At 60.6% G+C, this 57,671-nt stretch carries 43 protein-coding genes (1 of these 43 running past the window's edge); 9 read left to right on the forward strand and 34 right to left on the reverse strand.

Going from position 1 to position 57,671, the window contains the following annotated elements; all coding sequences use genetic code 11:
• Positions 1 to 143 precede the first annotated feature (143 nt).
• From IAE33_RS15595 to IAE33_RS15650, 12 genes are all read right to left on the reverse strand, one after another.
• Positions 144 to 926, reverse strand: coding sequence for a TatD family hydrolase (locus tag IAE33_RS15595; protein ID WP_201164176.1), 783 nt, complete (start codon positions 924 to 926; stop codon positions 144 to 146).
• A 28-nt stretch (positions 927 to 954) separates the two neighbouring features.
• Positions 955 to 1,941, reverse strand: a complete 987-nt coding sequence (locus IAE33_RS15600; protein ID WP_201164177.1) for a DNA polymerase III subunit delta' — start codon at positions 1,939 to 1,941, stop codon at positions 955 to 957.
• Positions 1,934 to 2,566 (reverse strand): dTMP kinase, encoded by a 633-nt coding sequence (gene tmk / locus IAE33_RS15605; RefSeq protein ID WP_201164178.1) that lies wholly within the window; start codon positions 2,564 to 2,566, stop codon positions 1,934 to 1,936. The genes IAE33_RS15600 and tmk overlap by 8 nt, the downstream gene beginning before the upstream one ends.
• Before the next feature lie 9 nt (positions 2,567 to 2,575).
• Positions 2,576 to 3,763 (reverse strand): endolytic transglycosylase MltG, encoded by a 1,188-nt coding sequence (mltG, locus tag IAE33_RS15610; protein ID WP_201164179.1) that lies wholly within the window; start codon positions 3,761 to 3,763, stop codon positions 2,576 to 2,578.
• 4 nt (positions 3,764 to 3,767) lie between these two features.
• Positions 3,768 to 4,583: an aminodeoxychorismate lyase gene (gene pabC, locus IAE33_RS15615; RefSeq protein ID WP_201164180.1), complete on the reverse strand. Its 816-nt coding sequence runs from the start codon at positions 4,581 to 4,583 to the stop codon at positions 3,768 to 3,770.
• Positions 4,583 to 5,827: a beta-ketoacyl-ACP synthase II gene (gene fabF / locus IAE33_RS15620; protein ID WP_028633630.1), complete on the reverse strand. Its 1,245-nt coding sequence runs from the start codon at positions 5,825 to 5,827 to the stop codon at positions 4,583 to 4,585. Before fabF ends, pabC begins: the two co-directional genes overlap by 1 nt.
• 190 nt (positions 5,828 to 6,017) lie before the next feature.
• Positions 6,018 to 6,254: an acyl carrier protein gene (gene acpP / locus IAE33_RS15625; RefSeq protein WP_201164181.1), complete on the reverse strand. Its 237-nt coding sequence runs from the start codon at positions 6,252 to 6,254 to the stop codon at positions 6,018 to 6,020.
• 202 nt (positions 6,255 to 6,456) lie between these two features.
• Positions 6,457 to 7,197, reverse strand: coding sequence for a 3-oxoacyl-ACP reductase FabG (gene fabG / locus IAE33_RS15630; RefSeq protein ID WP_201164182.1), 741 nt, complete (start codon positions 7,195 to 7,197; stop codon positions 6,457 to 6,459).
• Positions 7,198 to 7,212: 15 nt separating this feature from the next.
• On the reverse strand, positions 7,213 to 8,151 hold the full coding sequence (gene fabD / locus IAE33_RS15635; RefSeq protein ID WP_201164183.1) for an ACP S-malonyltransferase: 939 nt from the start codon (positions 8,149 to 8,151) through the stop codon (positions 7,213 to 7,215).
• 150 nt (positions 8,152 to 8,301) lie between these two features.
• Positions 8,302 to 9,312, reverse strand: coding sequence for a phosphate acyltransferase PlsX (plsX, locus tag IAE33_RS15640; RefSeq protein WP_201164184.1), 1,011 nt, complete (start codon positions 9,310 to 9,312; stop codon positions 8,302 to 8,304).
• A gap of 3 nt (positions 9,313 to 9,315) precedes the next feature.
• Positions 9,316 to 9,498 (reverse strand): 50S ribosomal protein L32, encoded by a 183-nt coding sequence (rpmF, locus tag IAE33_RS15645; RefSeq protein WP_028633625.1) that lies wholly within the window; start codon positions 9,496 to 9,498, stop codon positions 9,316 to 9,318.
• Positions 9,499 to 9,511: 13 nt separating this feature from the next.
• Positions 9,512 to 10,039 carry a YceD family protein gene (locus IAE33_RS15650; protein ID WP_080667849.1) on the reverse strand — a complete coding sequence of 176 codons (528 nt, stop codon included), beginning with the start codon at positions 10,037 to 10,039 and terminating at the stop codon, positions 9,512 to 9,514.
• 95 nt (positions 10,040 to 10,134) lie between these two features.
• Between IAE33_RS15650 and IAE33_RS15655 the strand changes: the two genes are divergently transcribed.
• On the forward strand, positions 10,135 to 10,713 hold the full coding sequence (locus IAE33_RS15655) for a Maf family protein (protein ID WP_028633624.1): 579 nt from the start codon (positions 10,135 to 10,137) through the stop codon (positions 10,711 to 10,713).
• 89 nt (positions 10,714 to 10,802) lie between these two features.
• Here IAE33_RS15655 and IAE33_RS15660 read toward each other — a convergent pair whose 3' ends face one another.
• From IAE33_RS15660 to rluC, 3 genes are read right to left on the reverse strand one after another with little or no spacing between them, the layout of a single operon-like run.
• Positions 10,803 to 11,792, reverse strand: coding sequence for a S49 family peptidase (locus tag IAE33_RS15660; protein WP_201164185.1), 990 nt, complete (start codon positions 11,790 to 11,792; stop codon positions 10,803 to 10,805).
• A gap of 6 nt (positions 11,793 to 11,798) precedes the next feature.
• Positions 11,799 to 12,473: an HAD family hydrolase gene (locus IAE33_RS15665; protein WP_201164186.1), complete on the reverse strand. Its 675-nt coding sequence runs from the start codon at positions 12,471 to 12,473 to the stop codon at positions 11,799 to 11,801.
• Positions 12,463 to 13,419, reverse strand: a complete 957-nt coding sequence (rluC, locus tag IAE33_RS15670; RefSeq protein ID WP_201164187.1) for a 23S rRNA pseudouridine(955/2504/2580) synthase RluC — start codon at positions 13,417 to 13,419, stop codon at positions 12,463 to 12,465. Before rluC ends, IAE33_RS15665 begins: the two co-directional genes overlap by 11 nt.
• 797 nt (positions 13,420 to 14,216) lie before the next feature.
• Here rluC and rne point away from each other — a divergent pair.
• Entirely contained in the window at positions 14,217 to 17,447 is a 3,231-nt protein-coding gene (rne, locus tag IAE33_RS15675; protein ID WP_201164188.1) for a ribonuclease E, read from the forward strand.
• Between the two features lie 120 nt (positions 17,448 to 17,567).
• Here rne and murB read toward each other — a convergent pair whose 3' ends face one another.
• The 8 genes from murB to IAE33_RS15715 form a co-directional block, all read right to left on the reverse strand.
• Positions 17,568 to 18,587 (reverse strand): UDP-N-acetylmuramate dehydrogenase, encoded by a 1,020-nt coding sequence (gene murB / locus IAE33_RS15680; RefSeq protein WP_201164189.1) that lies wholly within the window; start codon positions 18,585 to 18,587, stop codon positions 17,568 to 17,570.
• A complete protein-coding gene (locus IAE33_RS15685; RefSeq protein ID WP_201164190.1) occupies positions 18,584 to 19,048 on the reverse strand; it encodes a low molecular weight protein-tyrosine-phosphatase in 465 nt (154 codons plus the stop codon). The genes murB and IAE33_RS15685 overlap by 4 nt, the downstream gene beginning before the upstream one ends.
• Positions 19,048 to 19,812 (reverse strand): 3-deoxy-manno-octulosonate cytidylyltransferase, encoded by a 765-nt coding sequence (gene kdsB, locus IAE33_RS15690; protein ID WP_201164191.1) that lies wholly within the window; start codon positions 19,810 to 19,812, stop codon positions 19,048 to 19,050. The genes IAE33_RS15685 and kdsB overlap by 1 nt, the downstream gene beginning before the upstream one ends.
• On the reverse strand, positions 19,809 to 19,994 hold the full coding sequence (locus tag IAE33_RS15695; RefSeq protein WP_028633616.1) for a Trm112 family protein: 186 nt from the start codon (positions 19,992 to 19,994) through the stop codon (positions 19,809 to 19,811). Before IAE33_RS15695 ends, kdsB begins: the two co-directional genes overlap by 4 nt.
• Before the next feature lie 44 nt (positions 19,995 to 20,038).
• Entirely contained in the window at positions 20,039 to 21,040 is a 1,002-nt protein-coding gene (lpxK, locus tag IAE33_RS15700) for a tetraacyldisaccharide 4'-kinase (protein WP_201164192.1), read from the reverse strand.
• Positions 21,040 to 21,474 carry an ExbD/TolR family protein gene (locus tag IAE33_RS15705; RefSeq protein WP_028633614.1) on the reverse strand — a complete coding sequence of 145 codons (435 nt, stop codon included), beginning with the start codon at positions 21,472 to 21,474 and terminating at the stop codon, positions 21,040 to 21,042. Before IAE33_RS15705 ends, lpxK begins: the two co-directional genes overlap by 1 nt.
• Positions 21,471 to 22,106 (reverse strand): MotA/TolQ/ExbB proton channel family protein, encoded by a 636-nt coding sequence (locus IAE33_RS15710; RefSeq protein WP_028633613.1) that lies wholly within the window; start codon positions 22,104 to 22,106, stop codon positions 21,471 to 21,473. Before IAE33_RS15710 ends, IAE33_RS15705 begins: the two co-directional genes overlap by 4 nt.
• Positions 22,107 to 22,269: 163 nt before the next feature.
• Positions 22,270 to 24,486 carry a DNA internalization-related competence protein ComEC/Rec2 gene (locus IAE33_RS15715; RefSeq protein ID WP_201164193.1) on the reverse strand — a complete coding sequence of 739 codons (2,217 nt, stop codon included), beginning with the start codon at positions 24,484 to 24,486 and terminating at the stop codon, positions 22,270 to 22,272.
• 141 nt (positions 24,487 to 24,627) lie between these two features.
• Between IAE33_RS15715 and IAE33_RS15720 the strand changes: the two genes are divergently transcribed.
• Positions 24,628 to 25,254 carry a DUF2062 domain-containing protein gene (locus tag IAE33_RS15720; protein WP_201164194.1) on the forward strand — a complete coding sequence of 209 codons (627 nt, stop codon included), beginning with the start codon at positions 24,628 to 24,630 and terminating at the stop codon, positions 25,252 to 25,254.
• Here IAE33_RS15720 and IAE33_RS15725 read toward each other — a convergent pair.
• The 3 genes from IAE33_RS15725 to IAE33_RS15735 form a co-directional block, all read right to left on the reverse strand.
• The gene (locus IAE33_RS15725) at positions 25,138 to 25,917 is read right to left on the reverse strand and encodes an ABC transporter permease (protein WP_028633611.1); all 780 of its coding nucleotides are present in this window, start codon (positions 25,915 to 25,917) and stop codon (positions 25,138 to 25,140) included. The two genes, IAE33_RS15720 and IAE33_RS15725, sit on opposite strands and share 117 nt — an antisense overlap.
• Positions 25,914 to 26,846: an ABC transporter ATP-binding protein gene (locus tag IAE33_RS15730; RefSeq protein ID WP_028633610.1), complete on the reverse strand. Its 933-nt coding sequence runs from the start codon at positions 26,844 to 26,846 to the stop codon at positions 25,914 to 25,916. The genes IAE33_RS15725 and IAE33_RS15730 overlap by 4 nt, the downstream gene beginning before the upstream one ends.
• A gap of 141 nt (positions 26,847 to 26,987) precedes the next feature.
• Positions 26,988 to 27,611 carry a glutathione S-transferase gene (locus IAE33_RS15735; protein WP_201164195.1) on the reverse strand — a complete coding sequence of 208 codons (624 nt, stop codon included), beginning with the start codon at positions 27,609 to 27,611 and terminating at the stop codon, positions 26,988 to 26,990.
• 170 nt (positions 27,612 to 27,781) lie between these two features.
• Here IAE33_RS15735 and IAE33_RS15740 point away from each other — a divergent pair, with 170 nt between their 5' ends.
• The gene (locus IAE33_RS15740; RefSeq protein ID WP_201164196.1) at positions 27,782 to 30,226 is read left to right on the forward strand and encodes an acyl-CoA dehydrogenase; all 2,445 of its coding nucleotides are present in this window, start codon (positions 27,782 to 27,784) and stop codon (positions 30,224 to 30,226) included.
• 60 nt (positions 30,227 to 30,286) lie between these two features.
• Here IAE33_RS15740 and IAE33_RS15745 read toward each other — a convergent pair whose 3' ends face one another.
• The gene (locus IAE33_RS15745) at positions 30,287 to 31,855 is read right to left on the reverse strand and encodes a hypothetical protein (RefSeq protein WP_201164197.1); all 1,569 of its coding nucleotides are present in this window, start codon (positions 31,853 to 31,855) and stop codon (positions 30,287 to 30,289) included.
• 163 nt (positions 31,856 to 32,018) lie between these two features.
• Here IAE33_RS15745 and IAE33_RS15750 point away from each other — a divergent pair, with 163 nt between their 5' ends.
• The 3 genes from IAE33_RS15750 to IAE33_RS15760 all read left to right on the forward strand — a co-directional run bounded on the left by IAE33_RS15750 (position 32,019) and on the right by IAE33_RS15760 (position 33,959).
• Complete coding sequence (locus IAE33_RS15750) at positions 32,019 to 32,435, forward strand: PA2817 family protein (RefSeq protein WP_201164198.1); 417 nt, start codon at positions 32,019 to 32,021, stop codon at positions 32,433 to 32,435.
• Between the two features lie 171 nt (positions 32,436 to 32,606).
• Positions 32,607 to 33,155: a fimbrial protein gene (locus tag IAE33_RS15755; protein WP_201164199.1), complete on the forward strand. Its 549-nt coding sequence runs from the start codon at positions 32,607 to 32,609 to the stop codon at positions 33,153 to 33,155.
• A 57-nt stretch (positions 33,156 to 33,212) separates the two neighbouring features.
• On the forward strand, positions 33,213 to 33,959 hold the full coding sequence (locus tag IAE33_RS15760; protein ID WP_201164200.1) for a fimbrial biogenesis chaperone: 747 nt from the start codon (positions 33,213 to 33,215) through the stop codon (positions 33,957 to 33,959).
• A 12-nt stretch (positions 33,960 to 33,971) separates the two neighbouring features.
• Here the strand turns inward: IAE33_RS15760 and IAE33_RS15765 are convergent, their stop codons facing one another.
• The 7 genes from IAE33_RS15765 to IAE33_RS15795 form a co-directional block, all read right to left on the reverse strand.
• Positions 33,972 to 35,417, reverse strand: a complete 1,446-nt coding sequence (locus IAE33_RS15765; protein ID WP_201164201.1) for a hypothetical protein — start codon at positions 35,415 to 35,417, stop codon at positions 33,972 to 33,974.
• Positions 35,418 to 35,479: 62 nt separating this feature from the next.
• Positions 35,480 to 37,669: an autotransporter outer membrane beta-barrel domain-containing protein gene (locus IAE33_RS15770; protein WP_201164202.1), complete on the reverse strand. Its 2,190-nt coding sequence runs from the start codon at positions 37,667 to 37,669 to the stop codon at positions 35,480 to 35,482.
• A 124-nt stretch (positions 37,670 to 37,793) separates the two neighbouring features.
• Positions 37,794 to 39,740, reverse strand: coding sequence for a hypothetical protein (locus IAE33_RS15775; RefSeq protein ID WP_201164203.1), 1,947 nt, complete (start codon positions 39,738 to 39,740; stop codon positions 37,794 to 37,796).
• 130 nt (positions 39,741 to 39,870) lie between these two features.
• Positions 39,871 to 43,734, reverse strand: coding sequence for an RHS repeat domain-containing protein (locus IAE33_RS15780; RefSeq protein ID WP_201164204.1), 3,864 nt, complete (start codon positions 43,732 to 43,734; stop codon positions 39,871 to 39,873).
• Positions 43,735 to 44,011: 277 nt separating this feature from the next.
• Positions 44,012 to 46,864 carry a hypothetical protein gene (locus IAE33_RS15785; protein ID WP_201164205.1) on the reverse strand — a complete coding sequence of 951 codons (2,853 nt, stop codon included), beginning with the start codon at positions 46,862 to 46,864 and terminating at the stop codon, positions 44,012 to 44,014.
• Positions 46,861 to 49,377: a hypothetical protein gene (locus IAE33_RS15790; RefSeq protein WP_201164206.1), complete on the reverse strand. Its 2,517-nt coding sequence runs from the start codon at positions 49,375 to 49,377 to the stop codon at positions 46,861 to 46,863. Before IAE33_RS15790 ends, IAE33_RS15785 begins: the two co-directional genes overlap by 4 nt.
• A 36-nt stretch (positions 49,378 to 49,413) precedes the next feature.
• Complete coding sequence (locus IAE33_RS15795) at positions 49,414 to 51,240, reverse strand: hypothetical protein (RefSeq protein WP_201164207.1); 1,827 nt, start codon at positions 51,238 to 51,240, stop codon at positions 49,414 to 49,416.
• Positions 51,241 to 51,505: 265 nt separating this feature from the next.
• Here IAE33_RS15795 and IAE33_RS15800 point away from each other — a divergent pair, with 265 nt between their 5' ends.
• Entirely contained in the window at positions 51,506 to 52,594 is a 1,089-nt protein-coding gene (locus tag IAE33_RS15800) for a hypothetical protein (RefSeq protein ID WP_201164208.1), read from the forward strand.
• A gap of 35 nt (positions 52,595 to 52,629) precedes the next feature.
• Positions 52,630 to 57,671 carry the 5' portion of an RHS repeat domain-containing protein gene (locus IAE33_RS15805; RefSeq protein ID WP_201164209.1) on the forward strand. The gene runs 34 nt beyond the window's last position, so 5,042 of the gene's 5,076 nt are visible here — the first part of the coding sequence; it begins with the start codon at positions 52,630 to 52,632; the stop codon falls past the right edge of the window.

Consider the following 57,671-nt stretch of genomic DNA (forward strand, 5'->3'; position numbering starts at 1 on the left):
TGACGGGCATCCATGCCCGTCACCTCCCTCCGCAAGCCCTCCGCTCGGCCTCCTGAAGTCGCAATCTGTGTTGCCTGGACTATCGCGCACTTAGAAGCAACAGCAACAGCAACAGCAACAGCAACGAAAGTTAATCGACTGCTTCAGGCGACCCTTGCCAGTGGGAACAGGCGTTTGAAGTTGGTGGTTGTCTGTTCGGCCAACTGCTCGTAACTGGCACCCCGCAGCGAAGCTACATACTCTGCAACTTCACGCACATATTGCGGGAGGTTCGGTTTGCCACGATGAGGAATTGGCGCGAGATACGGCGCATCGGTTTCCACCAGAAGGCGATCAGCAGGCACCTGCCTGGCCACTTCCCGCAACGCTTCGGCATTGCGGAAGGTGACGATGCCCGACAACGAGATGTAATAGCCAAGGTCCAGCGCTGCCTTGGCCATTTCCCAATCTTCAGTAAAGCAGTGCAGCACGCCCGCCTGAGGCAGGCTTGCTTCGCGCAAAAGCGTCAGCGTATCAGCCCGTGCCGCCCGGGTATGCACGATCACCGGCTTGCCCGTCTGCCGCGAGGCTTCCAGGTGCAAGCGGAAAGACGCCTGCTGAAGCTCGGCAGCTTCAGGCTCGTAGTGGTAATCCAGCCCGGTTTCACCGATTGCCACCACATGAGGATGCGACAACTCATGCAGCAACCACTCAAGCGCAGGGGTTTCGCCCGGCGCCAGGTCCAGTGGATGCACGCCTACCGAGCAGTCCACATCAGCGTACTGCTCAGTGAGCGCTTTCACCGCGCCGGCATTTTCGGCGCTCACGCCGATGCACAGAAAATGGCCTACGCCCCGGCCACGTGCCGCCTCCAGCGCCGCATCGAGCGAGCCCTGGTGAGCAGTGAGGTCCAGACGATCCAGATGGCAATGGGAATCTACTAGCATGGGCTACGCACACAAAAATGAATGAAAATCAGCGGGCACCTGGTAACTGCAACCAGTGGGCCAGCAGCGATTCGAGCAACAGAACACGGTTCAGGTTGGCCTTGCCAAGCACCTTTTGGCGCTGCTCCAAAGTCCATGTCTGAACCTCAAGCACCTTGGCCGGCCGACTTTTCTGGGCCAGGTATTGCACCACCTTGCGCATGTCGGCCAACCCTAGGCCGTCCTCGTCCTGGGTCAATTGGTAGCGCAAGATCAGGTGCGCCCAATCGCAGAACCAGTCGAACAACAGCAGCAGCGGCACGCCGGTCCATGCCTCCGCCAGTTGGCTGGGGGAAGCCTGCTGTTTAAGCAACTTCTTCACCCCATCGGCAACCAGCGCGCGCTGTTCTCGAACGCCCTGCGCCTGCAGGCTGACTGCAAGCAGTGGCGAACCTGCGGCCAGTGCCAAAAGCTCCGCGCGATCACTTTCATCACTGCCTGGCAAGGCTCCGGCCAGCCAAGCCTGGCTCTGGGCCTGGCTGGGCTGCGGGCACGCCACCTGCTGGCAACGGCTTTTGATGGTAGGCAGAAGACGGCTCGGTTGATGGGTCACCAGCAGCAGAACGGTATCGCCCGAGGGCTCCTCCAGGCTTTTGAGCAAGGCGTTCGAGGCGTTGACGTTCATGGCCTCGACCGGCTCAATCAGGACTACCTTGCGACCACCCAGTTGCGCCGTCTGCACCACGAACGCGACCAACTCGCGCACCTGGTCAACCTTGATGGGTTTGTCGAACTCTTCGGGTTCCAGGATGAAATTATCCGGGTGGCTACCGGCCTTGAGCAAATGGCACGACTTGCAGGTGCCGCACGCCTCCTTACCCTGAGGCTGCTGACACAGCAACCGTGCCATCAGGCGCTCGGCCAACGCCCGTTTGCCGGTGCCTTGCGGGCCGTGCAGCAAGTAAGCATGGGCGTGCTGGGCGCGACCGGCAAGTTGCTCCCACAGCGCCTGTTGCCAAGGGTAGCCATCAGCCACGGCAGCGTTCCACGATACCAGGCACCAGCCCGTCGATGGCCCGCTGGACCGCGTCAAGCGACTGCGCGGCATCCAGACGGCTATAACGGTGGGGCTCTCGCTCGGCCCGTTGCAGATAAGCATGGCGCACTGCTTCGAAGAAGGCCTGCCCTTCCTGTTCGAAACGGTCCAGGCGGCCGCGTGCCGCGGCTCGGGCCAAGCCAACTTCGACCGGCAAGTCGAAGATCAGGGTCAAATCAGGACGCAAGTCCCCTTGCACGAACTGCTCGAGGGTGGCAATACGCCCAACCGACAAGCCGCGACCACCGCCTTGGTAAGCGTAGGTGGCATCGGTAAAGCGGTCACACAGTACAACCGCACCCCGCGCCAGCGCTGGCCGTATCACCTGCGCCAGGTGCTGGGCACGGGCGGCGAACACCAGCAGGAGCTCGGTGTCGGCAGCCATCGCCTCGTCACTGGGGGCCAGCAGCAGCTCCCTGACTTTTTCGGCCAATGGCGTGCCGCCGGGCTCACGGGTCAACACCACATCCAGCCCCTGCTCGCGCAGGCGCGCAGCGAGGTAGTCACGGTTGGTGCTCTTACCTGCGCCTTCGGGGCCTTCCAGAGTAATAAACAAGCCGGTCACGGGCAGTCCTTAATGTTTTACTTCAGGCGTCGTCGGCGCGGTGGCCGGCGCGTCGTTGGCGCTGCCATTACCGGCTGGCTCAGCGGGTGGCGACGGCTCAGCGGGCTGGCCGGTGCTGTCTGCCTGAGGCTGGGCGGCGGCTTCGCCACCCGGCTGGGTTGTCTGAGGTGAGGGGCTGGAGCGGTAGTCCGCCCGCCGCTTTATCTGGAACTCGCGCACGGCCGAGTTATGGTCGTCCAGATCATCGGAAAACACATGGCTGCCATCACCACGCGCAACGAAATACAGGCTGGTGCCATCCGCCGGGTTAAGCGCGGCATGGATGGCTTCACGCCCCACCATGGCGATGGGCGTGGGTGGCAGCCCTGTGATGGTATAAGTGTTGTAGGGCGTGGGCTCACGCAGGTCGGCACGGGTAATTCTGCCGTTGTAGCGTTCGCCCATGCCGTAGATTACCGTGGGGTCGGTCTGCAACATCATGCCCAGGCGCAGACGCCGCACGAACACGCCGGCAATCTGCCCACGCTCCTGGGGAATACCGGTTTCCTTTTCCACCAGCGATGCCATGATCAGCGCCTGGTAGGGGTCACGGTATGGCAGGTCACGCGTACGCTCGGCCCACTCTTTAGCCAGGACTTCTTCCAGGCGCATATAGGCCTGCTGCAGCAGCTCGACATCGGTCATGCCGCGCACGAACCGGTAGGTATCGGGGAAGAAGCGCCCCTCAGGGAACACACCGGTGTGACCCAGCTTGTCCATGACCTCGGCATCCGAGAGCCCGTCCAGGGTCTGCTTGATCTTCTCGTGCCTGGCGACAGCTGTGCGCACCTGGCGGAATGTCCAGCCCTCCACCAAGGTAAGGTTGTACTGCACCACATCACCGCGCCGCCAGGCATCGAACAGCTGCTCCACGGTCATGCCTGGGGTAAGCCGGTACTCCCCGGTATGCAACGGCACGCCGGCCATGTTGAACCGCCAGTACAGGCGCAGCCATAGAGCGTCATCCAGCAGGCCCTCCTGCTGCATGCGGTAGAACATGCGGTTGGGGGTAGCACCGTTGGGCACGTCCAGCAGGCGCTCCTGCTCCACGTGCAGGGGCTGGTCCAGCACAGCGTGAACCTTCCAGGCCGACCAGCCAAGCGCAAGGCCGGCAATGATCAAGCCCATTTCCAGCAGCAGCAGGAATTTACGTCTCACGAATTCAGGTTTCCAGTAACGTACGGGCGACAGCCTGCAATTTACGCGTGAGCGGGCCAGGCGACCAGTTTAGCTCGCCTGCACTGCGCACGGGCCATATGCCGTACACGCTGTTGCAAACAAATACTTCGTCGGCTTGCTCAAGCTCATGGTACGGCAGGTCACGCACTTGTGAGGGGATGCCGAGCAATGGGGCCTGCTGCAACAACGCGGCGCGCATCACCCCTGCCACGCCGCAGCGCTGCAGGTCAGCAGTGAGCAGCGTACCGTCGCGCACCAGAAACAGGTTGCTGTAGACCCCTTCGATGATCCGGTCATGCCCATCACACATCAGGCCTTCTGCATGTTCACTGCCCTGCCACTCGGCACGGGCCAGCACCTGCTCCAGGCGGTTGAGGTGTTTGAGGCCTGCCAGCAAGGGTTGTTCCCCAAGCCGCGTCTTGCAGAGAAAAAGGCGCACACCCTGATCGCCGTAGGACTGGGGATAGGCAGGCAATGGGCTGGCTTGCAGGATACGCCGGGCTGGCGCATCCGCCACGGGCGCGTAGCCACGCTGGCTGTCGCCACGGGTGAGGATCAGTTTGGCGACGCCTGCCCCTAGCTGGCTGGCAAAGCGTTGAAGCTCATCGGCCACCAGTGCCACATCCACCGGGATGGACAGGCGTTGACACCCCAGGGCCAAACGCGCCATGTGCTCGCCCAGCAGGCTGGGCCGGCCGTGACGCACGGCGATGGTTTCAAACACACCATCGCCGTAGGCCAGGCCCCGGTTCTGCAGGTTAACCGCAGCCTGGGGTTGGCCATCTACCCAACTGTGCATCAGCCGGCAAACCGGCGGAATACCAGGGAGCCATTGGTGCCACCAAAACCGAACGAGTTGGACAGCACCACGTCGATCGGCATGCTGCGCGCCTGGTGCGGCACGAAGTCCAGGTCACACCCTTCGTCCGGCTCGTCGAGGTTGATGGTTGGCGGAGCCATCTGGCTGTTGATGGCCAGCACGCTGAAGATCGCTTCAACCGCGCCTGCTGCACCCAACAGATGGCCCGTCATCGACTTGGTCGAGCTCACGGCCAGTTTGTAGGCATGCTCGCCAAACACACGCTTGATCGCTGACACTTCGGCCAGGTCGCCTGCCGGGGTCGAGGTGCCGTGGGCATTGATGTAGCTGACCTCGTGCGGTTCAACACCGGCATCGCGCAGGGCGTTGGCCATGCACCGAGCAGCGCCTTCGCCGGTTTCAGGCGGTGAGGTCATGTGGTAGGCGTCGCCACTCATGCCAAAGCCCACCAGCTCTGCGTAGATGGTGGCACCACGGGCCTGGGCGTGCTCGAGTTCCTCAAGCACCAATGCGCCAGCGCCATCGGACAGTACGAAGCCATCCCGGCCCTTGTCCCAGGGGCGGCTCGCGCGGCTCGGCTCGTCGTTGCGCGTAGAAAGCGCACGCGAAGCGCCGAAACCGCCCATACCGAGGCCGCAGGCGGCCATTTCAGCACCGCCGGCGATCATCACATCCGCTTCACCGTAAGCAATGTTGCGCGCCGCCATGCCGATGCAATGAGTACCGGTGGTGCAAGCGGTGGCGATGGCGTAGTTCGGCCCCTGTAAACCCAGGTGAATCGACAGGAAGCCCGAGATCATGTTGATGATCGAGCCCGGCACGAAGAACGGCGAAATGCGCCGTGGGCCGGAATCGTGCAGCGTGCGGCTGGTTTCTTCGATGTTGGTCAGCCCGCCAATACCAGAACCCATGGCAACGCCAATGCGCTCACGGTTGGCGTCGGTCACTTCAAGGCCGGCATTGCGCACGGCCTGGAAGCCTGCGGCCAGGCCGTACTGGATGAACAGGTCAAGCTTGCGGGCCTCTTTGGCCGACAGGTATTGCTCGACCTCGAAGCCCTTGACCGAGCCGCCAAAACGGGTGGAGTAGGCAGAAAGGTCCGTGTGTTCGATCGGACCGATGCCACTACGGCCAGCCAGAATGCCCTGCCATGTGCTCGGTACATCGGTACCCAGTGGCGACAGCATGCCCATACCGGTGACCACGACGCGTCTACGCGACACAGTACTCTCCTTTTCTAATGACAGAGTTTCTTGCCATTGCATTCAACGCAATGGAAATGAAATGGCAACAAGCTCTCGATGCCCGGGGCCGGACACCCCATCGTTTGAAACGGGACGCTTGCAAAGAAAAAACCGCACGCCGGCAAAGGCAGTGCGGTTTTTCCCGACAAGAAGCGTCGACTGCAGCGTCTTAGGCCTGGTGGGCGTTGACGTAGTCGATAGCAGCTTGAACGGTAGTGATCTTCTCGGCTTCTTCGTCAGGGATTTCGGTCTCGAATTCCTCTTCCAGAGCCATCACCAGCTCAACGGTGTCAAGGGAATCGGCACCCAGGTCATCGACGAAGGACTTCTCGTTAGTCACTTCTTCTTCCTTGACGCCCAGTTGCTCGGCGACGATTTTCTTGACGCGTTCTTCGATCTTGCTCATACCTAGGTTTACTCCTAATGGATATATGTCGGGCAGCTGGCCGGTGGCTAATTTTATAGAAGAACGCCTGCTTTTCAAGCTAAACGCGCCTCTCCCTTCAGCACCGCACCCGCTGCCCGGAATCTGGTCGCAGCTTTATAACGGATTTTAGGCTCGCAGTATGACTCTTTTTTTACCGAATCCGTCACATTGAGTTGCGATATTACATGTACATACCGCCGTTGACGGGGACGGTAGCACCGGTCACATAGGCTGCACCTTCCGACGCCAGGAACGAAACCACCTTGGCGATTTCGTCTGCCTGACCCAGACGGCCCAGCGGAATCTGGGTCTGCAGGGCCTGACGCTGGGCATCCGGAAGCTCGCGGGTCATGTCTGTATCGATGAAGCCCGGGGTTACCGAATTGACGGTAATGCCCCGCGAACCCACTTCACGCGCCAGGGCGCGGCTGAAACCTTCCAGGCCGGCCTTGGCAGCAGCGTAGTTGGCCTGCCCGGCGTTACCCATGGCGCCGACCACCGAGCCGATGCTGATGATACGGCCCCAACGGGCCTTGGTCATACCACGCAACACGCCCTTGGACAGGCGGTACAGGCTGTTGAGGTTGGTATCGATCACATCGAACCACTCGTCGTCCTTCATGCGCAGCATCAGGTTGTCCCGGGTGATGCCAGCATTGTTGACCAGGATTGCCGGCGCCCCGAACTGCTCGCCAATGGCGGCCAGCACGCTTTCGACGGACTCTGCGCTGGTCACGTTCAGCTCCATGCCGGTACCGGCCACGCCGTGCTCTTTCAGGGTGGCGGCAATACGCTCGGCACCGGAGGCCGATGTAGCGGTGCCAATCACGATGGCACCCTGGCGGCCCAGTTCGAGGGCAATCGCTTGGCCGATGCCACGGCTGGCACCAGTGACCAGTGCAACTTTACCTTGCAGGCTCATGCAAGTTTCTCCAGTTCAGGCCAGCGCCGCGCGGGCGGCGGCGACGGCGTCGGGGGTATTGAGGTTGTAAGTGCTCACGCCATCGGCGCAACGCTTGTTAAGCCCAGCCAGCACCTTGCCAGGGCCGCACTCGACCAGGTTGACCGCGCCATTGGCAGCCAACGCCTGTACGCACTCGACCCAGCGCACGGGCTGATACAACTGTGCCAGCAGGTCCTGCTTCAGGGCATCGAGGCCTGGCGCAACGGCGGCAGTGACGTTCTGCACCACGGGGATCTGCGGCGCTTGCCAGTCGATGGCATTGACCGCCTCGGCAAAGCGCTCGGCAGCAGGCTTCATCAAGGCACAGTGGGAAGGCACACTCACGGCCAGCGGCAAAGCACGCTTGGCACCTTTGGCCTTGCACAGTTCCATGGCACGATCCACGGCGGCCTTGTTGCCAGCAATGACAACCTGGCCCGGGGAGTTGAAGTTGACAGCACTGACCACTTCATCCTCGGCCGCCTCAGCACAAAGCTGCACCACCACGGCATCATCCAGCCCCAGAATGGCTGCCATGGCACCGTGCCCGGCAGGCACGGCTTCCTGCATCAGTTGGCCGCGGCGCTCGACCAGGCGGACGGCGTCTTTCAAGGTGATACTGCCAGCCGCTACCAGGGCGCTGTACTCACCCAGGCTGTGACCAGAGACGAACGCCGGCTTGGCACCCCCCTCTTCCAGCCACAGGCGCCACAGCGCGATAGACGCGGCGAGGATGGCCGGCTGAGTCTTGTCGGTCTGGTTAAGTTGCTCTTCCGGGCCTTCCTGAACCAGCTTCCACAAGTCATAGCCCAGTGCTTCGGACGCTTCCTTGAAGGTTTCGATGATCACCGGCTTCTCGGCGCCGAGCTCGGCGAGCATGCCCAGCGACTGGGAACCTTGACCGGGAAAGACGAATGCGAGAGATGCAGACATTGAACAAGCCCTTATGATCTTGTCGTCGGATAGGGTGCGACAGGCCTTGAGCCCGGCGCAGAATCTGAAAACTTGGATGGAAATACAGACCAAGCGGTCACATTTAAGCATTTCATCGTCGATATGCCTAAGGCCTTCGCTGGGTCGAGGCTACAGCAGCAAATCCTCCAGGCGCCCATGCAGCCGCTGCGGCAGGTCTTGCCGGATCTCGATCAACGCCCGCTCGATGGCGCTCTGCAACCCCTGTACATCTGCCGAGCCGTGGCTCTTGATGACGATGCCCTGCAAGCCCAGGAAACTGGCACCGTTGTGGCGCGCAGGCGCCAGGTCTGCCTGCAAGCGCTTGAGCAGTGGCATGGCCACCAAGCCGGCCAGACGCGACAACATGCCGCGCCGGAACACCTGCTCGACGCGTTCGCCAATCATGCTCGCCAGCCCTTCGCTGGACTTGAGCAAGATGTTGCCAACAAAGCCATCGCATACCACCACATCAGCGACACCCTGGTACAACCCGTCGCCTTCGACGAAGCCCACGTAGTTAAGCCCGCGGGCGTTCTGCAACAGGCTGGCAGCCAGTTTGACCTGCTGGTTGCCCTTGATGTCTTCGGTACCCACGTTCAACAAGCCAACCCGCGGGCGCTGCACGCCTTGCACCTGGGCGGCAACCGAACCCATGACGGCAAACTGATAGAGATGCTCGGCGGTGCAGTCAACGTTGGCACCCAGGTCGAGCAACTGACAGAACCCGGTACGCGTAGGCAGCGCCGCCACCATCGCCGGGCGATCAATACCTGGCAACGTCTTGAGCACGAACCGGGACAACGCCATCAACGCCCCGGTATTGCCTGCACTGACGCACGCTTGCGCCTTGCCATCGCGGACCAGTTCGAGCGCCACACGCATCGATGAGTCTGGTTTGCCACGCAACACCTGGGATGGACGCTCATCCATGCCGACCACCTCGCTGGCAGGCGCAATTTGAAGGCGCAAGCGATCGGTAGCCGAGATGCCACTGATGAGTTCTTCCAGGAGAGAGGGTTGACCGACAAGGGTCAGGTGCAGCGAGGGGGTTGCAGAAAGGCAGGCAATGCTAGCCTGGACAATGCTGCGGGGACCGAAGTCCCCGCCCATTGCGTCGATCGCGATGATCTGAGCGGACAAGGATTACTCGTCAGCGCCCTTGTCGACCACTTTGCGACCACGGTATACGCCTTCTGGCGAAACGTGGTGGCGCAGGTGGACTTCACCGGTGGACTTCTCTACCGACAGTGCGTTTTCCGACAGGGCATCGTGCGAACGACGCATGTCACGGGCAGAGCGGGATTTTTTGTTCTGCTGAACAGCCATAATTGATTAACTCCTAAACGTTTGGGTCACGCTTTAACTGCGCCAAAACACTGAACGGGTTGGACCGCGATACCTCGTCCTTGCTCGAATCGGGCTCGTCTGCGCCCGCCGGCTGCTGGCATTCTTCCGGATGATGAGCAGGCACGATGGGCAAGGCGAGCAAAAGCTCTTCCTCAACCAACGCCTGCAGATCCAAAGGATCTTCGCCCAGTTCCAGCACGTCATAGCCTTTCGGCAACGACTGGGTATTCGCACCCTCCTTCACCACAGCGTACGTACATTCGCTATGGATCGGCAGGGTGACCAGCTCAAGACAACGCTGGCAAACCATCTTGACTTCGACGTCCAACGCGCTGTGGATAACCACCACGTGCTGTTCATCTCGTTCAAAATCGAACTTCGCCTGCACCGTACCGACATTGTCGGAAAGCGGGTCGCAGAGTCTTTCCAAATCAGCGAGTTGCAGTGAACCGGTAAGGGTTACACCACGATCGGCTAATTTGCGCGGGTCAACGTGAGGTGGAATCGGGTCATTCAACATAGGCGCAGCATTCTAGGGATGCCCCCCGCCCCTGTCAAAGGAAATTGGCGGCATCGTGCGTGATAGAATTTGTTCAACCGATTCAGGAGTCTACCATGCTTCCTTTGTTACTGGCGTCCAGCTCTGCCTATCGCCGCGAATTACTGGCACGCCTGCGCCTGCCGTTCACCTGGGCAAGCCCCGATATAGACGAGCAACAACGGGGTGACGAACCCGCCGTGGAACTGGTGCGCCGGCTGGCCAGGCAAAAGGCCGAAGCATTGGCAGGCAGCCACCCCGCGCACCTGATTATTGGCTCAGACCAGGTTGCAGTACTGGGCGAGCAGGTGCTTGGCAAGCCACACACCTTCGAACGGGCTTGCGAGCAACTGCTGGCGTGCAGCGGGCAGCAGGTGAGCTTTCTCACCGGGCTGGCAGTACTCAATAGCGTGACCGGGCACTGCCAGGTGGACTGCGTGCCGTTTACGGTAACGCTGCGCGAATTGAGCAGGGAACGGGTGGAGCGCTATGTCGCAGCAGAACAGCCACTCGATTGCGCCGGGAGCTTCAAGGCGGAGGGGCTGGGGGTGAGCTTGTTCCAGAGCACTCATGGGTGCGATGCGACCAGCCTGATCGGGCTGCCGCTGATTCGGCTGGTGGATATGCTGACCGAGGAAGGGGTGGTAGTGCCGTAGGCCGCCTTGCGTTTTTGGGCGCCTGTGAGATCGAGCGCCGCGCGTGCGGCGCTCGATCTCACAAACACCGCAAAACGCACGACAAGCCCTTAGCGCAGCTGCGGCCCCTGGAAGCCCATCCACATCGCCAGATGTTCAGCCACACTGGCACCCATGCGCTTGGAGAAGCGGTCGAACGGCGACTCCTGGACGGTGAAATCGACCAGCTCTTTCTCGCCCACGATTTCGCGCGCCACGTAACTGGCGCTGCCTAGCCCGTCCACCAAGCCCAGGGCCTTGGCCTGCTCACCCGACCACACGAGGCCGCTGAACAGCTCAGGGTGCTCCTTATCCTTCAGGCGCTCGCCGCGCCCTTGCTTGACCATGGCGATGAACTGCTGATGGGTGGTATCCAGCACGCCTTGCCAGAAGCGGGTTTCTTCAGGCTTCTGTGGCGAGAACGGGTCGAGAAACGCCTTGTGCTCACCCGAGGTGTAGGCTCGCCGCTCAACACCCAGCTTCTCCATGGCGCCTACAAACCCGTAGCCCGCGGCAGTGACACCGATGGAGCCAACCAGGCTGGCCTTGTCGGCATAGATTTCATCCGCGGCACTGGCGATGTAGTAGGCGCCAGATGCGCCCAGGTCGGCAATCACCGCATACAGCTTGATAGCCGGGTATTCGGCGCGCAGACGACGAATTTCGTCATACACGTAGCCTGCCTGTACCGGGCTGCCACCGGGGCTGTTGATGCGCATCACCACCGCTTTGGTCTTACTGTCCTTGAACGCCTCGCGCAGGCTCTTGACAATGTTGTCGGCACTGGCCGCCTCTTGGTCCGCAATGACTCCGCGCACCTCGACCAACGCCGTATGACTGGCGCTGCGCGAGGCAGCCTTGTCGATATCCATCAGGGGCGAGAACAGCACCAGAATGCCGAACAGGTAGACGAAGGTCAGCAGCTTGAAGAAAATCCCCCAGCGCCGCGACCTGCGCTGCTCCTGGACACTGGCCAGCAGGGTTTTTTCCAGCAGCTTCCAGCTCTTGCGCTCTTCGCGCTCCTCAGGCTCCGCCTCGGGCGCCTTCCATTCGTCTGCCATGCTTACCTACCTTGGAAGTGAAGTTGGATTAACGGCCAGCCACTGGCGCAACTGGGAAAAGTGATCGATGCACAGCTGCGGGCCAAACTCGGCCAAGGCCTGCAGCGACATGGCACCATAGCCCACCGCGACCGAATGCATGCCCGCATTGCTGGCCATCTGCAAATCGAACGCCGAGTCACCCACCATCAGCGCGCGCTCTGGCGGCACGCCACAGTGACTCAAGATTTGCTCAAGCATCAGCGGATGGGGCTTGCCACGGGTTTCGTCCGCCGCACGGGTGATATCGAAGAACTGCTCCCAGCCGTTGGCCTTCAAAACCCGATCCAGCCCTCGGCGCGCCTTGCCCGTGGCTACCGCCAGGCGATAACCCTGGGCCCGGAAAGCCTCCAGCGATTCCCGCACGCCTTCGAACAGCGGCGAAGGGTGCTGATCGAGCGCCGTATAGATATCAGCATAGTGCTGGCGGAAAACCTCCACCTGGCTCGGCGGCAGGTGCGGGTATAGGGTTTCGATGGCCTCCGCCAGTGACAGGCCAATGATGCCCTTGACCGATTGCTCGGGGCTGGGCGCCTCACCCGCACGCGCAGCAGCTGCATTCATGGACTCGACAATACGCCCGATGGAGTCGGCCAGGGTGCCGTCCCAATCGAAAATCAACAGCTGGTAGTCACGGCGCACTCAAACGCTCCACGGTCTTGGCCCACACTTCGTCCACGGGCGCCTCCAGCTTGAGCTCGCCACCATCGGGCAGCGGCACGGTCAGGGCGTAGGCATGCAGGAACAGCCGCTTGCCGCCCAGTTCGCGAATTTCGCGACTGAAGTCTTCGTCGCCATATTTGCTGTCACCGGCAATCATGTGGCCGGCGTGCAATGCGTGCACGCGAATCTGGTGCGTCCGGCCAGTGATGGGCCTGGCCTCGACAATGGTCGCGAACTCACCGAAACGGCGCAGCACCCGGAACAGGGTCAAGGCCTCCTTGCCCTCATCGTTGACTTCGACCATGCGCTCACCAGAGCGCAGGTTGCTCTTGAGCAGCGGCGCATTGACCTGCTTCTTCGCCGTGGGCCAATGGCCGCGCACCAGGGCCATGTAACGCTTGTCGACACCATCGCCGCGCAGGGCTGCGTGCAGGTGGCGCAGCATGCTGCGCTTCTTGGCGATCATCAGCAGCCCGGAGGTATCGCGGTCCAGGCGATGCACCAGCTCCAGCTCCTTGGCATCGGGGCGCAACTGGCGCAACGCCTCGATCACCCCGAAGCTCAGGCCGCTGCCGCCATGCACGGCAATGCCAGCCGGCTTGTTCATCACGATCAGCGCCTTGTCCTCATGGACAATGGCTGCCTCCAGGCGCTGCAACAGGCCCTGGGCCACCGGTGCCGGCTCGTCACGCTCGGGCAGGCGAACCGGCGGGACCCGCACGATATCGCCGGCCTGGATCTTGTACTCGGGCTTGACACGGCCTTTGTTGACCCGCACTTCACCCTTGCGCAGGATGCGGTAGACCAGCGTCTTGGGCACACCCTTGAGCGCTGTGATGAGGAAATTGTCGATGCGTTGGCCGGCAAGCTCCGGCGCGACTTCGATCAGCTGAACGCCGGAAGTCGGAGGGGTATTGGTCGTCATGGCGGGATCATAACAATTTTTTATGGAATTGAAGCACTTAATCATTGCTGCTATAGTCGCGAACGCCGCCATAAGCGGCAGGCCAGCGGCACCAGGCTCTTTTGCCGGTCCCTGACCTTCGCAATTCTCCAGGACGCGAGGCCGTCCTACGGGGTTTTCGCCAGTTTACCGAATTGCCTGGAATCGCCACCAGCGCTGCGTAGAGAAGACCGAAAAAAACGACAAGTGTGGTGTTTCACCTGCTTACCCGCTTCTTTCGCTGCACCTCTGCCCGCCCGTCGCTTTCACGCAACGCACGGCGAATGCTTCGGAAATACCTGCCTTGGACATGAATGGCGCCAGCGCAGAACCTGCGCTGGCGAAAAATGCAACCCGTTGCGGATTCAGCGCGCGGCAGCACCCGAATTATCAGGGATACGTGCAGGGTGGAGATGCACAGCCCTCGGACCGTGTAGCACCGCGTCCGGCCCCTCGCCTCAATCAATGGCGGGTGAGCGGATAAGGTCCTGAACAGACGCCTGCGGGCGTCCACGGCTGACGGTTGATTCCTCCTCCTGACTGAGTGCACCAGGCCCGCTTGGTTGATTCGGATAACAATTCGAAGCCACCGGGGCCGGGTAGGCACCGCAGCAAACAGGACGCGTCGTCGCGACAACGGCAGGCTGGGCAACCGGCTGGTGCCGAACGCCGCTCGACACGGGGATGGCCCGGCCATCCTTTGCGCACCTTGGCACCGACCATGAGACGTCGTGTGTGCCGAACGCCGTTTCCGGCAGCCCGGAAACCGACGGTACAACATGAAAAGAATGCTGATTAACGCAACTCAACCCGAAGAGTTGCGTGTAGCCCTGGTGGACGGTCAACGTCTGTACGACCTGGACATCGAGTCCGGCGCGCGCGAACAGAAAAAGGCCAACATCTACAAAGGCAAGATCACCCGCATCGAACCCAGCCTCGAAGCCGCTTTCGTCGACTTCGGCTCCGAACGTCACGGCTTCCTGCCGCTGAAAGAAATCTCCCGCGAATACTTCAAGAAGGCCCCTGAAGGCCGGGTCAACATCAAGGAAGTCCTCAGCGAAGGCCAGGAAGTCATCGTCCAGGTCGAAAAGGAAGAGCGTGGCAACAAGGGCGCAGCCCTCACCACCTTCATCAGCCTGGCCGGCCGCTACCTGGTCCTGATGCCCAACAACCCGCGTGCGGGCGGCATTTCCCGCCGCATCGAAGGCGAAGAACGGAACGAACTGCGTGAAGCCCTCAACGGCTTGACCGTACCCGGCGACATGGGCCTCATCGTGCGCACCGCGGGCCTGGGCCGCAGCAGCGAAGAAATGCAGTGGGACCTCGACTACCTGCTGCAGCTGTGGACCGCCATCAAGGAAGCATCCCTGGACCGCGCGGCACCGTTCCTGATCTACCAGGAAAGCAACGTCATCATCCGCGCCATCCGCGACTACCTGCGCCAGGATATCGGCGAAGTGCTGATCGACAGCATCGATGCCCAGGAAGAAGCCCTCACCTTCATCCGCCAGGTCATGCCGCAGTACGCCAGCAAGGTGAAGCTGTACGAAGACAGCGTGCCACTGTTCAACCGCTTCCAGATCGAAAGCCAGATCGAAACCGCCTTCCAGCGCGTGGTCGAACTGCCGTCCGGTGGTTCGATCGTGATCGACCCTACCGAGGCCCTGGTGTCCATCGACATCAACTCGGCGCGCGCCACCAAAGGCAGCGACATCGAAGAAACCGCCTTGCAGACCAACCTGGAAGCGGCCGAGGAAATCGCCCGCCAGCTGCGCCTGCGTGACATCGGCGGCCTGATCGTCATCGACTTCATCGACATGACGCCCGCCAAGAACCAGCGCGCTGTCGAGGAACGTGTGCGTGAATGCCTGGAAGCCGACCGTGCCCGCGTGCAGGTTGGCCGCATTTCGCGCTTTGGCTTGCTAGAGATGTCTCGCCAGCGCTTGCGCCCATCGCTGGGCGAAAGCAGCGGCATCGTGTGCCCACGCTGCTCCGGCACCGGCATCATCCGCGACGTCGAGTCGCTGTCGCTGGCCATCCTGCGCCTGATCGAAGAAGAGGCCCTGAAGGATCGCACCGCCGAAGTGCGGGCTCAGGTACCAATCCCGGTTGCCGCGTTCCTGCTCAACGAGAAACGCAACTCGATCACCAAGATCGAGCTGCGCACCCGTGCACGCATCATCATCCTGCCTAACGATCATCTGGAAACGCCGCACTTCGAAGTCCAGCGCCTGCGCGACGACAACCCGGAAGTGCTGAACAACCAGTCCAGCTACGAGATCGCTGCCTCCGAAACCGAGGAAGCGCCGCAGCCGACCGCCACCCGCACGCTGGTACGCCAGGAAGCTGCGGTGAAAACTGCACCCGCCCGCGCCAATGCGCCGGTTCCGGCCACCGCCGAAGAAGCCCCTGCTGCCGCTCCGGTGGCGCCAGCACCGAGCGCGCCAGAACCCAGCCTGTTCAAGGGTTTGGTGAAGTCGCTGGTCAGCCTGTTCGCCGGCAAGGAAGAGCCGGCTGCCGCGCCGGTCGTTACCCCTGCCGAGAAGCCGGCTGCCGAGCGTAGCTCGCGCAACGAAGAGCGCCGTAACGGTCGCCAACAATCGCGCAACCGCAACGGCCGCCGTGACGAGGAGCGCAAACCGCGCGAGGAACGTGCCGAGCGCGCGCCGCGTGAAGAACGTGCGCCACGAGAGGAACGTGCCCCGCGTGAAGACCGAGCGCCTCGCGAAGAACGTGCTCCGCGTGAAGAACGTGCACCGCGCCAGCCACGTGAAGACCGCCGCGGCAACCGAAACGAAGAGCGTGTGCGTGAATTGCGTGAACCGCTGGACGCCACCCCACCTGCCGAGCGTGAAGAGCGCCAGCCACGTGAAGAACGTGTAGCCCGGGAAGAGCGAGCTCCGCGCGAAGAGCGCGCACCACGTGAAGAACGTGCACCTCGCGAGGAACGCGCTCCGCGTGAAGAACGTGCACCCCGCGAGGAACGCGCTCCGCGTGAAGAGCGTGCACCCCGCGAAGAGCGTACTCCGCGTGAAGAACGCGCCCCACGCGAAGAGCGCGCACCTCGCCCGCCGCGTGAAGAACGCCAGCCCCGGGTTGCCGCAGAAGCCACTGAACAGGCCGCCGAACTGGCCGAAGAGCAACTGCCGAATGAAGAGCATCTGCAGGATGACCAGGAAGGCAGCGATGACGAGCGCCCACGCCGCCGGTCCCGTGGCCAGCGTCGCCGCAGCAATCGTCGCGAGCGTCAGCGCAACGCCAATGGCGAGCTGATCGATGGCAGCGAAGAAGAAGGCAACGAAGAGCAGCCTCAACAGCACGGCGCAACCGAACTGGGTGCCGAGCTCGCCGCAGGCGTTGCTGTCACTGCAGCCGTGGCCACCAGCAACATCAGCGCCAATGCCGAGGCCCAGGCCCATCAGCAGGCCGAGCGCGCCACCGCTGAAGTGGCTCCGGTCGTCGAGCATGAAAGCACCGAAGCTGCACAGCCTGCCGAACAGCCCGAAGCCGTAACCACCGAGCAGGCCATTGCCATCGCACCGGTGGTCGAGCAGCCGGTGAGTGAGCCTGTTGCAGCGGTGGAGCCGGCTGTAGAGCCCGTGGTGGAAGTTGCACCGCAGCCTGCTGTTGAAGAAGCCCCAGCTGTAGAGCCGGCGCCGGTCATCCACCTGCCAGCCGAGGCGCCAGTGGCTGATGCCGAACCAGCTCAGGTCGTTGTCGAGCCGGAACAGGCTGCTGTGCAAGCCGCCCCTGTGGTTGAAGAACCTGCACCTGTTGCAGAGGTTCAACCGGAAGCAGTGGCCGAGCCCGAGCCTGTAAAAGAGGAAGCCGCCGCCGTTGAAACCCCGGCAGCAGCAGAGCCTGCCACCGTCATGCTATCCAACGGCCGCGCGCCGAACGACCCGCGTGAAGTGCGCCGCCGCAAGCGCGAAGCCGAGGCCGCCGCCAAGGCCGCGCAGCAGCAGCCAGCCCCGGAAGCCGCCGATGAGCACAAGCCTCATCACGGTTGATAACCCCGGCTGAATAAAAAGCCCCGCCAGCGCAAACTGGCGGGGCTTTTTATTTCCCTGTAGGAGCGACCAAAGGTCGCGATAGGCTGCACAGCAGCCTCCCCTACACCCCGCTCGCCCCTACCACAGGTTAGGCTCCATCTCTAACGCGACACCGAACCGCTGCAGGATATCTGCCTGAATCTGCTGCGCCAGCGCATGCATCTGCGCCCCGCTCGCTTGGCCATAATTGACCAGCACCAGTGATTGCAGGCGATGGACGCCAGCATCACCCTCGCGATACCCCTTCCAGCCCGCCTGCTCGATCAACCAGCCTGCCGCCAGCTTGACCTGGCTATCAGCCAGTGGGTACGCCACCACGCCAGGGTGCTGGGCACGGATACGCTCAACACATTCAGCCGAAACCACCGGATTCTTGAAAAAGCTCCCGGCATTGCCCAGTTCTGCCGGGTCCGGCAGCTTCTCCCGCCGGATACTGCAGATGGCGTCACTGATCGCCTGGGCAGTCGGCTCGGCGTTCCCCTGCTCAGCCAGGCGCTGGCGCACGGGTCCGTAGTCCAGATGCGGCTGCAGGGTATGGCTCAGGGCAAAGCGCACGCGCAAAATCAACCAGCGCCCCGGGTTGCGCTTGAACACGCTGTCTCGGTAACCGAAGGTACAGGCCGCAAGGTCGAACTCGCGCAACTCGCCCGTTTCACGGTCCAACGCGGTGAGGCCCGCAAAGACATCCTTGATCTCAACCCCGTAGGCACCCACGTTCTGCATTGGTGCAGCGCCCACGGTACCGGGGATCAGGCTGAGGTTTTCCAGGCCGCAATAACCTTGCCCCAGCGTCCACTGCACAAAGGGGTGCCATGGCTCACCGGCCTGCGCCTCCACGATGACAGCGTGGCCGTCGTCGCTGATCACTTGCACGCCGCGGCTGGCCACGTGCAGCACCAGGGCGTCCACATCCTGGGTCAGCAGCAAGTTGCTCCCACCGCCGATCACCTGCACTGGCAGGCCCTGGGCGTGGGCACGATTGAGCGCCTCGCGGATTTGCTCATCATCGTGGGGCTGGCAAAAATAGCGCGCCTTCACGTCGATGCCGAAGGTATTGAAAGGCTTGAGCGATACCTGCTCCTGCCACTGCACTGTCATACCCGCCCCTTGGTTTCCAGCACCAGCGCCTTGCAGGCATCCTCGATCAGGTCCAGCACCTGCTCAAAGCCGTCAGCACCGCCGTAGTAAGGGTCTGGGACTTCATCCAGTGCAGCCCCATAACGGCGCAGGAACAGGTCCAGTTCGCCAGTGGACGCATCGGGGCGCATTGCACGCAGGTGGCCAAGGTTGCTCTCATCCATGGCCAGGATCAGGTCGTATTCGGCAAAATGCCCGACTTTGACCTGCTGAGCCCGCTGCCCGGAAAGATCGTAGCCCCGGGCCAAGGCCGCCTTGCAGGTGCGGCTGTCTGGCGGGCTGCCAACGTGCCAGTCGCCAGTACCCGCAGACGCCACCTGTACATGGTCGGCCAGCCCGGCAGCCTGCAACTGATGGCGCAACACGCCTTCGGCTGTAGGCGACCGGCAGATGTTGCCCAGGCAAACGAACAGAACGCGCATCAAGCCTCCAGCAAGCGCCGGACGCGCTCAAGGTCTTCAGGTGTGTCAACGCCCACGGCAGGTGCCTCGATTGCATCTTCGACGTGAATACCCACGCCGTGCCACAGGGCGCGCAGTTGCTCCAGGGCTTCGACCTGCTCCAGCCAGCAAGGGCCCCAGTTGACGAAGTCCTGCAAAAAGCCGACGCGGTAGGCGTACATACCGATATGCCGGCGATAGGGCACGCCTTCCGGCAGCTGCTGACGGCCATTGGCGAACGTGTCCCGGGCCCAGGGCAAGGGGGCGCGGCTGAACGTCAGGGCCAGGCCGCGTTTGTCGCTGACAACTTTTACGGCATTGGGGTTGAACACGGTTGCCGGGTCAGGAATGGGTTCAGCCAAGGTGGCGATACCCGCCTCCGGGTGTGCGGCCAGGTTGGCGGCCACCTGGTCAATGATCACAGGTGGGATCAACGGTTCGTCGCCTTGTACGTTCACCACAATGGCATCGGCCGGCAGCCCGAGTTGGGCGGCCACCTCCGCCAGGCGATCGGTACCGGACTCATGGTCGGCCCGGGTAAGCAGCACTTCTGCGCCAAACGCCTGGCAGGCATCGACGATGCTGGCATCGTCAGTGGCAATGACCACGCGGGTAGCGCCGCTCTTGCGCGCTTGCTCCCATACGTGCTGCACCATGGGTTTGCCAGCGATCGGCAACAACGGCTTGCCCGGCAGGCGCGTGGAGCGCAGACGGGCCGGAATCACCACAATGAAGTTCAGGCTCATTTGTCCAGGCGCTCGTCATCGGTCAGCGTGCGCGCTTCGCTTTCCAGCATGACCGGGATGCCATCGCGCACCGGATAAGCCAGGCCTGCGCCCTTGCTGATCAGCTCGGTCTTGTCGGCACTGAGCTTGAGCGGGCCTTTAGTGATCGGGCAGGCCAGGATGTCGAGCAGTTTGGTGTCCATTGAAAGCGTCCTTTGGGCCGCGTGGCCGAAAATGGAATAAAGGCTCAGGGGGTGCTGAGCAAGCGTTGCAGCTGGCTGTCGAACCAGGCAGTAAAAGCGGGTGTGGGCTGTGCATCCACCGCCAGGTACCACCAATCGTCAGCCGCGAAAGCCCGGCATTTCACCGCGTCCTTCTCGGTCATGACCAACGGCAGCGACGGGCTGAAGGCAAGGCTTTGGGCATTGAACTGCGCGTGGTCGGCGAACGGGTGCGGGACCGGCTGCCAGTTTAGCGCCAGCAGGGTATTGAAGAAACGTTGCGGGTTGCCGATGCCAGCCACCGCATGCAGCCGCTGCCCTGGCACAAAGTGATCGAGCGGGCGCCGCTCACCGCTGCGCAGGTTGACCAACGCAGCCGGTTGCAGGCAAAAGCCGAAGCCCTCGGCAGGGTCTTCGGCTGCGCCATTGAACAGCACCGCATCAACAGCGTGCAGGCGCTCGGCAGGCTCGCGAAGGGGCCCGGCCGGCAGGCAGCGGCCATTGCCCAGACCACGGGCGGCATCGATCAGCACCAGCTCCAGGTCCCGGGCCAGCCGGTAGTGCTGCATGCCGTCATCGCACAGGATCAGATCGAGCGGCTCACTGGCCAGCAGCGCCCGCACCGCAGCAGCACGGTCCGGGTCGATCATCAACGGTACGCCGGTGCGCTGCACAATCAACAGCGGCTCATCGCCCGCCTGGTTGGCAGGCTGGTCGGCATGCACGCGCCAGGGCAATTGTGGCGGCTTCGCACCGTAACCGCGGCTGACCACACCCACCTTCAAGCCTTGCTGACGACAATGCTGGATAAGCCAGAGGATCATCGGTGTTTTGCCAGTTCCGCCCACCGTGATATTGCCCACCACAATGACCGGCACTGGCGCGCGGTAGCTGGGTGTTTCACCGCTCAAGAAGCGCGCGCGTTTGCGGTTTACTATCCGCCGGTACAAGGTCTCCAGCGGGCGCAGCATTGCCAGGGCTGGGTGGCCGGCATACCAGGCTGCCAGCAGGCGATCGCCAACAGCCATCAAGGCGTACCTTGTGCCGCCTCGACCGTGGTCATGCGCAACTGGCTGAAACCGAGCTTGCCGGCAGCATCCATTGCGGTGACCACCGCCTGGTGGGGTGTCTTGCCGTCGGCGCTGATGGCCAGCGGTAGCTTGTTATCGCCACCGGATTCGCGCTCTATGGCCTCACTCAGGGTGGCCAGGTCGCTTTTGGGCAGCAGGTGGTTGTTCACCGAATAGACGCCTTCGGCACTGATGGTGATTTCCACCAGCTTGCCTTCGTCCGCAGGGGGCTGTTCGGCGCTGGACGCCTCAGGCAGCTCGACACGCAGCTGGTTCTCGCGGGTGAAGGTGGTGGTGACCACGAAGAACAACAGCAACACGAACACCACATCAATCAACGAGGCGAGGTTGATGTCAACGTTCTCGCGCTGGCGGTTGCGCCGGAACTTCACGCGTTGCCTCCCGCCACTTCCACTTCACGGTCACCCTGGATCACTTCCACCAGCTTGATGGCCTCTTGCTCCATACCGACCACCAGCTCGTCGATGCGTCGCAGCAGGAAACGGTGGAAGAACACCGCAGGGATACCCACCATGAGGCCTGCGGCAGTGGTGACCAGTGCTTTGGAAATACCGCCGGCGAGCACCGCCGCATTGGTGGTCATCTGTGAACCCATGAAGGCACTGAAGATGTCGATCATGCCCAGCACGGTGCCCAGCAGGCCCAACAATGGCGCCATGGCGGCGATGGTACCGAGGGTGCTGATATAGCGTTCGAGCTCATGAATGACGCGGGAAGCCGCCTCTTCGATGCACTCCTTCATGATCTCGCGGCCGTGGCGCGAGTTGGCAAGGCCGGCGGCGAGGATCTCACCCAGCGGTGAATCGGCCCGCAGCGCCTTGAGTTTGTCACTGGTGAGCTGTTTGTCCTTGATCCACAGCCAGACCTGCCCCAGCAGGTGTGGCGGCGTAACCCGGCTGGCCCGCAACGTCCACAAGCGCTCGACGACGATTGCCATGGCAGCGACGGAACTCAGAATGATCGGCAGCATCATCCAACCACCGGACTTGACCAATTCCCACACAGTTAACGCCCCCGTCGAAAAAGGCGAACACTCTACCATAGGCGGGGCGGGCCCTCATCTGCCAGAAGTCAGCCAATCGGCCGGCCACACCACTGTTCCCCATGTAGGAGCGACCGCAGGCCGCGATGCCCTGCGCAGCAGGGCCCGACCCCAATCTTTCCTATCAGCCCTCCCCAGCTTCCCGCCAGAACCGCCGCTGCCGTCGCCACCCCTCAACCTCCCCGTGGCGCCCCAACACCAGCCGCAGCGCGCCGTCTACGGCGGTGTCATGCACCTCCAGCCCGTGCCGCCGATAACGCTCCACCACCTGCGCATGGGGGTGGCCAAAGCTGTTGTTGCGGCCCCGCGATATGAGCACACCTCGCGGCGCTGTGGCGCGAATGAAGGGCTCGGTGGATGAGCTGCGGCTACCATGATGGGGTGCCTGCAGCCAATCTATTCCCGTGGCGGGCATGGCCGCCAGCCACGCCCGCTCGGCACCTGCCTCCATATCACCAGCCAGCAGCAACCGCTCACCACGGGCCTCCACCAGCAGCACACACGACCTATCATTGCTACTGCGCCCACGGTCCCATTGCCATAGCGAAAACTGCACTTCATCCCACACCCACCGTTCACCACTGGCGCAAGGCTGCAACTGCAGCCCGTCCACCTCCTCGCCGCCCATTGTCCGGGCTACCGGTAGCCCACGCCGAACGGCCCCAGCGCCACCGGAGTGATCAGCATGGGCGTGGCTTATAAGCATCAGGTCCAGGCTGCGCACGCCCAGCTTGCGCAGGGTCGGCAATACCACCCGCTCGCCCAGATCGCTGTCACCCATGGCCGGGCCGGCGTCGTACAGCACGGTGTGGCTGCGGGTTCGCAACAGCACCGCCAGCCCCTGGCCGACGTCCAGCTGCCACACCTCCACCTGCCCAAGTGGGATGGCCTCCCTCGGCACCCACAAGGCCAGCAGCATCACCCCGCCCAAGCCGCGAAGCGGCACACCGTTGGGTAGCAGTACCAAGAACGCACCCAAGGCTACAAACAGCCAGGCCCACAATGGCAGGGCCGCAGGCACCCAGGCCGGGTGTTGCTGCGCAACCACAGCCAGCATGCCAAACAGCAGGTCCAGCAGGCCGCCGGCAAGCCATAACAACGCCTCACCTACCCCGGGCAAGGGCAGCAGCAACGTGCCCAGCAATGCCAGCGGCAGCACCGCAAGGCTGATCCAGGGCACCGCCAGCAGGTTGGTCAACGGCGCACTCAGGCTGACGGGCAGGCCAGTTGCCAGCAAGACCGGCAGCAGGCCGATGGCAATCACCCATTGCGCGCGAGTCCACGCCTGCCAGGGCCGCCAGCCACCCAGCCGGGCACTGAAGCAGTAGATCAACGTGGCCACTGCCGCAAACGACAACCAGAAGCCCGGCAGCAAAGCCGCCAGCGGCTCAACCAGCAGCACCGCAACCAGTGCCATCAGCAGCGGCAGCATGGCGCCCAGGTGGCGAAAACGCAGCCGCCAGCACAGCACCACAGCCAGCATCAGGCAGGCCCGCTGCACCGGCACCCCCGCACCGGCGAGCCAGCCATAGGCCAGCGCTGCCACCATGGCCAGGGCGCAGGCACAAGGCAGCCAGGGCAGCCGTGCCGGCCACAGCCCCCACCGCACCAAACCCGCCACCAGCCCATAAAGCAAGCCGGCCACCAACCCAATGTGCTGGCCCGAAATCACCAGCAGGTGCACCGTACCGGTGGCCTGCAACGTTTGCCACACCTCCCGCGACAGCCCCGCACCGTCACCCAGCACCAGAGCCACCAACGCTGCCTGCTGCCCCTGGGCTTCGACTGCCAGCAGGCGCTGGCGCAAAGTGTCGCGCCACCCCCCATCGGCGGGCGCCACCCGATGCCCCGCCTTGACCGTGCCCGTCGCCCCGACACGGCGCGCCAGCAACTGCGCTTCCCGATCCGGGCCATGCGGGTTGAGCAGGCCGGCCGGTCGCTGCACGGTCACCGCCAGCCGCCACTGCTCCCCCGCGCGGACCTCCGGCCCCTTGAACCAGCTCACCTGCACCCGCCTGGGCAGCTCACCCCGGCGGCTCAGCGGCGCCTCCAGGTCAAAACGTACGCTTTGCCCGGTGCGCGTGGGCAGGCCTGTTACCCGGCCCTCCAACCATACCGTGCGGCCATCCAGCGCCTTAGCCAGGCGATCGTTCAGCGCCAGCTGCGCAGACCCGCACGCCCAGCTCAACCCTAGCAAGAACACACCGAGCGGCCACAGCCGACCGAACAGGCAGGCGCCGCCAACGATCACCAGAACAACAAGCCATCCGACCGACGGCAAGGCGGGGAGAAAACCCAGGCACAACAGCCCGAGCGCAAGCGCCAACATCCCTGTTCGCATAAGGTAGAGCTCCGCAACCGATCCACGCCCTCAGGCATAGCCCAGATGGCAGCAGGCGCCGCTCAACAATTGTCACAAACTCTAAACGAGGCTGAATGGGAATAAGGGCATACTCCCCGCTCAAACCCCCGGGGAGCCCAGATGCCGCGCCGACTCTTCAAACGCTACATGCCAGACCCGACGAGCATTCGCGAACACAAGTCCTTACGCTTTTTCGGCAAGCTGCTGCATGACCCGAACCTCTGGCATCTCAACCGCCATTCCGTCGCGAGGGCGATGGGCGTGGGCCTGTTCGCGGCGCTGATACCCCTCCCCCTGCAAATGCTGCTGGCCGCTGCGCTGGCCATTCCAGTCAGGGCCAACTTGCCGATTGCCGTCAGCCTGGTGTGGCTGACCAACCCCCTGACCATGCCCCCGGTGTTCTTCGTCACCTACATGACTGGCGCATGGCTGCTGCAGGTGCCGCCGCGCACGCTACCGGAGGAACTCACCTTCGAATGGATCACCAATCAACTGGCCACCGTGTGGCAGCCGTTCCTGCTGGGCTCAGTGGTGTGTGGGGTGGTATTGGGCGTTGCCGCGTATTTCACCACGCTGCTTTACTGGCGCTGGTGGATTGGCCGGCAGTGGCGCCGGCGCAAGGGGCGGTGCTCAGGCACGCATGCCACGGCCACTGACCAGCAAGCGCACGCACAGCAGGTACAGCACCGCGGTGGCCACCAGCATGAACGTGATGGCGGTACCGATACTGATGTCCGAGACACCTAGAATGCCGTAGCGGAACGAGTTGACCATGTGCAGCACAGGGTTGGCCAACGACACGGTCTGCCAGAACGGGGGCAACAGGTTGATCGAATAGAACACCCCACCGAGGTACGTCAGGGGCGTCAGCACGAAGGTGGGCACAATCGAGATATCATCGAAATTGCGAGCGAATACCGCGTTCACGAAACCCAGCAGCGAAAAAATAGTAGCGGTCAGCAGCACCACGATGACCGTCACACCCAGGTGATGCACCTGCAGGTCGGTGAAGAACATCGACAGGATCGTAACGATGACCCCAACGGCCAGACCTCGCAACACGCCACCCAGCACATAACCCACCAGAATGGTGTGAGGTGATACCGGCGACACCATCAGCTCTTCGATGGAGCGCTGGAACTTGCTGCCGAAAAAGCTCGACACCACGTTGCCATACGAGTTGGTGATCACCGACATCATGATCAGCCCCGGAACGATGTACTGCATGTAGGTGAAGCCGCCCATGTCGCCGATCTGCCGGCCAATCAGGTTACCGAAGATGACAAAGTACAGCACCATGGTGATTGCAGGCGGCAGCAGGGTCTGCGGCCAGATGCGCAGAAAGCGCCGGACTTCGCGGTAGACGATGGTGTTGAGGGCCACCCAGTTGGTGCGCAGCTCCACACTCATACGGCCACCTTCGACAGGTTTTTTTCTACCAGGGACACGAATAGCTCCTCCAGCCGGTTGGTCTTGTTACGCAGGCTTTGCACCTCGATGTTCTGCACTGCCAACTGGCTGAACAGCGCAGTGATGCCAATGTCCTTGTCTACCTGAACTTCCAGGGTATGCGGCGTCAGCAAGCGGCATGGGTAACCCTGCAATGCAGGCGCCGTGGCCAAATCCTGCTTGATGTCGAGAACGAAGGTTTCGACATGCAGCTTGCCCAGCAACTGGCGCATGCTGGTGTTTTCGACAATGGTGCCGTGGTCGATGATGCCGATGTTACGGCACAACTGCTCAGCCTCTTCCAGATAATGGGTGGTGAGGATGATGGTGATGCCCTTCTGGTTCAGCTCGGTCAAAAAGCTCCACATCGAACGGCGCAACTCGATGTCCACACCCGCCGTGGGTTCGTCGAGAATCAACAGGCGCGGCTCATGAATCAGCGCGCGGGCAATCATCAGGCGGCGTTTCATGCCGCCAGACAGGGACCGCGAGGGCACGTCGCGCTTGTCCCACAGGCCTAACTGCGTCAGGTACTGCTCGGCCCGCTGCTTGGCGATTTTCGGGGGGATGCCGTAGTAACCGGCTTGGGTCACGACAATGTCGAAACACTTCTCGAACTGGTTGAAGTTGAATTCCTGGGGCACAACGCCCAGGCAGCGTTTAAGGGCAGCCGGCTCGCGGTCCAGGTCGTGGCCGAATACATTGACGCTGCCGCTGGTCTTGTTGACCAACGTCGACAAAATACCAATGGTCGTGGATTTGCCGGCGCCATTGGGGCCGAGCAAAGCAAAAAAATCGCCTTCGGCAACATCCAGGTCGATGCCGTTAAGGGCCTGGAAGCCGTTACCGTAGGTTTTGGTCAGCTGCCGGATGGACAGGGCAGAACTCATAGCGGATCACTTACCGGAAGAGGGTCGAGGCACGCCGGGGCAGATCACCGGCGCAGTGGGTGCAGTTATGGTGCTTGGCCGGGCAGCCTAAGTACAGTTACGTGCATTGATAGTGACTATCAAGGAACACCAGGTGTTCGATCAAGTCAGTGCGCTCATGACGCCGGCCTGGTAGGCGGGGCGGGCTTTCAGGCGCTCGTACCAGCCTTGCAGGTGGCGCATGGGTGGGTGCTCCATGGGCATCTCGAACCACGCGTAGGCAAAACTACCCAACGGGATGTCACCCATGCCAATCTGCTGACCGGACAGGTAAGGCTGCTTGGCCAATGCTTCATCGGCGATGGTCAGCAGTTGGGCGCACTGTTTATGCGCTGCATTGATTGCCACCCAGTCGCGCTGGTCTTCTGGCGTGCGCAGCAAGCCCCAGAACAGTGGGCGGAACGGCGTGGCCAAGGACGAGGTCGTCCAGTCCATCCACTTGTCGGCCATCGCGCGCTCACGCGGATTCTCCAGATACCAGCCCTGTTCTGCACCATAGGCTGCGCACAGGTAGCGCACGATGGTGTTGGACTCCCACAGTGCCAGGTCGCCATCTTCGAGCATTGGCACCAGGCCATTGGGGTTGAGGGTACGGTACTGCGGCTCGTTGACCACACCGAAGGCGCCGCCCGCGTCGATACACTCGAAGTCCAGGCCCAGCTCATGGGCTATCCAAAGCACTTTGCGTACGTTGCTCGAGTTCTTGCGGCCCCAGATCTTCAGCATGGCAATGTCCTTGATGAATGCGCAGGTGATCCAGTCTACTGCAAGACAGCCAAGTAGCAGACTGAAACTCCCACCGCCACACCCTGTCACTGTTCTGACCCGGTCGTTCACAGCGTAGCGTCTAAGCTGTCTGGGACGGCTCAAGCCCTTGGTTCCAAGGAGGACCGATTATGTTGCTGTTGTGGTTGGTAGTGCTGATGATAGGTACGGCGTACCTGTTGCACAGGCGCATGGCGCCCCTGCAGATCCTGGGCATCACGGCGGGGTACGTGCTGCTGATGGGCATTTTCAGTAATGCCCCTGGCTGGCTGTTGGTGGTGCTGTGGCTCGTGCTGGCGTTGATGTCGGCCGTGGTAGCGCTGCCGCAATGGCGCCGCAAAGTGCTTACGGCGCCGGTGTTCGACTGGTTCAAGCGCACGTTGCCGCCCATGTCGCAAACCGAGCGCGAAGCGATCGACGCCGGCACCGTCTGGTGGGATGGTGAGTTGTTCAGTGGCCGCCCCGACTGGCGCACGCTGCTCGCCTATCCCGCGCCGACATTGACCGATGAAGAGCAGGCATTTATCGACGGCCCCACCGAAGCGCTGTGCGCCATGGTCAGTGACTGGCAGATCGGCCAGGACCTCGACCTGCCACCCGAGGCCTGGGCCCATATCAAACAGAACGGGTTCTTTGCCCTGATCATCCCCAAGGAGTACGGCGGCAAAGGGTTCTCCGCCTATGCACACTCCCAGGTGGCGATGAAGCTGGCCACCCGTAGCGGCGATCTGGCCTCTACAGTCATGGTGCCCAACTCCCTCGGCCCGGCGGAGTTGCTGTTGCATTACGGCACGGACGAACAACGCAATCACTACCTGCCCCGGCTGGCCCGTGGTGAAGAAATACCCTGCTTTGCACTTACGGGCCCACTGGCAGGCTCTGACGCCGGGGCCATGCCCGACAGCGGCGTCATCTGCAAGGGCCAATGGAACGGGGAAGAAGTCATCGGCTTGCGCCTGAACTGGGAAAAACGCTACATCACCCTGGGCCCCGTCGCCACGCTGCTTGGGCTGGCCTTCAAAGCTTACGACCCTGACCACCTGCTGGGTGAGGACGAGGAGCTGGGCATCAGCTTGGCATTGATCCCCACTGACACCCCGGGAGTGGAAATCGGCAAGCGCCACTTGCCGTTGGGCGCCGCCTTCATGAACGGGCCCAATAGCGGCAAGGATGTCTTCGTGCCGCTGGATTTCCTGATCGGCGGCCAGGCCATGCTCGGCAAGGGCTGGATGATGCTGATGAACTGCCTGTCGGTAGGCCGCTCAATTTCCCTGCCCGCCGTGGGTACGGGTGCGGCCAAGTACACCAGCCTGGTCACTGGCCAGTACGCGAATATACGCGAGCAGTTCAATGTGCCGCTGGCGGCTTTCGAAGGTATCCAGGAATCGCTGGCACGCATCGGCGGCAACGCCTGGCTGATGGACAGCGCACGGCTGCTCACCGCCAAGGCGGTCGACCTGGGCGAAAAACCCTCGGTGCTGTCGGCGATCCTCAAGTATCACCTCACCGAACGCGGCCGCGAATGCATCCAGCACGCCATGGACGTGCACGGCGGCAAGGGCATCATCATGGGCCCGAATAACTACCTGGCGCGCAACTGGCAAGGGGCGCCGATCTTCATCACCGTCGAAGGCGCCAACATCCTTTCACGCAACCTGATGATCTTCGGCCAGGGCGCGATCCGCTGCCACCCCTTCGTGCTCAAGGAAATGTCCGTGGCCGGCATCCAGGATCGCGAGCAGGCCCTCAAGGCATTCGACGATCTGCTGCTGAAGCATGTCCGCTTCGCCGTCAACAACGCCGCCAGCACCCTGGTGCTCGGCCTCGGCCTGGGACGGTTCGAGCGCAAGCCGGGGGATGCCCTGAGCCAGGGCTATTTCCGCGCTCTGGATCGCCAGGCGGCGGCTTTCGCCCTGCTGGCGGACCTGTCGATGATGCTGCTCGGCGGCGCACTCAAACGCCGTGAACGTCTTAGCGCGCGCCTGGGCGATGTGCTGAGCTACCTCTACCTGGGCTCGGCCGCGCTAAAGCGCTACCACGATCTAGGTTCGCCCGAATACATGCAGCCGTTGCTGCGCTGGGCGATGGAAGAAAGCCTGGGCAAGGCAGAGCATGCACTCGATCGCTTGCTCGACAACTTCCCGAACCGCGTCGTTGGCTGCGCTCTTCGGGTGCTGGTCTTCCCGTTCGGGCGGCGGCACACCGGACCGAACGATGAACTGGACGCCGAGGTAGCCGCCTTGATTGGCCGCAGCAAAGGCGACCCGGCGCTGGAAGAGCTGCTCGCCGGTTGCTTCAGGCCGCAGGCAGAGGGTGATTCAGTGGCAGCGCTGCAGCGGGCCAGTGACGCATTAGATGACATCGCGCCGCTTCGCAAGGCACTGAATCAGGCTGTCAGGGACGGAAAGTTGCGTGGCTCGATCGGCCAGCCTTTAATCCAGTCCGCCCTGGAGTCCGGGATTCTCACAGCAGACGAAGTGCACACACTACAACTGGCAGAACAGGCACGCCGCGTAGTCATCGACGTCGATGCATTCGACAAGGACGCATTACTGCCAACGGGCAGCGTTCGCTAAAAATAAACCCACGCCCGCCGCCATCGCCATGGCGACGGGTGCAGGGCTATATAGATCGTTTCACTGCAACGCCAACAGCTCATCGACGCTCAGCGGTGGAATGATGATGGCTGACCAGTACCACCGTACATCATCGTATTCAACAGCCTGGATCGCCGTGCAACCGCTGTACCCTTGGCTTGGCGTAAGAATCCCTTCCTGGGAGATCGCGCCATCACCCGCCAACACTTTCCACTCGATGTCCACAGGGTCGACTGCCAACTCGTTGCCTCTTTTATCCACATAATGCAGGGTCAAACGCAAAGCGTCCCCCGCTTTACTCATGCGGAAAAAATGAGTGGTCGGCGTGTTATAGATTAAAAAGGCTGCACTTGCGGGGATGAAAGGACTGCGAGCATGGTACACGTCAAGGATATCAACACTGACAAGGCCAAGCTGGTTAGTCTTGAGCGCAGCACTGGTTGTTGTTTTACTGCCTTCGTCGCAGGCAAGGGCAAGGGCCAAGGCAGGGGGCGGCTCATAGAATAATTCACCGTCCAACATCCGAACCACGCCATGCTGAGGTGTGCGCTGGCTGTGCCTGAATGAATTAGGCTTATAAGGTATATCCACCGTCAGCGGCATCGCTTGACCACCACGCTGGCTGATGACCATGGCCGGAATAAGCGCCAGGTTTCGCCTCATCGTCGGCGTGGGTGGGCTGGATGCCTGTGCCATTCTCAAATCAGGCGTAAATTCCACCTCTACGACATTATCAAGGTCTTTTACGGATCTGAGTTGCTGAGTGCGATGCGGATAGATAATGTCAGGTAGATATAACAAATCATTCGGTAAACTTAGCCTATCACTCGACACCACACCCAGGTTTCCGGCCTTGGTATCAACGCGACACAACACCCCCCCTGAGCCAGGCGACGAAAGCTTGTGCTCCACGCCGGATGACATTGCCGTCTGAATGCCTGATGGCAGTTGGCCTGGGCTACGGCCTGAAACGGCGAAATAGAGCAATAATTTATGCGCAAAACCGGACGAATCCAACCCCAATCTGAACGTCGCGCCAGCAAGTAATTGTGAATAGTGCTGTTGCTGACTCAGCCAACCCAGCGGACGCTCCGTTTCACGCATACCATCGTTGAATCTCGCAGCCAATGCTGGGTCGTCATGGCCGTCTCGAATGAAATACAAACGGGGTGGCGTTAGCCAATCCAATACAACATTCCCATCTACTCGATAACTGCCTTGCACATTCCCAAGGTCTGACTCCACGCCGACCGTCGCCTGAGATAAATAGACCTCTACGCGACTGACCTCTCTCACCTTGGCTCCCGGCTCTTTACTCAACCGAAGATGTACAGCATTCGAAACACCATGGCTCAGTTTCAAATAACCTTTACCGGGGCCATGAACATCGAATTCGAGCAGCGGCGACGTTAGCTGACCACTGAAAGCGAACCACTGCCTGCCGGGCGTAATGACCATTTCAAAAGTCGTTCGCTGGCTAGCCGAGCGCTGACTGTATTCCTCTAATGTGGTATTCAAGTGCCCCAGATAGCAACGTACGTACCCGCTCCACCCAAAGAGGTCGTCGGAAAAAACACCCTCTTTTTCGCCCTCTCCGGCAGCGTTCATAAATACTCCTTGGCAGATGACATTGCCGCCATTTGAAGCGTGCACGGGTTATCTGACAACTGGCAAAAATGCCAGGCAAGGCCGATTGTGCGGTAAGAAATTTACCCAAGCAGCCATCAGGCGTATGATCCTCCCCCGTTCTGCTGACACCGAGGATCCCGGCATGGCCGATCATCACCTGGACTACCACCTGCGGTTGCTCCACCACCTTCGCACCATCCTGGCAGCAGTCGGTGAAGCCGATCAGGTCCCGGAAGAAAGTCACGTCCTGTTTCTCGAGCGTTTCGACGAACTGCTGACCGTGCTGCCGCAGGCCCCCTTGGAAAGCCAGTACCTGGGACAAGACTTGATCTGCCAGGTGATGCAGCGCTATCCACAAATCGCCCACTTGGTGCCGCGCGACCTGTTGTGGTTCTTTGCGGGCGACTGCCTGCATTTCATGCCCGACGAAGAACTCGACCGCTACCAACAACTGGATGAGCAGCGCCACGCCGCGCACGAAAACGGTGAAGACTTCGACTGGCACCTGCAAAAACACCGTCTCGATCTTTTAGCCACAGCGGCGCAAACGCCGCAATGACAGACGCCACGTAGAAAAAACCCAGGCCGGGTCGAGCATTGAACCTACATAAATGGCCTGCCCGTTTGCCTATGATCGTTGGCGCTCAGGCGTTTGTTCCTTACCAGGAGCAATTGCCCGGGTGCTGCGTTGTACGACGCAGTCAACTTTCTCGGCAATATGGATAGTTCGATGAAAAGCAAATTCCTTGCAGTAGCGCTCACCTGTGTCACGGGTACGGCATTCGCCGCGCCAGAGATCGGCGTGGTGAATTTCAACGGCAGCGTTTACGCGGGCGGGCCCTGCCCGATCGAAGTGGTGAATCCGGGCGGCGGAATTGGTACACCCGTGCAGTTGGGGCACTTTCCAAGCACCTATTTCGACGCCGTAGGCGCGACGTCCAAAAAGATGGAGTTCACCCTCAAAGTCACCCCTACACCGGGCGTTTGCGTCATCGCCCCAGGTACGGAGGTTAGCGTAGCCTTCGATTCCAGAGGGGGTGCCACAGGGCCCAAGAGCGACTTGTACAAGTTGTCATCGGGCGGAACCCCGGATCTGGGAATCGCGATTTTCGATGCCGACGATAAAAAGTTAGCGCCCCTGGATGATTCGCGAAAGTATCCGCTTTTTGAAAGCACCCCTACCCACATGGCCTTCTATGCGCAATACGAGGCCATCAAGGTTCCTGTGACTGAGGGCGCTGCCCAGGCAGATGTAGGCTTCACTGTCGCACTGCCTTGATCTCAGTTCCGGGTGCTCCAACACCCGGATCCTACACTTTTGAAACGTGGACTTTCCATGCCCTCCCTCTATCAAAAACGCTGGCTATGGGGAAGCGCCCTGTTCGCCCTTGTCGGCCTACCTTGCACTGCACAGGCAGCACTGATCACCAATCAGACCCGGATCATTCATGGGAGCGATAAAGCGAGCAGCTCGATCAACGTCGCGAACCCCAGTACCCGCACGTACGCAGCACAAGCCTGGGTCAATACAGAAGCTGACGACATCACGACGCCGACACCGTTGCTGGCATCGCCCTCCCTTTTTCGCCTGGCGCCGAATGAAGAGCAGATCGTAAAAATCAATCGGCTGCCCAACGACCTGCCGCAAGACCGCGAGTCCCTTTTTTTCCTCAACGTCCAGGAAATACCCCAGGTCGAAGAAGACATGCAGGACAACGCGCTTACCATCGCCCTGCGCACACGCTTGAAAGTTTTCTATCGCCCCAGCCAGCTCAAGGGCCAACCGCAAGATCACCTCAAGCAGCTCGATTGGTCCCTGCAAAAAGAGGGTGGGCAGTCTTATCTGATGGTGAACAACCCGTCGCCTTACCACTTCACATTCGGCCGGGTGGAGATCGATGTGAACGGCAAAAAAAATCGAGTGGAAACCAAAGCCATGGCGATGCCTATGAACCAGCAGCGTTACAAGCTGGAGTTCCCCGTGCCGCCCGCGACGTCGACACTGACCTTTACAACCATCAACGACTATGGCGGCAGCACCACCGCGATAACAGTGCCACTGCACGGTCACGTTGAACCTTGATCCGGTAGAGGGTTATCTCATCACCAGTTCCAGGCGTTCGAAATTGTGTTCAGACGGCCATGTTTGTCCGGCATCGAAGCTGACCGTGACCTCAATGAAAAACAGTTGCCCGACGGGAAGCTCATCCAGAAAAGTCAGGGGTACTGTGACGTTTCCCGCCTTGCCGATACCATCCTTGACCTCAGCGGAAGTTACCGCATGATTGTCAAGGAGTTGGTGTCGCTTACCTCCTGCACCGATGACTACGATATTGACTCGCTGATCGACCCCGATCAGCTTCCACTTATCCAGTGTCAAAGGGGGGTCGAACGTGTAGCGGGCCCTGTCGAAGGTGCCACCGCTCAGCCCGGCAAGCCTGGGGATGGGCAAGCTGGTCATGGGTATCGGGATGACCTTGAGCCTGCGTGTTTCCGAACACTGAAGCTGACCGCGCACCTCGACGTCATAATAGACGGACACGACCTTGCCGCTCATCGCAGCCACATTGCGAGCTGGGATGGTGAATGTGCGCAAGCCCGCCTGGCCATTGAACCGGTTACTGCGGAAAAGCTCCGGATCTCCCCATTGCAAGCCGAATGCCTCACCAGCACGAATGTCGGCGTCCTGGGGAATCTTCACCGTGATGGACGCCCCGACCTCCACGAGATCCAAAGAGACATCCCGCCCGGAGCCTGTGGCCGCAGGAATTTCAGGCAGGGGCAAAGCGCGTGGCGCCGGCTGCGCCGCGATGGTCAATGTCTGGGGTAAAGCGTCGCTGCTGAGATTACCCGCCCTGTCGCGGATGGCATAGAACACGTAACGCGGCCCGTCCCCCCGCTCACGAATGAGGCTGCCAGGGATGTCGATGATCAAAGGCTTGCCAAGATCTTCCTGGCTCAGCGTTCGTTCCCCCGCCAGCAATGGCGAAAAGGGCTCGATATTCCAGTAATAGACAATGGTGTCACCGGGTGCTGGCACATCGTAATCGGGCACCTGCGCATGGAGCACATCGCCGTGATCCTCCAGGTAATCGGCGTTCACCTCACTTCCGACCAGCTCCGGAAACACCAATTGGCCTCTGTTCGCCCCCAACACCGGTGGCTGCCTGTCGAGAGTGAGCACCAGCCTTTCAGAATCGGCGACCGAGCCGTTGTAAAGTTCCACAGTGTAGTTCACGATCGCTGACCCGTGATTGAGGAACGCCACCGGCACCTCGATATACAGGTCATCTGCTGGCACGCGTGCAGTCCAGCGTTTCCATCCCGCCTCCACGCCGTTCCAGTACAGTCTCAGCGTTTCAGGTCGCTCAGGGCTGGGCCTTGAAGAAAGCCACATCGGTACCTCAATGCGCAGTGGAGCGGACAAAACGCTCACCGGCAGCAAGTTCGGGTCCGCGCCAGGAATGTCTTCAAGTGCATCTGGGGCGCTGGCGGGCGGCAATGGCCTCGCCTGTTGCTCCGGCAGTTCATTGCTGACCATTCTGTGCTCCCTTTGACGTAGCGGCAAAAAGAAAAAGGGGCGGGGATTACCCCGCCCCTCTGCTACCAACTGAAACGCAATCCCACGTTGGCGCCCCAAGGTTGCTCGACGCGCCCACCGCTGGCGTAGTCGAAATCGGCATGCAGTTGCAGGCGGTCGTTAAATGACACTGCGACACCCGTACCGATCTCCTCCCGAGAACCCGACACATCGTTGTTGAAACGGTTGGCGTTGACCTTAACTTCGTTGTCGTCCACGAACTCATGCGCATACGCCAGCCGTACATAAGGCTGCACATGACGCCCCTCACCTAACGTAAAGGTCTTGCCCAGGGTGACCCCGGCCTTGCCCAACAGCGAACGGGTATCGTCGCCATTGGCCCGCATGCCGTTATCCAATCGATAATCCTTGCCCTGTATGGTCGCAGCCGACCACTGCGTGTAAGGTTCGATGAAATAACCCTGAGCCAATGCGAGGTGGCGACCGAACTCGATCGAAACGCCTGCGCCAAGGTTGTCATAGCGGCCCTTGGTACGCGCACCGTCACTGAGCGTGACTTTCGAGTCGTTGGCAAAGCGGTTGGCTTTCACCACACCGTCGAAGTAGTAGCCGCTTTGAGCATCAAGCCACGTGGTGTAGAGCCCGAGGTAGTAGCTTTTGACCTGAGCGGAGGCACCACGGGACATGTTCAGGTCCGATGTGCTGTGGCCCGCCATGACGCCGATCAGCCATTGGCCATCGCCCGCCGACAGCGGCGCATCGGCCCCCAGCGAGAAGCCCTGCTGGGTCTGCGTATAAGCGCTGCCGGCGGCACCATCGACGTTGTACTTGTTGCCATAGGCACGCCCCCACGCCCCCGCCTTGCTCTCGTTCAAACGCAACTCACCCATCCGGCTGCGCAAGCTGGTGAGTTCGCCATACCAGACGGTCGGCGCGGTATTGAACAGTGCCAGTACCGATTCCGTGCCAGGGCTGATGAGCTTGCTCGCCCCATCCAGAAACCAGTCGTTGCCACGCTGCACCAGTTCGTAGGAGAAGGTCCCGACATCGACCGGCCCATTGAGCAATGCAAAGGAGGCATCACCCGCTGCCGTATGGATCAGGTGCACATCGTTCTCGGTGACAGGGTCCGCGCCGCTACTGCCCACCAACAGGGTGTGGTTGCCCGTCGCGGTACCCACGTCCAGGAAATCGGTCTGCCCCGTGCTGAAATCGGCGTCCATGATGAAGGTGCCATTACCGGACAGCGAGCCTAGCGACAAGCGCTGATACTGGTCGGCCTCACCGAAGCGAACAGCGCCACCGCTCAGGGTCAGCGCCCCGACCTGACTGTCCTCGACCATGGTCCAACGGGCCTGGTTGGCCAGCGTCAGACCCGCGACGTTTTCCAGGCGACCGGTAAGGCTGGCCTGGTTGTCCAGGGCAAGGTTCGCCGTGGAGCCGGTCTGCACGCGTACATCGCCAACCAACTGAGCGCCATCGACCTGCAAGGTGGCATCAGAGTTGGCAACCACGTCGAGCAACACCCCATTGCTGCCCTCCAGCGTCGTACCGGGGCCGACAAGGATGCTCGCCTTGGCGGGGTCGAGCAGCTCTTCCCCGACCACGATCGCCGAACCATTCAATCCCTGAACGCGAGTATTGACCAACCGCACCTGGGCCGCCTCGTCGAAATCGGCATCGCCCTGGATGCTCAAGCCGGCGTTGGCGCCCGTCAGCGTACTGCCCTGGGCGCTCAATACACCATTACCAAACAACTCCACCGCGGCAAACTCACCGTTGCTCACCACTGTGCTATTGACCAAGTTCAGCGTCGATGCCCCTGAAACCAGAGCACCGCCCTGCCCGCCCTCGATACGGCTGTCGCTGACGGTGGCGGTCGAGCCTGCAGTGCCAACGCGCTGCAAACGCAACCCCAGGCGATCGCTGATGATACGCGTGTCATTGCCAATGGCCGCCTGCGCGCCCGCCCTGAGCATGATGGCATCGGCGCCCGAAGCGTTCACCGTGGTGCCTTGCAGGTTCAATCGCGCGTTATCGCGCGCATCGATACGCTCGACGCTAGCGCCCGTCGCGTTCAACGTCGCGCCGGGATTGAGCACGTAGCGGTCCAGCGCAGTGGTTTCGTCGATGGTGAGGGACTCATCCACCACGGTCACAGCACCCGCCGGACCGGCGACCAGCAAAAATGCCGAGGTCCGGAGGATGGCGCGAGCCAGCGGCGCAAGGGTGAAAGTGCGTAAAATCGCCATTAGGCTAATTACCTCAGGTTATAGAAAGGGATCGGCCACCCGGGCCTTTTGCCCACAAGCGTACGATCCACTCTCCTAAATTCCTGTAGGAAAAGTCAGATCTATTGATGCAACCCGATAAAAGTCAGGGCGAAGGCAGCGCACAGCTCCCACCCGCATCATGCATGGAGACATAGACCTCTTCTTCTTTCGACGACCCTGGCTTGCCGTGCAGCGTGAACTCAAACCGCACATAACCATAGCCATCCCGGTCATCCTCATCAGCCTCATAAATCGGCAGTACATAATCCACATAAGGGATGCGCCAGATGAACCCCTTCAGCGTGTCCGCATCCAGCGTCACCTCTTCCTCATGCCCAGCCTCCGGAATTGGCGTTTTGTCAAATGCGGTGGTCGCTCGCCAGATCATCTTGATCGTGTCACCCGCAGCCAGCCCCCATTGCGAAAGCTCTGCGACGACCACGCGGATGGCAGGATCATCCGCATGCGGTGGATCACTCCAGATCGCTTCGCAACGCAACATGCCGTTACTCGCTATGCCGTCGAATTGCGGAGCATCAGGCACGACGACGACAGCGTCCACCACCACAGACGTTTCCTCAGGTCGCGCAGCATTGGGGTTCGACCCACGCCTGATTTCATAATGCATGGGCACGGTTCTGTTACCGGTTGAGAGAATGTACGCCCATGGAATACTCAGCGAGATTTCCGTACCGACTTCAGCAGCGGTGAGCGGATGGTCGGCCTCGGCAACATGCACGCCATCCCAATACAGCGAAACCACATCCTTGTCATCGAACGCCGCATCGATCTCGATCAGCACGTCAGCAGGTTGGCCTGCATCGGTGTCGATCAGCTCGTTCTCTTTCTTGGAATTTCGACCGAACACCTTGGCGGGAAGCATGACTGGATTGATCGGCTCCGGCCAGTCGGGGTTGCCAGGGCCAAATCGCTCCAGATTGACCTTCACATCGATAGTGGGGTTGGGCTTGGTCAGCAGGACGGTACCGCGGCGTACTTCGTATGCCACTTTGGCGACCTTTTCACCTTGAGCGGAGGGTCCACCGTATTCCGTCAGGATATCAAGCGCGCTGACACTGAATTGCAACGGAAAGGTGTCCGATCCAATGGCACGCCACTCACTGGTAGCACTGCCCCACAGTACACGCACCTCGTCAGAGGGCTTGTGATTGTCGAACCGCAGAACGTCCACGACAACACCCAACGCGACGTCAGCCTGATCGATCAGTCCATCCGCCGCCAAGTCCACTACCGGCAAGGCAAATGCGGTTGGGAAAGCGCCCAGTGCAACACCGACCTGAACGGGCTCGGACACGTGGGAGAAGTTGCCGGCCTTGTCGATGAGCACGTAGAAAACCGATATGCCACCATCACCCGTCGCCTCGATATGGGCCTGCGGTATATCGAGGGTCTGGGCTGCTGCCGAAGTAAGGACCGCCGTGGCGGCGGGAGGCGTTTTAAGAGGGTCTTCCGGAACCTTGGCCAGCCAAAAGACACGAACCGTGTCCTTTTCCGCCCAGTTAGGGTTGGCCGGAATAGTCACCTTGACTTTGTCTTTGTTGGCCTCGAGCACATCGGTAATGGCGGGAGGCGCAGGAGGCACATCTCCGTAATAAGGATCCATGCGGTCGAAGATCAATGCCAGCGGCTCGGAAACCTTGACCGATCCATTGAAGGCTATTACTTCGTAGACAAAAGCATGCCTGCCCTCCGCCATGGCGTCCAGCAGCAGTTTTTCAATCTTTGCCGGAATGGGAAAGTCAGCCTCATCCGCCCGAGAGTACTCACCGCTGAACAGTTCGTCCTCCGACCCCTCGACATGAAGAACGACGGTGTCCTTGCGTCCGCTCAATGCCCATTTCGGAATGGACAATACAAAATCATCCCCGCCTTCTTTCAATACAGCGCGCCACACCGTGTTATCTGCCGGGTCTGCCAACAGCGCGGGATCGATGGAGGGCGCAACAAGGTTATCATCCAACGAAACTTTTGCTCGTGCTTTACGCGCCATGGCGCGCGCCTGTTGCGGAGTCAATAATGGCTTGAGCATATCTACACCTTCCCAAAAATAGAACGTGAAATTAACTAAGTTAGCCACCCACCAGTCATGCCCATTTCGTCATCACTGCGGCACAAGCACAACTGGCATTTCTATCAGGTTGACGTTGCGACAAACCGTGCTACTTGAAGGCTTCTCCGGAGTCACTGCCTTGACTGACCAATCGACCCAACGGATCGTACCCGTACGCGGACAGCTGCCCCTGCGCTGGATCCGCCACATTGCACAATTGGCCTAGCGCGTTATATTCAAGTACACGCCCGGCTTCATCCTGGGTCATATTGCCGTCGGCGTCGTAGGACAACGTAATGTGTTGAGGATAATCCGGGTGCGTATTCTCGATACTGCTCAATTGTGCCGGATCGGTGTTATCGAACCGGTACGTGGCCATGTTGTTGCCTCCAGGGAAGACCGTTTGTACATGGGTAATATTATCGAGCGCATCGAGGCGGAACAGCTGCCGCTGAATAACTTTTCCGTAGGGATCTACAGGTGCATAGGCAGCGTCTGGTGCAGTGCAGGTATAACGGGTCAGCCGCCCGCGACCGTCGTAGTCATAGACTTCATGGCGCAGCAGGGTGTCTTCTGATTTCAGGTACTTGTCCGACAGCGCGTCGGTGACATGGTAATCCTGAGTGAGCGTCTGCGGTGCTCCATTGATATCGAAATGGCGACGGCACTCCCTACCGAATTCATCGTAGTCCAGTGTGGTGGTGAGGTATTGATCGTCCTCCGACGTGTGGGTACGGCTTAAACGGCCGAGGGCATCGTAGTCAAATTCCGCCGTGAGCGTTCCTAACCCGGTCTTTTCGAGGCGACCGGCATTGTCATAGTGATAGGCCTGGACATCGCCGTTGACGTCCGTGTAAGACAGCGCCCGGCCCATCAGACTGGTGGCGTGGTACATGGTGTAGGCCTGGCCGTCTTGCACCCGCGTCTCCACCTTCATTTCGCCAGTGCTGAAATACCCACGCTCGAGCTGCAGCCCTTGCTCCTCACACCTGAGCAAGCGGGCATTGTCGCTGTCGAAGACATAAGTAGCCTGCGCTTGCGAGCCGCGTATATGGCGTACTCTCGGCTCGTCGGTCAATTGAAGCGAGTATTCGTAATCGATGTATTGCCCGGACGGCGTCAGCGTTGACATGGGCTGACGCTGGCCCGGCGCGTAGAAGTGCAAACGTCGGCGACCACCGGTGATGGATTCGACCAGCCTGTCGAGGCCATCGTACAGTTGTTCTCCCAGGACAATGCCAGCGGCGCTGATCAAGCTAGGCAAGTCATCCGTGCTGTGCGCGGCATAGTCGCGGTGCACCACCACGTTGTCCGCCAACGTCTCATCCACCAGCCGGTCGAAGGCGTCATACGCGTAGCGTTTGGTCTCCTTCCTGGCATCGACCTCACGGACCTTGCGTTTGAGGCCGTCATAGAACGTCTGCTCGACACTGTACGAGCTACCTTCACGTGTGAAACGCTCGACTCTCACCGGCAGTTCGAAGCGGTTCAGCCAGGTCTGAATCACGGCGCTCTTGTGACTGCCATCGGTGGACTGGCTCCAGGCCGTCTGTATCGGCCCTGACGATTCAGCCGTGCCGATCGGGTCAGTCTGCTCGTAATGGCTGACGCCATCCGGGCCTGTCTCGCAACAGGCCTTTCCCCAGTTGTCGAATTTATAGCGAGTGACCAGTTCAAGCACGCGGCGTCGCTCGGGCTCATCGTAATCGAGCCAATCGTATTCGGTCTGCGCGATCTGATTGCCCAGGCAGTCATAGGCCGCGCTCAGCACCGGACGATAGTTCTGAGCCGCTGCCGTCGAGGCATTATCGGCGTCCTGACGTTCCCGGCTGACCTCGCGATTCAGGCCATCGACCCAGCTACGTGTAGCCACATTCTTGACATCGATCAGGGTCTGCCCTGCCCTGCCACCCGCTTGTGACACCAGGGTATAAGCGTAACGACGTGACGAGGTAAATTGAGGGTCGTTCGGGGCGACCGTTTCCTTGGTCACTCGCCGTAGGGCGTCGTACTCGTAAGCGATCTCGACGTCATTATCATCCCGGTCAAGCAACGGCTGGCCGATCAGTACCGATTCACGCCGGGTCAAGGTTTTGCAAGCATCCCGCACGCTGCCATCCGGCAGGGTCGTACCATGGTCGAATCCAGTGATGGTCTGAATCGTCTGCAGCACGTGGTGTCCGACCTTGGGATCTTTTTCGTACTGATGGCAGACCGTGGTTTCCAGCCCGCCGACACTGTGAACCCGGGTTTCGAGGCGTCCATGCAGCAGCGCGACATCAGGTTGGTCCAGATACCGGTAGTGGATGACCTGCAGTGTATCTCGTTGCTGGCCAGTGATCTGCGCTTGCTCCTCCTTAACCATCAGCAACCCTGGCGGTGCACTGCTGCTGGCGACCACACTCAGTGCCTGATAACGATAGTGCGTGCTCAAGGTCTGCGCGCCCGGCAGCGCCTCGCCAAGCGGATGTGCGGTGTCGGTACGCAAATGCCGCGAGAACCCGTAAGGGTCGGGTGGGCAGTTCCAGGGCGTGGGCGCACCCGGCTCGTCGCTCGGCTCGCCGGCGGCCGGGTACCAGGTGCGCACCTTGAACAGCGTGGTGGCCAGGGTACTGGCTTCGTCGATGCGCTGATTGGCGTCGTACTTAGGCGCCGCGGGCTCGGATTCGAGGACCGAGTTGCCGTGTTCGTCGAAGCGCGTGAGGACCACCTCTTCGCGCAGCTTGGTCGGGTCATCGCGCAGCTTCCAGCGTTTGGTCACCGCATAGGGCAACTGGAAGTAGGCAGGCTGTTCGTCGAAGGCCTTGCCGGGTTGTTCGTGGTAGCGAGTTTCGGTTTCCTGGATGTGGCCGGCCTGATCGATGACATGCAACGTCATCAGGTGGAAGCGGTTGAAGGTGCTGGTCATGGTGCGCACGACCGGCGCCTTGTCGTCGTTGCCCTCATCGTCATCGACCTGCAGGTACTCGACCACGGTGCCGTAGGTGAAGGCGCTGTCGGTGGACTTGTAGAGGTTGTCCTCACCATTGTCGGCCCAGGTGATGCCGCTGCCATAGCCCAGGAAGTTATTGCTGGTGTACTTGTAACGGGTGACCATGCGCGGCTGCCCTGCGCCGGGGTCGATGACATGCCGGGTGACGCGTGGCAGGGCCGGGTGGGCATCGCCGGGGTAGCGGTGGCCCGCATCGAGGTATTCGATACGCTCGACGGCGCCGGTGGGGGTGCTCACCTTGCTCAGGCAGGACAGCCCACGCACTTCGGTGTACTCCAGGCGCCAGCTGGCCTTTTCGTCGGTGGGCAACTCGATGGCGTAGGGGCGCCGCCGGGCCGGGCTACCGCGGCTGTCGAGGAGCATCCGGTAGCTGGCCAACGGTGTACCGCCAGGGCCGGCGCCGGGGTGCAGGTCGAGGCGGACCTCACCGCTGGCGTAGCTCAGTTTGAGCAGCACCAGGCCGGTGTCGTCGGTGAGGGTTTCCAGCCGGGTGGTGCCGGCAAGGTAGCCGAGGGTGACGGCATGGCCGGTGGCCGCTTCGACGCGCACTGGCAGCGCGACCCGTTGGTCGCTGGGGCCTTGGCTGTGCAGGTGCTCGACCAGGCCGGACTTGTGCACGATGCGAAAGCGCTCGGCGCTGTCGGTGTGGAAGTGGAAGGTATCGAGCTTGCGTTCGCGAATGGCGGGCTGCCCACCGTCGCCGGTGACCTTGAAGGTTTCGCCGGTGTGCAGGCTGAGCATGCGGTTGGCGGGGGTGTACTGGCTCAGCACCAGGGTCCAGCCGACGCCAAAGCCGCTGTCCAGGTCGCTGAGCGGGTTGAACGACAGGCGCAGGGGCAAGGCCGGGCCGCTGAGGTCGTTGCCGAGCAGTTCGGGCAACTGGATGGCCAGGGTGTACTGGCCGGTGCGCGGATCGACGCTGTTTTCCAGGAAGCTGAGGAAGTTGAAGGCGTTCGAGTGGATGATGGTTTCTGTGGTCATGGGAACTCCATGCTGCACCGTAATAAAGTGAATCAGGCTCGCTCGAAACAGCAGCGCCCACTTCGACCCGAAGTCCGGGCGCCCTACGAGCAAGCATCAATAAGGTTGGACCTGATGTGCATCACTGCCGGGGGCAATACCGCCATCGAAAGCATCAGACCTCCCAGCAATCTCTGACTGAATGAATGGGATGGCTGGCGTGTTCGAGGGCGGCTACGCAGTAATTGGCGGCTCTGCCGCTTTCAATGGCAGAGCCAGACGCTACTCAATCTTCAAGTCACCAGGTAGACAGCACTAGGGTGTTTCGATTATCCGGCACTGTGGGTGCCGGAAATGCGATCTGAACGCGGTGCAGATTCCCGTCCTCATCGCGCAGAGAGAAACGAAGTGCTGAGTCCAGATGCTTGCGATACGCCTGCTCCTCTCCCCCATCGCCCATACTGTCGTGCCAGTACGGCAGGTCGTGCACGCGGTTGAGGCTAATCATCAGGGTTCCCGGCGCGGGTACCTGACCTGGTTCGAACACGCTCCTGAGTTTGCTGAAGCTGACGTCCTTTTCCTCGACCATGGTCTGCAGCCAACTGCTCAGGGTGACGTTTTCCGGCGCCGGCGTGTCAGCGTAAGGTTTAGGGTTGAAAGCAACCCCCAGATAACTGGCATAGGTTTCTGCAAATTGCTCACTTTCCCAACGTACCGCCGAAATCTGGCCCTCGATCCGACACGTCGCGAATAGCGCTGGCAGCACACCCTGGCGCTTGTATTCCAAGGTCCAGTAATCAGTCGACTCCTTACGGTAACTGAATTCGTCATCCCCTATGGTCTCACCCAAGCCATTCCATACACGCTTGCGTGCGAAGGTGTAGTCGGTCAGGGCTATGGTCGGCGGGGCCTTACTGCTGATCCTCACTTTGCCTTCCTTGTCACGCGAGTCGAATTCGCCCCCCCCGTCCTTGGTAAATTTGGCGTAGAGTTCCACAGCCGCACTCGGTTTAGCACTTTGCAGGTACAATACCCGCCTGACGGTGGCCTTCTCGCCCTGTACATGCTCCCCCGGTTGTTGTCCGTCTTGAGTGCGGAAGCGATTCGCAAGATTATTGATCGCCCAAGGCAAACCACTGTCGGGGTCCATGCCCTCTTGGCCGGGATCGATGAACGGTACTTCGGCATTACTGACATTATCGTAGAGCTTCAACGTCGACAGCTCTGTTGGCGTCAGCGGTATCTCAAGCTTCTCATCACCGACTTCTGCCGTTTCAATGGTGATGAGTACCTGAATCTGTTGATGACCGTTCGCATAACATTCAGCGCTGCCGCGTACGGTCATCTCGAACTTGTTCAACGCGCGCCAGGTAGGCGGGGTTACGTTTTCTTGCAACAGTTCGACAATCGCGTAACCACTCGAACGACTATTGATGTCGGCCATGATCACGCTCACGACCCCTTCCGCTTGTTCAGGAGGCGTGAACAAGCCTTCTTCGTCGATGAACCCTTCACCAAAGTAACTCCATGTCACGTCTTTCTGATCCTTACCCTCGACCTTGAACTGAATGGGCACACCCGCATCGGCGGAGGGTACATAGGCGGGGCTGACTGTCAGGTCTGCCGGGTAGGCGATGATCACAACCGTAGCCTCTGCGTAGGCGCGAGTGCTGGTGTCGGTGACACGTATCGTCTGCAGCTTGATTTCCGGAACGGAGTCTTCTGGAGCGGTGGGTGTGAATTGCGCCAAGGTCCCGTTGATGACATCCAAGGTTCCCAGCGCTTCACCCTGCAGCGACCACTCTACGCTGCCGCCGCTGGTTTGCGCGACGAGGTCCACAGGGTCCATTCCCTTGCTCCAGGCCGCGACTCGGGGCGCAATGGCGAGTGGCTGGGCCACCTCGACCACCACGGCAACACGCGACTGATCCATGCCTGCGGCCTGAAAACGGTTTGAAACGACGACAACCTGTTCTTTTTGCCTGAATCGTTTGGCGGGTAGCGCTGTGTAGGTACCCTTGTCAGTGATGGTCCCGGTGGCGCCGCTGAGGTTCAAGCCAGCCGCCGCCCAGGCAGATGCCGCGCTGGATACGGCTGTTGCATTCTGCTTCAAGGTGAAGCTGCGCGACTCACCTGCCACCACTTCCGTACGCAAGGGTTCGACGGTGAACGTACGCTCTGAGGTCTGGACATTACCGAAGATCACGTGATCGAAAGGGTCGTGCGACTCATCGAGGCTGAGTCGATGTGCATTGGGCAGCTGCACTCGCCTTACGATCGGAACCGAGCCTGCCTCGGTCAATGAGTCGCTTCGCGCGAAACGTGTCAGGTGTTTGGCGAGCAACAGCGTCGCATTGTACTCACGGACACCCTGCGTACTGACGTCATCGGGGATGAGATAGGGGAAGCCACTGCCGCTTGCGGGCAAGCTACCCGGTGCAGAGTTGGCTCGTAGTTGACAGAACAGCACAACAGCCCCCTCACCTGCTTGTGCAGCATTGGGGTGAGGCTGGGTCAACACATTGAAACGCTGGATACCCAGAGGCTCATAGTCATTGAAATCGAGCGCCGCGATGACGAACGCTTTGCGATAGGCCGGGTGATCTTTGATACGCTTGCCCAGCACTTCGCCAATGACAATGGGTGCTTCCAGCGTCTTGCCAAGGTTGCACCTGAAGCCAGAAGCAGAGGACAAGTCCAGCAGCAGCTTGCCATGATCCTCCGCGGACCCGGTACGCACCCCAAGGTCAACCTTCATCGTCAGTTGGTAGCCCATGCCCTCCCGCAGGTTCATGCTGTGCCGAAGTTGCGGTGGGCGACCTGGCAAATGAACCCAAGTGGTGTAAGTACCTGTCAGGATATTCATCGACAGCGTTAGCTTGCTGTCGCTCAAGGCAGCGTCCGCGAATGACACCTGTGGTACACCCAGCACCATGTTGGACAATGTGACCCGCTCTTCATGGGTGTCATCGGTGCTGAAACTGGCCTCAAACGGCAAGAGAAAACTCAGGTCGTTGAACGATGCGAGGTACTGCTGTTCGAGCATACGGTTGATCTGCGAGCGATCCATAGCAATGATCGCACCCCAGTCGTGCATGACGTCACCCTTGGACAAACGGTCCAGTAGCTGGGCTTTGCTGTTGTTGATCATGATTGCACCTCACCCTGTGTGGAAACCAAAACCTCAGAGGCCTGGGTGACTTTCGGCTGGAAGAATGGGAACGGCAGGATGGCGTAGGTCCAGTACCAGCCGCGGTCATTCTCCTCGATCGCCGCCACTACGGCATACGGCGCACCGCCTGAAGCAGGAGGGGTATACAGCCCGTCCTCGAACGTGCCATCGCCTGTCACCAGGAACCATTGGTTGTCATCCGGGTCGACAAGTCGCTCGCCCTTCTTGTCTCTGGTCCAGTGGGTCAGCTGGATGGCTGTGCCTTTTTCCTCGTAGGTGAACCAGTTGGTCTCAGGCTCCAGAGGCACTAACACATCAATGACTTGGTCCTCTAGGCCGGGTGCGCTTAGCAGAATCTGCTCATGGCCCAGTACCTGAGCCAAATCCTCCGAGGCTGTCCAGAAGCCCGATGCACGGTGCTCGAGCCAGGCGTCGCTGATTTGCGCCACCTCGAGCCCGCGCTGCTCGTCAAAGATTCGAATGGACGCGCTGCTGGCCGGAGGCGAGACGTAAACTTTACAGGTCAGGTCAGGATCGGTTGAATAAAAGTCCTTCAGTTCACCCTTGGCACCCTCCGACAGCTTCCACGTGAGTACCTGCCCGCCGAGCGCAGCCGCCGTGATCTTATAGTCGACCTTCCCTGTCGATACGGCCATGACCAACGGGTCAATACCAATCTGCCGGGTAACGAGATGAATCAGGGCCTGACTGCTGTTGCCGGCCTCGGTGCGGGCCGTGACGATGACCCGTTTGTGCTGAATAGAGGCCATTGTCGAGGCACTGGGCGCGGTGTACATGCCGGTTGTCTCATTGATGGAACCGACATCACCTGTCTCGCCGGCCACATTGCTGACCGACCAGGACGGTCGTAGGTTGGCGGGGTCGCACGTGAATGTGAACGTGCTGCCCGCGGAGATGATCTTTTCGATGGGATTGATCTGGAAGCCGGTAACGGACGGCGCCAAGTGGCCGGGAAGTGTCATATCGCCCGGAATATCGGCAGCGGACGGACTAGCGGTTTGCTTACCGCCTTGAAAAAGCAGACCGTTCAAACGAAACGCGTCAATGTTATCACCGACCACCTTGAGCTTTTCGATAACCCCACCAACGACGCCCAACACATAAGCGCGGATGAATTCCTTAATCTCCTCTTGGTGCGGACCCAGTTCGCGATCTCTTATAAGTAGCTCCCAACCTTCACCAATCTCGAACTGCCGCGAGTCATAGACTTTACGGAATTGAAGGTGGCCACCAGTGACATCCAGTTCATATCGAAGGTGAACCGACCAGAATGGGCGAATTGGCACACCAAGTATATTTCCTGACTTACCTTCCACTGAAATCCAGGTATCTGTTATACCCGACCACCAACCGGTAATGGCGTGATGTGCATCACCGTCGAGTTTTTTACGATAGACCTCGAAACTCGTCTGTTTATCTGACGCGTCACTGACGAACCTCAAACCCTGCTCGTGCACTATAATATTGTTTGTATTTTCTGTTTTCCCGCTGAACTCAGGGAGTATGATAAGCCCACTGTTCGCCTCCATCCCTGTGTAATGCGCTCCATTTTCGCCGCCCCGAAAGGTAACCTGCACCGGCTGCGTGGGCTCTTCTGCATTTACCAGGCGGCACCACTGCTTAACGAGCTCTTCGAAAAAATACCTGCCAGACAGCAGAATATTCATACTGAAATCGTCTGGCAGTAAGTAATGCATATCCTCATCTGAAGGCGGCAGCGTTCCCGACTTACCGTTTTTCATCTTGATGAAGGCCAATACGGCTCCATCAGCTGCCTGCTCGGCGGCCTCTTTGACAGTGGCCGCGACCGTGTCGCTTGCCGGGGCTGCGTGCGTGCGAATGAGGAACGTTTCAGGCTGTAGAAAATCGCCGGGATTAACCGCCAACCTATTGAGCTCGAAATGTTGCTTTTCCTCCGGCCATGCTTCGAAAATTTTCTTGAAACGCTCCCCCCCCAAGCGGTTTTCTTCGTCCGTGTCCGCAAACGTTAGGTAAAACTGCGTGCCCTTGGTCATGTCGATCTGTACGGCGCCCGCATCTGTGACGCTGCCTGCCGACTTCTCCAGTTCGATACGCACATGCAAGGTGGCGCCATTGAGCGCATCCGCCATCTTCAAGCGGGTGATTTTAGGGTGGGAATCGCCCAGGGCTTTACTGACACTCAGTTGTCGACCACCGACGATGCGCATTGACAAGTCAGCACGCGAACTGCTAATCGAGGCATGTTCGAACGACAACCTCGGCTTATCAAGTACATAATCGTATGTGATTTCCCAGCGTTGCCCCGGCGTAATTTCGGTGGTGAATGTCAACGGTTCGAAATAACTGTTTTTCGAAAACCGTTGAATATATTCCTGGATCAACAGGCGGTTCGCCTTGTTGCGGTCGTACGCCAGAATCGCATCCCATCCCAAGGTCCTGGGCGCTTGCGACAAATAGGCAATGAATTGCTCCAGTGATTCTCTGGCCATGATGACACCTCATTCTTTATGCTGTAACAGCTCTGTTCAGGGGTTCAACGTCAGCCGCAACGGTGAAAACGGTACGGTCACGTCGTTGTTATCGACATTCTCGAAATTGACGCTCACCTCAAGGGTGAACGTCTCCCCAAGCTTCTGCTCGCGCAGGGTTGCCAAGGGAATGCTGGCCTCGACACGTCGGCTGTTTGCTTCAGACTCACTCACCGCAGTGGCACGGATGATTTTTACCAACGGGGCGCCCGTTTGCTTCACGCCTTGAAGCACGATGCTCAGTTTTTGCCCGCTGGCCATGAACGGCCATCCTGCCAACTGCAGTGCGGCGCCTTCTCGTTCGGCTTTCCTGAGCGACAACCCCTGCCCCTCGGCTTGCGGGCAACTGATCTGTGGGTAGCTCTGGATAGGAAGGGGCTTGATCCGCAGGTGGTAACGAGAAGACTCCACGTACGTCGAATCCGCCTTCACCAGCCGGTAGAACACGGCAAAGCGCTTGTCACTGGTGTTCTCGGCACGCTCCATGTTGGCGGCAATCGCCGCAGCGGGAACTTTGAAGCGCCAGGGCCAGGCGGGATCGACGGGATCGCGGGTGATGTGAGTACCGGCATTCGGGCGGCCCGCCCAGTGCACCTCCACAACCTCACCCTGCCTCAGGCGCACTTGAGGCACGCTCAAATAGGCCCCCGCCATTACATCCTGCGCGGCCAGCCAGCCTGAGTCGGGTTCAGTGCCCCCCTCGGCAGTGGCCTGCTCGACCCGCACAGGTAGCAGGTCCCTGGATTCGACGATTTCGATCTCGAGCGGCTTCGAGCTCATGCCAAGCCCTTCGCGGGCACATTGATAAGTCAACACCAGGCGCTCTGTGGCCATCAGGTGCTCCGGCGCAAGCCTGAACCAAAGGCGCCCCGTGTGCAGGGAGCTCAAGTCGGTGCGCAGGGCAGCTGCCCCGACCTGCTTGTCGGTGTGCAAAAGCGCCCAGTCCGATGCATGCAGGTCCGAGTACAGGGGCAAACGCACACGCAAACCATCCGGGAAGTCGACAGGGTCCAGCGCACCCCCGCTGTAACCCTCGACCGTTGGTTCTGGCAACAGTGTCGCGGGCATAGCCCCCATCCTGAAACACTGCGTCGGGCCCTGGACCGGTTCCGTGATGCCCGCAACGATGATCTGGTAGGACACCTCGGCATAGCTGTCCGGAAAATCCAGCCAGTCGAATTCAGACTTTGGAACCGTTCGCAGGATGGGCAGGCCGACTGCTGACTCCTCCAGCACAGGCTCCCTGTCGATCCAATCAGTCGGTGGCCCACCACTGAAGCCGCGAAAAAGCAGCTTGACGTCATCCCCAGCCTGCATTGACTGGTACGGCGGAATGACAAATGTCACCCCTGTATTGTCGAGTGACGGTGGGTCGATCCACAGCTCATGGGATTGCAATGCCTGAGCGACGGGCATGTGCTCCATCCGGTGTGGGCGCACACCGACAAAACAGAAGCGCCGAGGTGACGTCCCCAGGTCCGGTGTGGTGACTGTGTAAGAACAAAAGGCGTAACCCTGATCGGCCTCGACCAGGTAGCGATTGAGCAGTCGCACCTCCACCAATTGCTTGGCAGCATCGAAATTGTCTTCGCTGACCTCGACGTACACATTGAGTATGTCCAGTGCCTCACCATCGGGCGAAGCCCCCCACCAACTGAAGGAGAAGGCGTCGTCGAGCTTGATCCCGTCGTAATGAATGCCGATGGTGAGGTCATCGCTGCCAAGCACCGCAAGGTCTATTTCATCGTAGGCATTGAGCAAGCTGATAGTGGGCGCATTCAGTGCAGCGTGCGTATCGCGCTTGACCGTCTTCGTCAGCGGCATGGCGTATCTCTCCGTGAGTGTTCATGCACTCAGTTATAAGACCGCCCAACGCCTGGGCCAACTGGTAAAACTACCAGGTACGGCTCGCCGGCCCGTTTTATCTGCGCCCAGATAAGACTGGTAGTTTTACCAGGTGTCAGAGGGGGAGGTACTCGATAAGCTGATCTCGTCGCGTTTGTTTCCCGGTATAAAAGTTTCCCGGTATGAAACAAGCCTTGTATTCCCTATTTCGCACAGCGCTCACGCTTTTCCCGAGGACATCTTTATGCATTCCAGACACTTATTAATCGGCGTGTTGTGTTCCACCTTTTATGTAAGCGCGGTGCCCCCAGCGATGGCCGCGGCGGAAGACACTGGAACAATCGTCTTTCTAGATCCCGACAGTGCAAAATGTTCGTTGTCGTTCCCTGGTCCGGGTGCAGGGACGACAGTACAGTACAACCTGACAACGGCGGGTGCAGCGGGGCCAGGTAATTGCAAAGACTTTAAAGTCCGCTCAATGCAACTGGTCAATTTCGCGTCTGCAGCGACCATTCTGATGACAGAAAGCCCTTGGTGCAATACGTCAGCAGGCAACAGCGATCACTGGATGAGGTTGAAAACCATCAGAAACCCGACCCACACGCAAGCCTATGAAGTTGAAGATCTTTACACTTACCAAAAAGGGGCCATCATCACCCCGGGGCTTGAAATGGTCGATAACTACCTGAAGTCCGGCGAGTCGGGGCGTGATACCGTCAAATGTATTCAAGTTGCTATTTCGTCTGCGCCGGGCGGCCCAAAGATACCCGGGTCGAACGCCCTTCCTGAGTCTCCTGCATGGTCAGAAGACATGGAAGAGAATTGGTCATACTATGAATGCCCTGTCGGGCAAGCCATGACAGGCCGTCGGCACAAAGGTGATGAAAACGGCAAGACGGCTTATCAATGTGCAACCTTGAAGCAAGAAGGCAAGGCGCTGGAAATCAAGGACTCTCGCTGGCTGGATCCGCTGTGCGAATCTGGCAATGAAAAAGAATGCAAGACTACTGCGTCCGGTGGTTCACCCGTCATACAGGTTGAACAGCCGCCTACCGTGCAAGCAGCCACCGGCATTTGGTTTAACTGCCCAAATAACGAAGTGCTGGACGGCCGCCAACACCAAAGCGATGAAAACGGGGAGACCAAATACCGCTGCGGGAAAGTCTTCAGCGGCACGCGGCAATTGCAGGTGACGCCCGCAACAACATGGCAGGCGAGCCAAAAAGAGAGCACCAGCGAATTCACCTGTGCCCCCGATAGCGTGATGGTGGGCCGCTGGCATGAGGGTGATGAAAACGGCAATACGCGCGTTCGCTGCGCCACGTTGCGTTGATTTGTCACCGCCTGCCATAGGAGCTTATTGTCATCATGAATAACCACTCGAACGCCTTCAACTTCCTCAGCTTCCTGGAAAACAGCGTCGATCCGCGTACCGGCCAGTACACCCTGGCCATCCAGTTGCCCGAACTGCTCGGCAACGACCTCAGCGGCCCGGCCTTGCCCCTGCGCCTGTCGTTCAACCCGCTCAGCGACCTGGACAGCGGCTTCGGTGTCGGCTGGACCCTGGTGCTGAGCCAGTACACCCCCGCCACCCGCATGGTTAGCCTGCACACCGGCGAAACCTTCAAGGTCACCGGCGACGGTGGGCAGCCCACCATCCGCGAACGCAAGCTCGATACCTTCCACTTCCATGCCGACAGCGCCGAGCGCTTTCGCATCGTGCACAAGTCCGGCCTGGTCGAGCACCTGCACAGCCAAGGCCCCAGCGACCAACGGGTCGCGCTGCCAGTGCGCGTCGAGGCGGCCACCGGCCATGCCGTCACCCTCGGCTACCTTGCCGGCACCACCCGGCTGGAAACCCTCACCGACGACACCGGCCTGGTGCTGCTCAAACTGAGCTACGCCAGCGGTGAGGTCCGCCTCGACCTGCACCCCGGCGCCGGCCCTGGCGGTACACCGTTGGCCAGCTACCGGATGCTCCTCGACAGCCGCGGCAGCCCGGCCCGGCGGCGCCCCTACGCCATCGAGTTGCCCACCGACGAAAAGGCCAGCTGGCGCCTGGAGTACACCGAAGTGCGTGGGCTGTCCTGCCTGAGCAAGGTGAGCACCCCCACCGGCGCCGTCGAGCGTATCGAATACCTCGATGCGGGCCACCGCTACCCCGGCGATGCCCACCCGGCCCTGCCACGCGTCACCCGGCATGTCATCGACCCCGGCGCAGGGCAGCCGCGCATGGTCACCCGTTACAAGTACACCAGCAATAACTTCCTGGGCTATGGCAGCGGCATCACCTGGGCCGACAATGGTGAGGACAACCTCTACAAGTCCACCGACAGCGCCTTCACCTACGGCACCGTGGTCGAGTACCTGCAGGTCGATGACGACGAGGGCAACGACGACAAGGCGCCGGTCGTGCGCACCATGACCAGCACCTTCAACCGCTTCCACCTGATGACGTTGCATGTCATCGATCAGGCCGGCCACATCCAGGAAACCGAGACCCGCTACCACGAGCAACCCGGCAAGACCTTCGACGAACAGCCTGCCTACTTCCAGTTGCCCTATGCGGTGACCAAACGCTGGAAGCTGCGCGATGACCCGACCAAGCTGCGCGAAGAGGTGGTTCTCACGCGCTTCGACGAACACGGCAACTCGGTCCTCGAATCCGAGCCTGCAGCGCCTAAGTACGACGCCAATCAGCGCATCGACGAAGCCAGTACCCTGGCCACCACGCAGTTCAAGGTACGCACCTGGTACCCGGCCGCCGGCGAGCCGAGCGACGAGCCGGGTGCGCCCACGCCGTGGAACTGCCCGCCCGACCCTTATGGGTTCTCGCGGCATTTGCGTGGCCTGACGGTTCATCCAGCCACAGCGACAGGGGTCGAGCAAACAGCCAAAACCCTGCGTACTCGTTATCGTTATGCCACGCTGGCCGTTGTGACTAACAGCGCTGCACCGGCTGGGCTACGCGCCACGCAAGAAGAACTCGTCCAGGTGGACGACGACGAGCAGGAAATCTCCCTGCAGGTTGCGACAACCTGCTATTTGCACACGCCGGACAACCCCTTCCTGCACGGGCGTGTCGACAAACAGACCACCACGCTGAAACACGAAGACGACACGCCAGACATCACGACGGAAATTCGCTACTTCCATTCACGCATCAAGGATGCCAACGGCGCGGAAAGCCTCATTCAGACCCGGCAGACATTCAAAGGCCATGACCGGCTGGAGAAGGCGCTGCACAACTCGGTTTCCCGGTACACCGGATACGATATGCGACGTGAGGACCTGAACGGCGTCCACATTCATTACGCATATGATGCGATGGGCCGACTCATCAGCGAAACCGTGGCGCCCGACACCGACGACGAGGCCACGCGTCAGTACCGCTATACCCTGCCTGGCAACCCAGGAGAACGACCCAGCCAGAGCGTTACCGATGTTCAGCAGGTGGTGACCCGCACCTGGTTCGACGGCTATAACCGCACGTTGAGCGAAGAGCGGCAAGTGCAAAGCGACGATGGCAAAACACGGAACTGGCACTGCGTCTATGACTGCCAGTACGACAGCCTTGGCCGCCTGCAATCAGAAACGCGGCACGATGTATTGCAAGATGACGGCACGCGCTCGATGACCACCACATTCGGTTACGACGCTTGGGGCGACACCAGCCATACTACCGGCCCCGATGGCGTGACCCACCGCCGTGAACGCTCGCCGTTCGGCAGCGACGGCGACATCATCCGCACCTGGCAAGAGCGCCCCGCAGAGCCCGAGAAACAGCGGGTGCTGATGATCAGCGAGTTTAACAGGCAGGGTAAACCTGTGCGGGAAACGCGCGAAGACCTCGCTGGCAAGCAGGTCGGCGCGAATGATTACAGTTATGACGGCCTCGGACGCTGCGTGAAGCAGGTACAGACCTTACGCGACCCCTTGAACGAGGCCCGTGCGCTCGATCGCACCCAGCGTTTCGTTTACGACGTCTGGGGCCGAATGGTCGAACGCGAGCGCCCCAACCGGTCAGTGCTCAAGCGCACCTTCGCCGCTCACACCAGCGCCGAGCTCACCACCCATCTGACCCTGCGTGCTAGCGCCACGGCACCTGAACAGACCGTTATCAAGCGCGAGTTCGACGGGCTCGACCGACTGGCGAAGACCACGGTCGGAACCATGGTCGATGTCTACCGCTACCAGGGTGATCAGATCAAGGTTCACCGTCATGAGCGCGGCAGCGGCCGTTCATCGACCTTTGGCTACCGCCTCACGCTCAATGAACAGCCTGTGAGCATCGCGGTCAACGAAGAGTCGGAACCTAGCCTGAAGTACGCCTTCACGCGCAAGGATTCGTCCATCACCAGCGCCGTGAACCCAGCCGGCGAACGCCTCTACGACTACACCGATCAGGGATTACTGCGCCAGGAGCAATGGAAAGCCACCGACACGGCCAATAGCTACAGCATCGACTATCGCCATTCCTTGCAAGGACTGCCGCTGGGTCAAAGCAGCAGTGACGGCGAAAACACCGTTCATGAGTACGATGATCTGGGGCGTCTGAAGAAAACCACCGATGGCAGCCTGGTCGCCGAATTCGACTATGACGAGGATGGTCGGCCAAGCAGGACCCTGACGACGGATGCCCTCAGCGGGCGCAAGGTCACCGCTGAACAGACCTATGACGACCTGGGGCGTTACCTTGAACGCACGGTAGCGCTGGATGATGGCTCCACGCACACCCTGAAACTGACCTGGCGCGACGACGACCAGTTGCACGAGCGGTCACATTACTGTGATGGCGCGCAATTGTTGAAGGAAACCTTCAGCTATGATGATCTCGACCGCCTGACGAAGATCGATTACCAGGGTACCCAGCTGCCACGCAACCGCGCCAACCGTGAAATCGTCATGGAGATGTACCGTTTCAACGACCTGGACCACCTGACCCAGTGTCAGACCCGCTTCGCTGACGGGGCAGCGGACATGGCGGTGTTCACCCCGAAAACCGATGGCAGTTTCCAGTTGCAGTCGGTGACGCATACGCTGCAGCCCGATTACCCGGCCAGCCAAACCTTCCGCTACGACGAAGACGGCAACATGCTCAATGACAGCCGGGGCAACCAGCTCAGCTATGACGAGCGCGGTCGCCTGCAGGAAGTCCGCAGCCCAGACAACAGCGTGTCGTTGGCAACCTACCGCTATGACGGGCACGACCATCTGATCGGCGTGCGTGACCAATCCGGTATCGAAGAACATCGCCGCTACCAGGGCTATCGGCTGAGCCGTACCCAGCGCGAGCAAATCGTGACGCGCTACCTTCATGGCGGTGAACACCCGCTGGGCATGCAGCGCACAGGTGTGAGCGACGAAGTCAGGCTGCTGCTCAGTGACACCAGCGGCAGCGTCATCGGTGAATATGCCGCCGATGGCGTACATTCCGCGCATTACAGTGGCTACGGTGAGCGTCCGGACGCCGATGAACTGCAATGCCCATTCGCGTTCAATGGCGAAATTCGCGAGCCGGGCCTGGACTGCTACATGCTGGGTAAGGGCTACCGGGTGTACGAACCGGAACTCAAGTGTTTCCGCAGCAGGGACTCGCTGGCGCCTGAAGACGCCGGTATCAACCCGTACATGTACGTCCTGGGCAACCCGGTCAACTGGCAAGACCCCACCGGGCATCTCAGCCAGCGAGGAACAGAACTGCGACGCGATCCACGACCGCCTTACACCGGGCAGCCAGAGCCAGAGAAAAAGAAACTCGGGTTCATGGATTTCCTGCTGCCGGTCATCTTCGGCGCCGTTCTCCTCATCGCGACGGCAGCCGCGGTATTCACCGGCGGGCTGAGCCTCGCCATCGCGGCGAAGGCAGCGGTCGGGTTGGCGGGGGTCGGGATGATGATTGGATCTGTGATAGTCGAAGAAGGGCCGGCGAAGGACGCCCTCACCACGATTGGCTTCTTACTCGCGACCGCTGGTATCGGTGCGATGATCCAATCTGCGGCGGCGGGGGTTATAAGCAAAGTTGCGGCCAAGGGCCTGGCTGCTCAAACCAGAAGCAGTGTTGAATACACTAACGTGCTGCCAGTGCAAAGTGGGTTCAATATTCCCAGAGCTAATCTAAAAGTTCCTGCCACGCCACCAAATAGTCCTGCCACTTCGCGTACAGTTCGTGGTAATGCCGCTCAACCACCCGCTAGTCCATCGCCGGATTACTCGCTGAACGATTCGCCTCGCGGCAGCGTGACGCAAGCTCCTTCAACAAGCACTCAGGCGATAAATGTAAAGGCGCCGTTGTCGCCTGTGGGTCCCGGGCCTTCCCCAGACATGATTGCCAATGAGGCCCTCATTAGCAGGGCGAGGTTAAATCACATCCACTTGGAGCAAAAAAACTTCAAATTAACTAAGCAGAA

Source organism: Pseudomonas sp. S60, from assembly GCF_016647865.1.
Classification (GTDB): domain Bacteria; phylum Pseudomonadota; class Gammaproteobacteria; order Pseudomonadales; family Pseudomonadaceae; genus Aquipseudomonas; species Aquipseudomonas parafulva.

Bases quoted from the DNA above. Each gene is read 5' to 3' on its own strand.
- IAE33_RS15750 (WP_201164198.1), top strand. From the start codon at position 32,019: ATGGCCGATCATCACCTGGACTACCACCTGCGGTTGCTCCACCACCTT.
- IAE33_RS15755 (WP_201164199.1), top strand. From the start codon at position 32,607: ATGAAAAGCAAATTCCTTGCAGTAGCGCTCACCTGTGTCACGGGTACG.
- IAE33_RS15595 (WP_201164176.1), bottom strand. From the start codon at position 926: ATGCTAGTAGATTCCCATTGCCATCTGGATCGTCTGGACCTCACTGCT.
- IAE33_RS15730 (WP_028633610.1), bottom strand. From the start codon at position 26,846: ATGAGTTCTGCCCTGTCCATCCGGCAGCTGACCAAAACCTACGGTAAC.
- murB (WP_201164189.1), bottom strand. From the start codon at position 18,587: ATGACAGTGCAGTGGCAGGAGCAGGTATCGCTCAAGCCTTTCAATACC.
- IAE33_RS15800 (WP_201164208.1), top strand. From the start codon at position 51,506: ATGCATTCCAGACACTTATTAATCGGCGTGTTGTGTTCCACCTTTTAT.
- IAE33_RS15685 (WP_201164190.1), bottom strand. From the start codon at position 19,048: ATGCGCGTTCTGTTCGTTTGCCTGGGCAACATCTGCCGGTCGCCTACA.
- kdsB (WP_201164191.1), bottom strand. From the start codon at position 19,812: ATGAGCCTGAACTTCATTGTGGTGATTCCGGCCCGTCTGCGCTCCACG.
- IAE33_RS15780 (WP_201164204.1), bottom strand. From the start codon at position 43,734: ATGACCACAGAAACCATCATCCACTCGAACGCCTTCAACTTCCTCAGC.
- IAE33_RS15735 (WP_201164195.1), bottom strand. From the start codon at position 27,611: ATGCTGAAGATCTGGGGCCGCAAGAACTCGAGCAACGTACGCAAAGTG.
- IAE33_RS15715 (WP_201164193.1), bottom strand. From the start codon at position 24,486: ATGCGAACAGGGATGTTGGCGCTTGCGCTCGGGCTGTTGTGCCTGGGT.
- IAE33_RS15660 (WP_201164185.1), bottom strand. From the start codon at position 11,792: ATGGCAGACGAATGGAAGGCGCCCGAGGCGGAGCCTGAGGAGCGCGAA.
- fabG (WP_201164182.1), bottom strand. From the start codon at position 7,197: ATGAGCCTGCAAGGTAAAGTTGCACTGGTCACTGGTGCCAGCCGTGGC.
- IAE33_RS15765 (WP_201164201.1), bottom strand. From the start codon at position 35,417: ATGGTCAGCAATGAACTGCCGGAGCAACAGGCGAGGCCATTGCCGCCC.
- IAE33_RS15760 (WP_201164200.1), top strand. From the start codon at position 33,213: ATGCCCTCCCTCTATCAAAAACGCTGGCTATGGGGAAGCGCCCTGTTC.
- IAE33_RS15790 (WP_201164206.1), bottom strand. From the start codon at position 49,377: ATGGCCAGAGAATCACTGGAGCAATTCATTGCCTATTTGTCGCAAGCG.
- IAE33_RS15720 (WP_201164194.1), top strand. From the start codon at position 24,628: ATGCCGCGCCGACTCTTCAAACGCTACATGCCAGACCCGACGAGCATT.
- pabC (WP_201164180.1), bottom strand. From the start codon at position 4,583: ATGCACAGTTGGGTAGATGGCCAACCCCAGGCTGCGGTTAACCTGCAG.
- fabD (WP_201164183.1), bottom strand. From the start codon at position 8,151: ATGTCTGCATCTCTCGCATTCGTCTTTCCCGGTCAAGGTTCCCAGTCG.
- IAE33_RS15650 (WP_080667849.1), bottom strand. From the start codon at position 10,039: ATGTTGAATGACCCGATTCCACCTCACGTTGACCCGCGCAAATTAGCC.
- IAE33_RS15695 (WP_028633616.1), bottom strand. From the start codon at position 19,994: ATGGACACCAAACTGCTCGACATCCTGGCCTGCCCGATCACTAAAGGC.
- IAE33_RS15785 (WP_201164205.1), bottom strand. From the start codon at position 46,864: ATGATCAACAACAGCAAAGCCCAGCTACTGGACCGTTTGTCCAAGGGT.
- rluC (WP_201164187.1), bottom strand. From the start codon at position 13,419: ATGACGACCAATACCCCTCCGACTTCCGGCGTTCAGCTGATCGAAGTC.
- IAE33_RS15655 (WP_028633624.1), top strand. From the start codon at position 10,135: ATGCTTCCTTTGTTACTGGCGTCCAGCTCTGCCTATCGCCGCGAATTA.
- IAE33_RS15745 (WP_201164197.1), bottom strand. From the start codon at position 31,855: ATGAACGCTGCCGGAGAGGGCGAAAAAGAGGGTGTTTTTTCCGACGAC.
- IAE33_RS15725 (WP_028633611.1), bottom strand. From the start codon at position 25,917: ATGAGTGTGGAGCTGCGCACCAACTGGGTGGCCCTCAACACCATCGTC.
- IAE33_RS15795 (WP_201164207.1), bottom strand. From the start codon at position 51,240: ATGCCGCTGACGAAGACGGTCAAGCGCGATACGCACGCTGCACTGAAT.
- rpmF (WP_028633625.1), bottom strand. From the start codon at position 9,498: ATGGCTGTTCAGCAGAACAAAAAATCCCGCTCTGCCCGTGACATGCGT.
- IAE33_RS15770 (WP_201164202.1), bottom strand. From the start codon at position 37,669: ATGGCGATTTTACGCACTTTCACCCTTGCGCCGCTGGCTCGCGCCATC.
- rne (WP_201164188.1), top strand. From the start codon at position 14,217: ATGAAAAGAATGCTGATTAACGCAACTCAACCCGAAGAGTTGCGTGTA.
- IAE33_RS15740 (WP_201164196.1), top strand. From the start codon at position 27,782: ATGTTGCTGTTGTGGTTGGTAGTGCTGATGATAGGTACGGCGTACCTG.
- lpxK (WP_201164192.1), bottom strand. From the start codon at position 21,040: ATGGCTGTTGGCGATCGCCTGCTGGCAGCCTGGTATGCCGGCCACCCA.
- acpP (WP_201164181.1), bottom strand. From the start codon at position 6,254: ATGAGCAAGATCGAAGAACGCGTCAAGAAAATCGTCGCCGAGCAACTG.
- IAE33_RS15775 (WP_201164203.1), bottom strand. From the start codon at position 39,740: ATGCTCAAGCCATTATTGACTCCGCAACAGGCGCGCGCCATGGCGCGT.